This window comes from Burkholderia lata (genome assembly GCF_902499025.1).
Taxonomy (GTDB): Bacteria; Pseudomonadota; Gammaproteobacteria; order Burkholderiales; family Burkholderiaceae; genus Burkholderia; species Burkholderia lata_C.
The window spans coordinates 57672-114066 of sequence record NZ_CABVPW010000004.1 but is presented as its reverse complement, the minus strand read 5'-3'; the positions used below and the strand labels follow the sequence as shown (position 1 = coordinate 114066).

General features: G+C 67.6%; 55 protein-coding genes (2 of these 55 only partly in view). 29 read left to right on the top strand and 26 right to left on the bottom strand.

Annotated elements, in window-relative coordinates:
* Window positions 1-279 carry the 3' portion of a glycoside hydrolase family 68 protein gene (locus BDI24065_RS05340; protein WP_175030328.1) on the top strand. 1299 nt of this gene lie to the left of the window's left edge, so the window shows 279 of its 1578 coding nt (coding positions 1300-1578); its start codon lies beyond the left edge, outside the window; the stop codon is at window positions 277-279.
* 173 nt (window positions 280-452) lie between these two features.
* Window positions 453-2090: a glycoside hydrolase family 32 protein gene (locus tag BDI24065_RS05335; protein WP_175030327.1), complete on the top strand. Its 1638-nt coding sequence runs from the start codon at window positions 453-455 to the stop codon at window positions 2088-2090.
* Window positions 2091-2188: 98 nt separating this feature from the next.
* Here the strand turns inward: BDI24065_RS05335 and BDI24065_RS05330 are convergent, their stop codons facing one another.
* On the bottom strand, window positions 2189-2938 hold the full coding sequence (locus tag BDI24065_RS05330; RefSeq protein WP_041493590.1) for an SDR family oxidoreductase: 750 nt from the start codon (window positions 2936-2938) through the stop codon (window positions 2189-2191).
* A gap of 146 nt (window positions 2939-3084) precedes the next feature.
* Entirely contained in the window at window positions 3085-4002 is a 918-nt protein-coding gene (locus BDI24065_RS05325) for a LysR family transcriptional regulator (protein WP_175030326.1), read from the bottom strand.
* A 237-nt stretch (window positions 4003-4239) separates the two neighbouring features.
* Here BDI24065_RS05325 and BDI24065_RS05320 point away from each other — a divergent pair, with 237 nt between their 5' ends.
* From BDI24065_RS05320 to BDI24065_RS05310, 3 genes are all read left to right on the top strand, one after another.
* The gene (locus BDI24065_RS05320) at window positions 4240-5724 is read left to right on the top strand and encodes a PLP-dependent aminotransferase family protein (RefSeq protein ID WP_175030325.1); all 1485 of its coding nucleotides are present in this window, start codon (window positions 4240-4242) and stop codon (window positions 5722-5724) included.
* Window positions 5725-5818: 94 nt separating this feature from the next.
* The gene (locus BDI24065_RS05315) at window positions 5819-6256 is read left to right on the top strand and encodes a carboxymuconolactone decarboxylase family protein (protein WP_175030324.1); all 438 of its coding nucleotides are present in this window, start codon (window positions 5819-5821) and stop codon (window positions 6254-6256) included.
* A gap of 10 nt (window positions 6257-6266) precedes the next feature.
* Window positions 6267-6689 carry a cupin domain-containing protein gene (locus tag BDI24065_RS05310; RefSeq protein ID WP_175030323.1) on the top strand — a complete coding sequence of 141 codons (423 nt, stop codon included), beginning with the start codon at window positions 6267-6269 and terminating at the stop codon, window positions 6687-6689.
* Window positions 6690-6758: 69 nt separating this feature from the next.
* On the opposite strand, the gene BDI24065_RS05305 is transcribed toward BDI24065_RS05310, so the two are convergent.
* Complete coding sequence (locus BDI24065_RS05305) at window positions 6759-7505, bottom strand: hypothetical protein (RefSeq protein WP_175030322.1); 747 nt, start codon at window positions 7503-7505, stop codon at window positions 6759-6761.
* 281 nt (window positions 7506-7786) lie between these two features.
* On the opposite strand from BDI24065_RS05305, the gene BDI24065_RS05300 reads away from it, so the two are divergent.
* Window positions 7787-8857 (top strand): helix-turn-helix domain-containing protein, encoded by a 1071-nt coding sequence (locus BDI24065_RS05300; RefSeq protein ID WP_175030321.1) that lies wholly within the window; start codon window positions 7787-7789, stop codon window positions 8855-8857.
* A gap of 50 nt (window positions 8858-8907) precedes the next feature.
* Here BDI24065_RS05300 and BDI24065_RS05295 read toward each other — a convergent pair whose 3' ends face one another.
* Complete coding sequence (locus BDI24065_RS05295; RefSeq protein ID WP_175030320.1) at window positions 8908-9051, bottom strand: hypothetical protein; 144 nt, start codon at window positions 9049-9051, stop codon at window positions 8908-8910.
* Here BDI24065_RS05295 and BDI24065_RS05290 point away from each other — a divergent pair.
* From BDI24065_RS05290 to BDI24065_RS05270, 5 genes are read left to right on the top strand one after another with little or no spacing between them, the layout of a single operon-like run.
* Window positions 9050-9748, top strand: a complete 699-nt coding sequence (locus BDI24065_RS05290; RefSeq protein WP_175030319.1) for a TetR/AcrR family transcriptional regulator — start codon at window positions 9050-9052, stop codon at window positions 9746-9748. The genes BDI24065_RS05295 and BDI24065_RS05290 overlap by 2 nt on opposite strands.
* A complete protein-coding gene (locus BDI24065_RS05285) occupies window positions 9745-10710 on the top strand; it encodes an HlyD family secretion protein (protein ID WP_175030318.1) in 966 nt (321 codons plus the stop codon). The genes BDI24065_RS05290 and BDI24065_RS05285 overlap by 4 nt, the downstream gene beginning before the upstream one ends.
* Window positions 10707-11666 (top strand): ABC transporter ATP-binding protein, encoded by a 960-nt coding sequence (locus BDI24065_RS05280; protein ID WP_175030317.1) that lies wholly within the window; start codon window positions 10707-10709, stop codon window positions 11664-11666. The genes BDI24065_RS05285 and BDI24065_RS05280 overlap by 4 nt, the downstream gene beginning before the upstream one ends.
* Complete coding sequence (locus tag BDI24065_RS05275) at window positions 11663-12817, top strand: ABC transporter permease (protein ID WP_175030316.1); 1155 nt, start codon at window positions 11663-11665, stop codon at window positions 12815-12817. The genes BDI24065_RS05280 and BDI24065_RS05275 overlap by 4 nt, the downstream gene beginning before the upstream one ends.
* 10 nt (window positions 12818-12827) lie before the next feature.
* Window positions 12828-14318, top strand: coding sequence for an efflux transporter outer membrane subunit (locus tag BDI24065_RS05270; protein ID WP_175030315.1), 1491 nt, complete (start codon window positions 12828-12830; stop codon window positions 14316-14318).
* 229 nt (window positions 14319-14547) lie between these two features.
* On the opposite strand, the gene BDI24065_RS05265 is transcribed toward BDI24065_RS05270, so the two are convergent.
* Entirely contained in the window at window positions 14548-15762 is a 1215-nt protein-coding gene (locus BDI24065_RS05265) for a porin (protein ID WP_175030314.1), read from the bottom strand.
* Window positions 15763-16252: 490 nt separating this feature from the next.
* Window positions 16253-17317, bottom strand: coding sequence for a phytoene/squalene synthase family protein (locus tag BDI24065_RS05260; protein WP_175030313.1), 1065 nt, complete (start codon window positions 17315-17317; stop codon window positions 16253-16255).
* A 374-nt stretch (window positions 17318-17691) separates the two neighbouring features.
* Between BDI24065_RS05260 and BDI24065_RS05255 the strand changes: the two genes are divergently transcribed.
* Window positions 17692-18837 (top strand): glycerophosphodiester phosphodiesterase, encoded by a 1146-nt coding sequence (locus tag BDI24065_RS05255; protein WP_175030312.1) that lies wholly within the window; start codon window positions 17692-17694, stop codon window positions 18835-18837.
* A 78-nt stretch (window positions 18838-18915) separates the two neighbouring features.
* On the opposite strand, the gene BDI24065_RS05250 is transcribed toward BDI24065_RS05255, so the two are convergent.
* Complete coding sequence (locus BDI24065_RS05250; RefSeq protein WP_175030311.1) at window positions 18916-20544, bottom strand: rhodanese-related sulfurtransferase; 1629 nt, start codon at window positions 20542-20544, stop codon at window positions 18916-18918.
* Window positions 20545-20656: 112 nt separating this feature from the next.
* On the bottom strand, window positions 20657-21223 hold the full coding sequence (locus BDI24065_RS05245) for a cysteine dioxygenase (RefSeq protein WP_175030310.1): 567 nt from the start codon (window positions 21221-21223) through the stop codon (window positions 20657-20659).
* A gap of 17 nt (window positions 21224-21240) precedes the next feature.
* Here BDI24065_RS05245 and BDI24065_RS05240 point away from each other — a divergent pair, with 17 nt between their 5' ends.
* A complete protein-coding gene (locus BDI24065_RS05240; protein ID WP_175030309.1) occupies window positions 21241-22215 on the top strand; it encodes a LysR family transcriptional regulator in 975 nt (324 codons plus the stop codon).
* Between the two features lie 61 nt (window positions 22216-22276).
* On the opposite strand, the gene BDI24065_RS05235 is transcribed toward BDI24065_RS05240, so the two are convergent.
* Entirely contained in the window at window positions 22277-23665 is a 1389-nt protein-coding gene (locus BDI24065_RS05235) for an acyl-CoA dehydrogenase family protein (protein WP_175030308.1), read from the bottom strand.
* A gap of 306 nt (window positions 23666-23971) precedes the next feature.
* On the opposite strand from BDI24065_RS05235, the gene BDI24065_RS05230 reads away from it, so the two are divergent.
* The 9 genes from BDI24065_RS05230 (at window position 23972) to BDI24065_RS05190 (ending at window position 32386) form a co-directional block, all read left to right on the top strand.
* Window positions 23972-25057, top strand: a complete 1086-nt coding sequence (locus BDI24065_RS05230) for an LLM class flavin-dependent oxidoreductase (protein WP_175030307.1) — start codon at window positions 23972-23974, stop codon at window positions 25055-25057.
* Between the two features lie 22 nt (window positions 25058-25079).
* Entirely contained in the window at window positions 25080-25919 is an 840-nt protein-coding gene (locus BDI24065_RS05225; protein WP_175030306.1) for a class II aldolase/adducin family protein, read from the top strand.
* A gap of 32 nt (window positions 25920-25951) precedes the next feature.
* Window positions 25952-26992 (top strand): ABC transporter substrate-binding protein, encoded by a 1041-nt coding sequence (locus tag BDI24065_RS05220; RefSeq protein WP_175030305.1) that lies wholly within the window; start codon window positions 25952-25954, stop codon window positions 26990-26992.
* A 4-nt stretch (window positions 26993-26996) separates the two neighbouring features.
* Window positions 26997-28097: an ABC transporter permease gene (locus BDI24065_RS05215; RefSeq protein ID WP_175030304.1), complete on the top strand. Its 1101-nt coding sequence runs from the start codon at window positions 26997-26999 to the stop codon at window positions 28095-28097.
* A complete protein-coding gene (locus BDI24065_RS05210; RefSeq protein WP_175030303.1) occupies window positions 28091-28906 on the top strand; it encodes an ABC transporter ATP-binding protein in 816 nt (271 codons plus the stop codon). Before BDI24065_RS05215 ends, BDI24065_RS05210 begins: the two co-directional genes overlap by 7 nt.
* Window positions 28907-28956: 50 nt before the next feature.
* Entirely contained in the window at window positions 28957-30141 is a 1185-nt protein-coding gene (locus tag BDI24065_RS05205; protein WP_175030302.1) for a c-type cytochrome, read from the top strand.
* A gap of 37 nt (window positions 30142-30178) precedes the next feature.
* On the top strand, window positions 30179-31132 hold the full coding sequence (locus tag BDI24065_RS05200; RefSeq protein WP_175030301.1) for an ABC transporter substrate-binding protein: 954 nt from the start codon (window positions 30179-30181) through the stop codon (window positions 31130-31132).
* 88 nt (window positions 31133-31220) lie between these two features.
* On the top strand, window positions 31221-32087 hold the full coding sequence (locus tag BDI24065_RS05195; protein ID WP_175030300.1) for an MOSC domain-containing protein: 867 nt from the start codon (window positions 31221-31223) through the stop codon (window positions 32085-32087).
* A 98-nt stretch (window positions 32088-32185) separates the two neighbouring features.
* Window positions 32186-32386, top strand: coding sequence for a hypothetical protein (locus tag BDI24065_RS05190; RefSeq protein ID WP_254609687.1), 201 nt, complete (start codon window positions 32186-32188; stop codon window positions 32384-32386).
* 191 nt (window positions 32387-32577) lie between these two features.
* On the opposite strand, the gene BDI24065_RS05185 is transcribed toward BDI24065_RS05190, so the two are convergent.
* The 4 genes from BDI24065_RS05185 to BDI24065_RS05170 all read right to left on the bottom strand — a co-directional run bounded on the left by BDI24065_RS05185 (window position 32578) and on the right by BDI24065_RS05170 (window position 36894).
* Window positions 32578-33087: a hypothetical protein gene (locus BDI24065_RS05185; protein WP_175030299.1), complete on the bottom strand. Its 510-nt coding sequence runs from the start codon at window positions 33085-33087 to the stop codon at window positions 32578-32580.
* 178 nt (window positions 33088-33265) lie between these two features.
* Window positions 33266-34681 carry a sensor histidine kinase gene (locus BDI24065_RS05180; RefSeq protein WP_175030298.1) on the bottom strand — a complete coding sequence of 472 codons (1416 nt, stop codon included), beginning with the start codon at window positions 34679-34681 and terminating at the stop codon, window positions 33266-33268.
* 169 nt (window positions 34682-34850) lie between these two features.
* The gene (locus tag BDI24065_RS05175) at window positions 34851-35531 is read right to left on the bottom strand and encodes a response regulator (RefSeq protein ID WP_069251438.1); all 681 of its coding nucleotides are present in this window, start codon (window positions 35529-35531) and stop codon (window positions 34851-34853) included.
* A 124-nt stretch (window positions 35532-35655) separates the two neighbouring features.
* The gene (locus tag BDI24065_RS05170) at window positions 35656-36894 is read right to left on the bottom strand and encodes a multidrug effflux MFS transporter (RefSeq protein WP_175030297.1); all 1239 of its coding nucleotides are present in this window, start codon (window positions 36892-36894) and stop codon (window positions 35656-35658) included.
* A gap of 102 nt (window positions 36895-36996) precedes the next feature.
* Between BDI24065_RS05170 and BDI24065_RS05165 the strand changes: the two genes are divergently transcribed.
* The 5 genes from BDI24065_RS05165 to BDI24065_RS05145 all read left to right on the top strand — a co-directional run bounded on the left by BDI24065_RS05165 (window position 36997) and on the right by BDI24065_RS05145 (window position 43984).
* On the top strand, window positions 36997-38484 hold the full coding sequence (locus BDI24065_RS05165; protein WP_175030296.1) for a PLP-dependent aminotransferase family protein: 1488 nt from the start codon (window positions 36997-36999) through the stop codon (window positions 38482-38484).
* Between the two features lie 219 nt (window positions 38485-38703).
* Window positions 38704-39804 carry an ABC transporter substrate-binding protein gene (locus tag BDI24065_RS05160; protein WP_175030295.1) on the top strand — a complete coding sequence of 367 codons (1101 nt, stop codon included), beginning with the start codon at window positions 38704-38706 and terminating at the stop codon, window positions 39802-39804.
* Between the two features lie 100 nt (window positions 39805-39904).
* Entirely contained in the window at window positions 39905-41677 is a 1773-nt protein-coding gene (locus BDI24065_RS05155; RefSeq protein WP_175030294.1) for an ABC transporter permease, read from the top strand.
* Window positions 41670-42737 (top strand): ABC transporter ATP-binding protein, encoded by a 1068-nt coding sequence (locus BDI24065_RS05150; protein ID WP_175030293.1) that lies wholly within the window; start codon window positions 41670-41672, stop codon window positions 42735-42737. Before BDI24065_RS05155 ends, BDI24065_RS05150 begins: the two co-directional genes overlap by 8 nt.
* A gap of 155 nt (window positions 42738-42892) precedes the next feature.
* Entirely contained in the window at window positions 42893-43984 is a 1092-nt protein-coding gene (locus BDI24065_RS05145) for a porin (RefSeq protein WP_011355372.1), read from the top strand.
* A 179-nt stretch (window positions 43985-44163) separates the two neighbouring features.
* On the opposite strand, the gene BDI24065_RS05140 is transcribed toward BDI24065_RS05145, so the two are convergent.
* Together BDI24065_RS05140 and BDI24065_RS05135 are read right to left on the bottom strand one after the other, a co-directional pair.
* Window positions 44164-45129, bottom strand: coding sequence for a quinone oxidoreductase family protein (locus BDI24065_RS05140; RefSeq protein ID WP_175030292.1), 966 nt, complete (start codon window positions 45127-45129; stop codon window positions 44164-44166).
* A gap of 46 nt (window positions 45130-45175) precedes the next feature.
* A complete protein-coding gene (locus tag BDI24065_RS05135; protein ID WP_175030291.1) occupies window positions 45176-45427 on the bottom strand; it encodes a hypothetical protein in 252 nt (83 codons plus the stop codon).
* 95 nt (window positions 45428-45522) lie between these two features.
* Here BDI24065_RS05135 and BDI24065_RS05130 point away from each other — a divergent pair, with 95 nt between their 5' ends.
* Window positions 45523-46320 (top strand): AraC family transcriptional regulator, encoded by a 798-nt coding sequence (locus BDI24065_RS05130; RefSeq protein WP_175030290.1) that lies wholly within the window; start codon window positions 45523-45525, stop codon window positions 46318-46320.
* Window positions 46321-47129: 809 nt separating this feature from the next.
* Here BDI24065_RS05130 and BDI24065_RS40995 read toward each other — a convergent pair.
* From BDI24065_RS40995 to BDI24065_RS05085, 10 genes are all read right to left on the bottom strand, one after another.
* Window positions 47130-47357: a DUF6402 family protein gene (locus BDI24065_RS40995; protein WP_254609686.1), complete on the bottom strand. Its 228-nt coding sequence runs from the start codon at window positions 47355-47357 to the stop codon at window positions 47130-47132.
* On the bottom strand, window positions 47311-48114 hold the full coding sequence (locus BDI24065_RS05125) for a DUF6402 family protein (RefSeq protein WP_254609685.1): 804 nt from the start codon (window positions 48112-48114) through the stop codon (window positions 47311-47313). Before BDI24065_RS05125 ends, BDI24065_RS40995 begins: the two co-directional genes overlap by 47 nt.
* A 407-nt stretch (window positions 48115-48521) precedes the next feature.
* Window positions 48522-48989 (bottom strand): excisionase family DNA-binding protein, encoded by a 468-nt coding sequence (locus BDI24065_RS05120; RefSeq protein ID WP_175030289.1) that lies wholly within the window; start codon window positions 48987-48989, stop codon window positions 48522-48524.
* Between the two features lie 93 nt (window positions 48990-49082).
* Entirely contained in the window at window positions 49083-49889 is an 807-nt protein-coding gene (hpaI, locus tag BDI24065_RS05115; protein WP_175030288.1) for a 4-hydroxy-2-oxoheptanedioate aldolase, read from the bottom strand.
* A gap of 12 nt (window positions 49890-49901) precedes the next feature.
* Complete coding sequence (hpaH, locus tag BDI24065_RS05110) at window positions 49902-50705, bottom strand: 2-oxo-hept-4-ene-1,7-dioate hydratase (RefSeq protein ID WP_043183524.1); 804 nt, start codon at window positions 50703-50705, stop codon at window positions 49902-49904.
* Between the two features lie 20 nt (window positions 50706-50725).
* Entirely contained in the window at window positions 50726-51118 is a 393-nt protein-coding gene (locus tag BDI24065_RS05105; protein ID WP_175030287.1) for a 5-carboxymethyl-2-hydroxymuconate Delta-isomerase, read from the bottom strand.
* Between the two features lie 33 nt (window positions 51119-51151).
* A complete protein-coding gene (gene hpaD, locus BDI24065_RS05100) occupies window positions 51152-52000 on the bottom strand; it encodes a 3,4-dihydroxyphenylacetate 2,3-dioxygenase (protein ID WP_175030286.1) in 849 nt (282 codons plus the stop codon).
* A 50-nt stretch (window positions 52001-52050) separates the two neighbouring features.
* Complete coding sequence (gene hpaE, locus BDI24065_RS05095; RefSeq protein ID WP_174948728.1) at window positions 52051-53514, bottom strand: 5-carboxymethyl-2-hydroxymuconate semialdehyde dehydrogenase; 1464 nt, start codon at window positions 53512-53514, stop codon at window positions 52051-52053.
* A gap of 22 nt (window positions 53515-53536) precedes the next feature.
* Window positions 53537-54301: a fumarylacetoacetate hydrolase family protein gene (locus tag BDI24065_RS05090; protein WP_175030285.1), complete on the bottom strand. Its 765-nt coding sequence runs from the start codon at window positions 54299-54301 to the stop codon at window positions 53537-53539.
* A complete protein-coding gene (locus tag BDI24065_RS05085; RefSeq protein WP_175030284.1) occupies window positions 54298-54987 on the bottom strand; it encodes a fumarylacetoacetate hydrolase family protein in 690 nt (229 codons plus the stop codon). Before BDI24065_RS05085 ends, BDI24065_RS05090 begins: the two co-directional genes overlap by 4 nt.
* Window positions 54988-55139: 152 nt before the next feature.
* On the opposite strand from BDI24065_RS05085, the gene hpaR reads away from it, so the two are divergent.
* Entirely contained in the window at window positions 55140-55580 is a 441-nt protein-coding gene (gene hpaR, locus BDI24065_RS05080; protein ID WP_048245409.1) for a homoprotocatechuate degradation operon regulator HpaR, read from the top strand.
* Window positions 55581-55635: 55 nt separating this feature from the next.
* On the opposite strand, the gene BDI24065_RS05075 is transcribed toward hpaR, so the two are convergent.
* Window positions 55636-56395 carry the 3' portion of an SDR family oxidoreductase gene (locus BDI24065_RS05075; protein ID WP_175030283.1) on the bottom strand. It continues 452 nt past the right edge of the window, so only the last 760 of its 1212 coding nucleotides appear in the window; the start codon falls outside the window, past its right edge — the gene reads right to left on this strand; it ends in the stop codon at window positions 55636-55638.

The window sequence follows — 56395 nt, the reverse complement described above, 5'->3', positions numbered from 1 at the left end:
CCGGCCGGCGCACCGTATTCGCAGGATCCGAACCAGAACCCGCGCGAATTCCAGTCGTATTCGCACTACGTGATGCCGGGCGGGCTCGTCGAGTCGTTCATCGATGCGATCGGCGCGCGTCGCGGCGGCACGCTCGCGCCGACGGTGAAGGTCAACATCAACGCAACGTCGACGGCGGTCGATCGCGCCTATGGACGCGGCGGGCTCGGCGGCTACGGCGACATTCCGGCGAACCTGCCCGCGACCGGTGCCGGTCACAACGGCGGCAACGGCCAGTGAAATCAGGATAACCAACAATAACGAACGCTGGTAAAGGCACGGGGTTACGGAGGCGCGTATCGCGCGTGTCGCGTGCGCGCCTCCTCTTTTTTCTTCCATCCATTGCGCACACCGCCGTTGAACGCGGCTGTGCCCTCCTTTCCCGCTTTGCACAGCGGAGCACGGGACCCCGCATGATATCGACGTCTTTCCGCTTTTCCGTCCGGATCGCCCGGTTGCTGCTCGCCTGCGTGGCCTGTGCCCAGGCCGCTGCCGCGCCTTGCAACGCGCCGGCCGAACACGGCACGCCGCAATGGCGGCCCGCGCTCCACTACGCGCCGCAGCGCAACTGGATGAACGACCCGAACGGGCTCGTCTACGACAACGGCCGCTATCACCTGTTCTATCAATACAATCCGCTTGGCAACGACTGGGGCAACATGTCATGGGGCCACGCGACGAGCACCGATCTCGTCCACTGGCGCGAGCGGCCGGTCGCGATGCGCGCGAACGCGACGGAGGAAATCTTCTCGGGCTCGATCGTCGCCGACACGCTGAATACGTCCGGCCTCGGCAAGCCGGGCCACACGCCGCTCGTCGCGCTTTATACGAGCGTGTACAAGGCGGGCTCCGGTCACGCGCCGGGCATCCAGGCGCAGTCGCTCGCGTACAGCCTCGATCACGGCACGACCTGGCAGCCGTACGCACACAATCCGGTGCTGACGCTCGATCCGGAATCGAAACAATTTCGCGACCCGAAAGTGACGTGGTATGCGCCGGGCGGCTACTGGCTGATGACGACGGTCGTCGCCGACGCGCACGTCGTGAAGCTCTATCGCTCGGACGACCTGATCCACTGGAATTTCCTGAGCGACTTCACGCGGCCGGGTGTGCCGCACGACGGCACGCTGTGGGAAATGCCCGACCTCGTGCCGCTGCCGCTCGACGGCGACCCGGCGCGAATCCGGTGGGTCATGATCGTCAATGTCAACCCGTGGTCGATCGCCGGCGGCTCGGGCGCCATGTACTTCGTCGGCGACTTCGACGGCCGCACCTTTACGCCGGACCACATCGCCCCCGCCGGCTCCGATCCCGCGCAATTCCGCTGGGTCGACCATGGCGCGGACTTCTACGCAGCCGGCACCTTTTCGGGCGCGCCCGGCTCACGGCCTGTCGCGATCGCGTGGATGAGCAACTGGGACTACGCGGCGAAAGTGCCGACCACGCCGTGGCGAGGCGCGACGACCCTGCCGCGCGAACTATCGCTGAAAACGATCGACAGCGAGCCGACGCTCGTCGTCACACCGGCCGCCGCGTTCGACGCATGGGCGGACGGCAGGCCCGCCGTGCATGAAGGCGACCTCACGGTCGACTCCATGACACGCGTGCTGTCGGACGCGACGCGCGGTGTCGTCCAGCGCATCACGGTCACGATCGCGCCGCAGCATGCGGCACAGGCGGGCCTGATCGTCCGGCGCTCGGCGGATGGCTCGGTCGGCACCCGGATCGTGTACGACACGGAGAAGCGCACGCTGACGCTCGACCGCTCGCAGTCCGCCGAAACCGGTTTCGCCGACACGTTCAGCCGCCAACACATCGTGAACCTGCCGCTCGAGCACGGGCAGTTGCGGCTCGAGATCGTCGTCGATCGCGGTTCGGTCGAAGTGTTCGCGAACGGTGGCCGCGTGGCACTCACCGACCTGATCTTTCCGCCGCTCGACGCGGACCGCGTCGCCGTGTTTGCCGAGCACGGCCGCGCGACGTTCTCCGGCCTCACGGTGACGCAGCTCGAAGCCGGTGGTGGCAGGTATGGCGACTGTGCGGCGCGATGACAGATGCGATGGGCGGACGCCATCCGTCCGACAAGTGGCGGGGACTGCCCGCCCGGCGTCATGCCGGTCGGCTGCAATCCCCGCCGGGGCCTCATCGCTCAGAGCAAGCCCATCCCGCCCGACGCGATGATCTCCGCGCCGACGATGAACGCGGATTCCGGCGCGCTGAGATGCAGCACCGTCGACGCGATCTCGTCCGGGGTGCCGAACCGTCCGACCGGCACGAGGCCCTTGATCTTCTCGGCCGTCTCGTCGAGCGTGGCCGCATCGAACCCGAGCTTGCCGTAGAGCGGCGTCTGCACCGGCCCAGGGCTCACGACGTTCACCCGCACGCCATGCGGCAGCAGTTCCGCCGACAGCGTCTTCGCGAACGAATTGACGGCCGCCTTGCTCGCCGCGTACACCGACGAGCCGGGCATCCCGATGTGTGCGTTGATCGAGCCGTTGATCACGATCGACGCACCGCGGTTCAGCAGCGGCACCAGCGACTGGATCTGGAAATACGCGCCCTTCACGTTGGTGTTGAACACGAGATCCCACATGGCCTCGTCGCTGTCGGCGAACGGCGCGAGTTTCGCGACGCCCGCGTTGATGAACACGGCGTCGAGCCGTGCCCCCGCCGACGCGATCGCATCGGCCAGCGCGCGGGCCGACGCGACGCTGCCGGCCTCGTTGCGAATCGCGAGCGCGCCTGCGCCGAGCGTTTGCCGCGCGGCCTCGAGCGTCTGCGCATCGCGCCCGGTGATGATGACGCGCGCACCTTCTGCCGCGAATGCCTTGGCAGCCGCCAGGCCGATGCCGCTGTTGCCACCCGTGACGAGGACCGTCTTTCCTTCGAAGCGTTGCATGATGTTCTCCTGTGAACCGGTGAGTTGACCGTGAACACAGGATGCGCGCGGCGCCCCGCCTTGCCGTACGACGTGCGCGACGAACATGTTCGAAATCGTCGAACGTGTTTGATCGGGCCGGTCCGGGCGCCCTGTTCCGCGCCGCGTCAGCCGGCCACGTCGATGCCGTCGAGCAGGCGCTGCGCGAGCCGCGGTTCGCGCAATTGCTCGAGCCACCATTGCAGCGCGCGGCCGTCGCGGTCGCCATGCCAGGCGACATACAGCAGGTTCGGCTCGCGCGGATCGGCCGTCTGTCTTTCGACGAGTTCGCCGCCCGCGAGCAGCGACGCCACGCGCCGGCGCGGCACCCAGCCGACGCCGAGCCCGTCGCGCTGCGCAAGGATCTTCGCGCGCATCGACGGCACCGCAAGCACGGCTTGCCCGCCGAGCAGGCCATACGCGCGGCCGGCCGCGCGCCGCGACGAATCGGCGACGACGACCGCCCGGTGCTCGCCGATCGCGTCCCGCGTCAGCGCGCCGCTCACGGCGGCCAGCGGATGGCGCGGCGACACCGCGAACACCCACTCCATCGCCCCCAGCTCGAACCACTTGAAGCCGGGAATCGCCGGCGGCTCGTTGGTCGCGCCGATCACCAGATCCGCGCGGCCGTCGCGCAGCGCTTCCCAGGTTCCGCCCAGCACTTCGTGCGTGAACCGCAACGACACGCCGGAGTCGAGCGCATCGAATGCGCGGACGACCGGCAGCAGCGTGTCGAACTCCAGCACCTCGTCGCTGACGATCCACAGCCGGTCTTCCCAGCCGCTCGCGACCTGCCGCACCCGCTGCGTCAGCCGCGCGACGTCCAGCGCCAGCCGCGCCGCCTCGTCGGTGAGCAGCTGTCCGGCCGGCGTGAGCTGCAACCGGTAGCCGCGCCGGTCGAACAGCAGCGCGTCGAAGCGCGTTTCGAGCTGGCGCGCCGCGTGCGACACCGTCGACGGCGCCTTGCCGAGCCGCGCGGCCGCGCGCGACAGGCTGCCGGTGGCGCGGATCGCATCGAGCAGCGCAAGTTCGTCTTCGGACAGCATGGGCTCGCTCCGGTGTGGGGTTGTCGTGGATCGTAAGGCAGCGGCGGGCCGAGGTCCATTCGGGGGAGTCGGCCAGCGAATGCCGGCCACTGCGGTGTCGCGCCCTGTCGGTGCGCCTCGCCTCCCCGATTCCTTGCGCGTTGGCGACCGGTGCACGCGGCCCGCCAAGCGATCGCTTCGACCGACTTCCGGTATGCTGATCGACACGAAATCAACGCAATCGAGGTAACCACTGCGATGGACATCGCGATCCGCATCGAAGGCCGTCACGACCTGACGGGGCAGATCTTCCGGCAACTGCGCACCGCGATCGTCGACGGGCGGCTCGCCGGCGGCGCGCGGCTGCCGTCGACGCGCGACCTCGCGAAGCAGCTCGGCGTGTCGCGCAAGACGACGCTCGACGCGTTCGAGCGTCTCGTCGCCGAGGGCTACCTGAACACGCGCGCAGGCGACGGCACGTTCGTCGCCGACGGCCTCGCGCGCGTGCCGCATGCCGCGGCCATGTCGGCGCCATCGCTCGTCGAGGCCACGCCGCGCGTCGACGCGGTCGATGCGCGCGCGCTGTGGGACGACCTGCCCGACGCGCTCGCGATGCCCACGCCGCAGGATTCGCCCGGCTTCGACTTCCGCGGCGGCGTGACCGACAAGGCGCTGTTCCCGTTCGACGCGTGGCGGCGCTGCCTGCATCACGCGCTGCGCCAGCAGATGCGCGGCCCGGCCCAGTACCACGACCCGGCCGGCGATCCGCAGTTGCGCGGCGCGATCGCGCGCTACGTCGCGTTCAGCCGCGCGGTCGCGTGCGGCTGGGACGACGTGCTCGTCACGCAAGGCGCGCAACAGGCGCTCGACCTGATCGCCCGCGTCGTCGTGCGGCCCGGCGATGTGGTGGCGGTCGAGGATCCCGGCTATCCGCCCGCGCGTGCCGCGTTCGCGTCGCTCGGCGCGACGGTGATCGGCGTGCCGGTCGACGCGCACGGCCTCGTCACCGAACGGCTGCCCGACGACGCACGCCTCGTCTACGTGACGCCGTCGCATCAGTTCCCGCTCGGGATGCCGATGACGCTGGACCGGCGCGTCGCGCTGCTCGAATGGGCGCAGCGCCGCCGCGCGGTGATCATCGAGGACGACTACGACGGCGAGTTCCGCTTCGAAGGCCGGCCGGTGGAATCGTTGAAGAGCCTCGACCGTACGGGCCTCGTCGCGTATGTCGGCACGTTCTCGAAGACGATCTTTCCCGAACTGCGGATCGGCTACGCGATTCCGCCGCGCGCGCTGCGCGGCGCGCTGGCCAAGGCGAAGCAGATCGTCGACTGGCACACGTGCACGCTGACCCAGGCGGCGCTCGCGCGCTTCATGCTCGAAGGCGATTTCGCGCGGCACCTGAAGCGCGTGCAGAAGCACTACGATGCGCGCCGCAAGATGCTGATCGCGCATCTGCGCGGCGAACTCGCGCCGTGGTTCGACGCGATCGTGCCGACCGCCGGCATCCACCTCGCCGCCTACCTGAAGCCGGGGCTCGACGAAGCGGCGCTGGTCCGCGCGGCCCGCGCGCAGGACATCGGCCTGTACGGCATCTCGGCGTTCCATGTCGGCGTGCCGGTCCGTGCGGGCCTGCTGTTCGGTTATGGCGGCATCGACGCGCTGCGCATCGACACGGCGCTCGCGACGCTGGCCGGCCTGCTGGATTCGGGCAGCCTCGGCGGCTCGGCACTGGTTACCTGAATTTTCCGGAAATTGGCCATTCAAGCAGGCCAGCGTGCGTCTTAAAGTGGGTCCTGTCGCGCCACCGTGCGCTCCCACCGAAAGAGGACCTGCCATGCAACCGCGCCTGAACTTCTATGCCGCCAGCCCGAATGCGATCAAGGTGATGCGCAACGCCGAGGAATTCCTCGCGAAGAGCTCGATCGAGAAGCCGCTCGCCGAACTCGTCCGGCTGCGCGCGTCGCAGATCAACGGCTGCGCGTTCTGCGTCGACATGCACACGACCGACGCGCGCAAGGGCGGCGAAACCGACCGCCGCCTGGCCACCGTCGTCACGTGGCGCGAGACGCCGTTCTTCACCGAGCGCGAACGCGCAGCGCTGGAATGGACCGAGGCGCTGACGCTGGTCGCCAGCAACCACGTGCCCGACGCCGTCTGGGAAGCCGTGAAGCCGCACTTCACCGACGAAGAACTGTTCGACCTGTCGATGCTGATCGCGACGATCAATTCGTGGAACCGCCTCGCGATCGCGTTCCGCAAGATGCCCGAGTAAGGAGACGACGATGACTGACGCTACGCTCCGTCGCGCCGCCCTGTGCGCATCGCTCGCCGCTGCCGCCGCGCTGCTGCCGGCCGCCGCCCGGGCACACGACACCGGCGACAACGTGCATACGATCATGCAACAGGCCGTGCCCGAAGCGCCCGGCAAGCTCGCGGTCGTCGCGACCGTCGACTATGCGCCCGGCCAGGCGTCCGCAGCGCACCGGCATCTCGGTTCGGTGTTCGCGGTCGTGTCGAAAGGTGAAGTGCTGTCGCAGGTGAACGGCGGCCCGCTGCACCGCTACCACGCGGGCGAAGGCTGGTACGAGGCGCCCGGCTCGCGCCACCAGGTGTCGCGCAACGCGAGCGCGACCGAGCCCGCGCAGCTCATCGTGTTCGGGCTGACCGGCGAACACGTGCCGCTGACGTCGCCGATCGATCAGTGAACGTCGCGGGCGGCGGCACGCCGAGCAGCCCGCGAATCGGGCTGTCGGCCGGCCCGCGCGGGGGCTGCGTCAATACACCCGGCCGCCGACCGTGGCCGATTCCAGTTCCCGCGTCAGGGTGTCGATCCCGCCGACGGCCGCCACCGTTTTGACCACGCCGACGCCGGGTGCCCGCCACTCGTCGGCGACGGTCGTCACCTGGCCGTCCGGATCGACCGCGACCTGCGTAACACGGTAATGGCACGCGGCGGCGAACGTCTTGCCGTTCCGCAGGCGCACGGTGTCGCGCCCGACATAGGCACGCCGCGTCGATACCACCGTTTGCTGGCCGTCAGCCGGAACGACGACCGTATCGCGATAATGCGTCGATTCGTTTCCTTCGAGGCTGATCGCCTCGGCATAGGGCGGCGCATAAATGTCACGCAGCATCAATTTGCCGGCGATCGTCTGATCCTCGCCATAGTACGTGCGCGCGCCATTGCCGACGTGATAGTAGCGATGCGTCTGCACGATCGAATCGGCCGAGGCTTCGGTCTCCCGCGTCATCGACATGCCTTGAAAGGTGGCCGGCAAATACGTCCGCGTCACGACGCCGTCGTCGGCAATCGGGCTGTGCGCCGATGCGCGCACATACACATGCAGGCTGACGGTATCGCCTTCGCGATAAACCGGATCGCATTCGGCATTGGCTACATCGGCCTCGTTCACGCGGCTGCCTGCCGCATCCGGCGCCGGCCGGTCCTGCCCCCCGCACGCGGGCAGGAGCAGACAGGCCAGCGCCGCCGTCGACACCCCGGCCCATCGTTTTTTCGTCATGGCTGCCCCCGGATACCGACTCGAATAAACGGCCGGTTCCCGACTGTTCTTTTTGCACGGCCCTCGGTACTGCTTTTAATGTGTGTCTGTCGTGGTTCAAGCGTGTTTCGGGCCGATGATATGATGGCTCGCGCGATGACAGGTGTCTGTGCGTCTCTATTTGGTGCATTTCCGTCCAGCGTGCCGGGATCGCCCGGTTCCGGTCGACCGTCACCGCAATTGCCGTTTTCCTGTTTCCGGGAACGAACGGAACGGCGTCTTCCCTACCCGAAGGGCAAGCAATGGATAGCCCGTCCGTACTGGACACCTATCGCTTTTCCACCCTCGATGCGCCGCCCGCCGAGCGGTTCGACGCATGGGTCGCCACCAGCGGCAGCTGGTCGTTCGTCGCCCCCGACGACCGCTCCGTGCCGTTCGACTGCCGGTTCGACGCAACGCGCGTCGGGCCGTTCACGATGGGCCGGCGCACCTGGCTGAATCCCGAGCGCAACGTCGCCTACGGGATGGCGCGCACCGCGCGGCAGATCCGCGCCGACGGGCTGGATCACTACTACCTGCTGCTGCATCTCGGCGGCAGCATCACCTGGCAATTCGGCAAACGGACGGTCGACATGCGCCCGGGCGGCCTGTACCTGATCGACACGGCCCACGCGTTCGACTGCATCGTCAGGACCGGCGACACGGTCATCGTGACCCTGCCGCGCGACCTGTTCCATCCGGATACCGCGAAGCTGCACGGCTGTGCGATGGCGCCGGCGATGGGCGGCATCCTTGCAGACTACCTGCTCGCATTTCACGACAACCTGTCGGGATTGTCCGCCGCGCAGGTGCCCTACCTGACGCAGGCGACCACGAACCTGCTGCACGCATGCGTGCAGCCCTGCCCCGACACGCTGATCCAGGCCGGCACGGAGATCGACGCCGCGCTGCGCGAGCGCGCCCGAAGCTACATCGAGCAGCACCTGACCGACCCCGATCTGTGTCCGGACGCGATCTGCAAGGCGATCGGTGTTTCGCGCCCGAAGCTGTACCGGCTGTTCCAGCCGGACGGCGGCGTGATGAAGCTCGTGCAACGCACGCGACTCCTGCGTATCCGGAACATGCTCGCGGACCCGACCCGTCCCCGAACCCGCATTGCGGATCTCGCATGGCGCTACGGATTCGCCAGCGACAAGCACTTCAGCCGGTGTTTCAAGGCCGAATTCGGGCACAGCCCGCGTGAAACGATCGAGCAGTCCCCTCGGCGTTCCGACGAAGCTTCGCTGGCCTCGATGGCGGCCGCGCCGCGCGGCGAGCCGGCGGACGCGACCTTCAGCGACTGGATCGTCAAAGGCAACCGGCGCGCGGCCTGAGCGCGCGACATCCGCGTTCGCACGCCTCGCCTCTTCTGTAGCCGCTTCCTTCATTCGAACGTCGCGTGACGGTGCCTGACCGTCTCGAAACCGCGCTCGTCCGTGCCGCGATTCACGCCGCCCCTGATCCCGGTCAACGCCAGCGGAAACCCTTCCTTGAAATTAACTAACTCATCAATTAGCGTCGATTTCATGAACGCGAAATCCACCGTCGCCAGGCCACGCGGGCGCCGCCCGTCGGTCGACGATTTCGACCTGCGCGACCACATGCTCGACGTCGCGATGCAGCTGTTCGCCGAGCGCGGCATCGCCGCGACGACCGTCGCGCAGATCGCCGCCGCCGCCGGCGTCACGTCGGCGATGGTCCACTACTACTTCACGAATCGCGAGCAGCTGCTCGACGCAATCGTCGAGGAGCGGCTCGCGCAGGCCATCGCGTTCGTGTGGCGGCCGACCGAGCCGCAGATCGAAAACGATCCGTTCGCGCTCGTCGCCGAACTCGTCGACCGCTTCTTCGACGTCACGCAGCGCATGCCGTGGCTGCCGTCGATCTGGCTGCGGGAGATCATTCATGAGGGCGGGCTGCTGCGCGAGCGGATGGTCCGGCGCATTCCGCTCGAACATGTCGGGCGCTTCGCCGAACGCATCCGCGGCGCGCAGCAGGCCGGCACGCTGAACCCCGCGCTCGAACCGGCGTTCCTGTTCCATTCGATCATCGCGCTGGTGATGCTGCCGCTCGCGACCGCGAAACTTTGGCAAAGCGCGCGCGGCCTGCCGCCGATCGACCGCGACGTGCTGCATCGCCACGTCCGCGCGCTGCTCGGTTCGGGCATGCAGCCGCCGGCCGCCGCGCCGCGCGCGCGGGCCCGCTCACCACGGAGGCCATCGTGAACGCGGCCCGCGCGCTGCCGCTCGCGCTGGCCGCCGCCGTCGCGCTGCTTGCCGGTTGCGGACGGTCGGCCGGCAACGGCACCACCTACCAGGGCTACGTCGAAGGCGAATTCGTGTACCTGTCGTCGTCGCAATCGGGCACGCTGACGCAGCTGTCGGTCGCGCGCGGCCAGACCCTCGCTGCCGGCGCACCCGCGTTCTCGCTCGAAGCCGTCAGTGAAACGGCCGCGCTGCTGCAGGCGCAGCACCAGCTCGCAGCCGCCCGCGCACAACTTGCCGACCTGCAGACCGGCAAGCGCCCGCCCGAAATCGCGGTCACGCAAGCGCAGCTCGCGCAGGCCACCGCGCAGGCCGCGCGAGCCGCCGCACAACTCACTCGCGATGAAAGCCAGTACGCGGCCGGCGGCCTGTCGAAGCAGCAGCTCGACGATTCGCGCACGTCCGCGCAAACCACCGCCGCGCAGATGCGCGAACTGCAGAAACAGGTCGATGTCGCGCGCCTGCCGGGCCGTGCGCAGCAAGTTACCGCGCAGGCCGCGCAGGTCGACGCCGCACAGGCGGCGGTCGCCGAGGCGCAATGGAAGCTCGACCAGAAACGCGTCGCCGCGCCCGCCGCCGGGCGCGTGTACGACACGCTGTACCGCGTCGGCGAATGGGTGCAGGCCGGCAATCCGGTCGTGCAGATGCTGCCGCCGCAAAACCTGAAGGTGCGCTTCTTCGTGCCGGAGGCCGCCGTCGCATCGCTCGTGCCGGGGCGCACGGTCGCGATCCACTGCGACGGCTGTGCGACCGACGTGCCCGCGCGCATCACCTACGTGTCGAGCGAGGCCGAATACACGCCGCCCGTGATCTACAGCAACGAGAGCCGGACCAAGCTCGTGTTCATGATCGAGGCGCGCCCCGCCGTCGCCGACGCGCCGAAGCTGCACCCGGGCCAGCCCGTCGCCGTGAGGGTGCCATGAACGCGCCGCCCGCGCCGTACGCGATCGACGTCGATCGCCTGAACAAGCATTTCGGCGACAAGCATGTCGTGAAGGACGTGTCGCTGCGCGTCGCGCGCGGCGAGATCTTCGGCTTTCTCGGGCCGAACGGCAGCGGCAAGACCACGTCGATCCGGATGATGTGCGGGCTGCTCACGCCCGACTCGGGCAGCGGCACGTGCCTCGGCTACGACATCGTGCGCGACAGCGCGCAGATCAAGCGCCGCGTCGGCTACATGACGCAGCGCTTCTCGTACTGGGAAGACCTGTCGATCCGCGAGAACCTCGACTTCGTCGCCCGCGTGTACGGGATGCCGGACCGCAAGGCCGCCGTCTCGCGCGCACTCGACGGGCTCGGCCTCGCGAGCCGCGCGGATCAACTCACCGGCGCGCTGTCGGGCGGCTGGAAGCAGCGCCTCGCGCTGGCCGCCTGCATGCTGCACGAGCCGGCGCTGCTGCTGCTCGACGAGCCGACGGCCGGCGTCGACCCGGCCGCGCGCCGCGACTTCTGGGAAGAGCTGCACCGGCTGGCGGCACAAGGGATCTCGGTGCTCGTCAGCACGCACTACATGGACGAAGCCGAGCGCTGCCACAAGCTCGCGTACATCGCGTACGGCGAGCTGCTCGCGCAGGGCACGTCGGCGGAGATCGTCGCGTCGCAGGGGCTCGCGACCCGCGCGATCACCGGCACGCATCTGAGCGAACTGTCCGCGCGGCTGCGCACGATGCCGGGCGTCGACCAGACGGTCGTGTTCGGCTCGGCGCTGCATGTGAGCGGCCGCGATCGCGCGCTGCTCGACGCGACGCTCGCACAGGTCGCGGCGCAGGCAGACGGGCCTGCCGCGCTGCAGGTCGCGCCGATCGACACCGGGCTCGAAGACGTCTTCATCTACATGATGGGCCGCGCATCCGGGGCGCCCGGCGGAGCGTCGTCATGAACGCATGGGCGCGCCTGCGCGATTCGTTCTCGGTCGCGCGCTGGTGGAGCATCGTGCTGAAGGAATTCCTGCAGCTGCGGCGCGACCGCGTGACGTTCGCGATGATCGTCGGCGTGCCGATCATCCAGCTCACGCTGTTCGGCTTCGCGATCAACACCGATCCGAAGCACCTGCCCACGGCCGTGATCGTCGCCGATGCGAGCCCGTTCGCGCGCAGCTTCGTCGCCGCGATGCGCAATTCCGCGTACTTCGACATCGTCGAGACGCTGCCCGACGAGGCGGCCGGCCGGCATGCGCTCGCCCGCGGCGACGTGCAGTTCGTGCTGAACGTGCCGGCCGATTTCTCGCGGCGGCTGCTGCGCGGCGAGCGTCCGTCGCTGCTCGTCGAGGCGGACGCGACCGATCCCGTCGCGACCGCGTCGGCGATCGCCGCGCTGCCGGGCCTCGTGCAGCCCGTCGCGGACAAGGACCTGACGGGCCCGCTCGCCTTCCTGAACGGCCGCCCGGCCGCGTTCGACGTCGTGCTGCACCGGCTGTATAACCCCGAGGGCATCACGCAATACAACGTCGTACCGGGCCTGATGGGCGTGATCCTGACGATGACGATGGTGATGATGACGGGCCTTGCGATCACCCGTGAACGCGAGCGCGGCACGATGGAAAACCTGCTCGCGACGCCCGTGCGGCCGCTCGAAGTGATGACGGGCAAGATCGTCCCGTACGTGCTGATCGGGCTGATCCAGGTGTCGATCATCGTCGCCGCGGCGCGCTTCGTGTTCGACGTGCCGTTCGTCGGCGGAGTGTTCGCGATTTACCTGTCCGCGCTGCTGTTCATCGCCGCGAACCTGACGGTCGGCATCACGCTGTCGTCGCTCGCGCAGAACCAGTTGCAGGCCATGCAGCTCGCGGTGTTCTACTTCCTGCCGAACATCCTGCTGTCGGGCTTCATGTTCCCGTTCGCCGGGATGCCGAAGTGGGCGCAGATCATCGGCAACCTGCTGCCGCTCACCTACTTCAACCGCCTCGTGCGCGGCATCCTGCTGAAAGGCAACGGCTGGAGCGACCTGTGGCCGTCGGTGTGGCCGGTCGCGCTGTTCACCGTCGTCGTGATGGGCGTCGCGCTGCGCTTCTACCGGCGCACGCTCGACTAGGCGCGACACCATGAAACCGGCTTCGCGTCGCCTTTCCCACGCCGCCCGCGGTTGTACGCTAGGCGCCGCCGCACTGCTCGTCGCCGGATGCGCGGTCGGGCCGGATTTCCACGCGCCTGACGCGCCCGCCACGCAGCACTACACACGCGGCGAGCCGCCCGCGACGACGGCCGACGCTGCCGGCCCGACCGGCGGCGCGCAGACGTTCGCACCGGCTGCACACACACCGCAACGCTGGTGGACGCAGTTCGGCTCCGAACCGCTGAACCGGCTCGTCGATACCGCGTGGCACAACAGCCCGACGCTTGCCGAGGCCCGCGCGCGGCTCGACGAAGCACGTCAGAACCATGCGGCCGAAGCCGGCGCAACGATGCTGCCGAGCATCGACGCGAACCTGTCCGCCACGCGCCAGCGCGTCGACACGACCGCATTCGGCCTGCCCGCCAATGTGCCCAGCCCGGGGCCGTTCACGCTGTATGACGCGTCGGTGAGCGTGTCGTACGTGCTCGACGTGTTCGGCGGCAACCGGCGCGCGCTCGAAGCGCTACGCGCGCAGGTCGACTACCAGGCGTACACGTTCGACGCTGCGCGCCTGACGCTCGCGGGCAACGTCGTCGCGACCGCGATCCTGCGCGCGTCGCTCGCGCAGCAGGTCGCGCTCACGCGGCAGCTGATCGACGCGCAGGCGCAGCAGTTGCGCATCGTCGAAGCGCGCTTCACGGCGGGCGGCGTATCGCAGGCCGACGTGCATGCGCAGCGCGCGCTGCTCGCCCAGACGCAGGCATCGCTGCCGCCGCTCGCGGCCCGCCTCGCGCAGTCCGGCCACCGGCTCGCGATCCTGCTCGGCGTGCCGCCGTCCGAGGCCGTGCTGCCCGACCTCACGCTCGATACGCTCGCGCTGCCGCGCACGCTCCCTGTCGCATTGCCGTCGACGCTCGCGCGCGAACGCCCCGACATCCGCGCGGCCGAAGCCGTGCTGCACCAGGCGAGCGCGAACGTCGGCGTGGCCACCGCGAACCTGTATCCGCGCTTCTCGATTTCGGCGGGGATCGGCTCGGAGCGCACGCGCGTCGCGGATCTCGTGAGCGGGCTCAATGTGTGGAATGTCGGCCTCGGTCTGACGCAACCGCTCTTTCACGGCGGTGAACTGCGCGCAAAGAAACGTGCGGCCGAAGCGGCGTACGACGCGGCGTTCGCGAGTTACCGGGAAACCGTGCTCGACGCGCTGCAGCAGGTGGCCGATGCAATGCGCGCGGTCGAGCACGACGCGGCTGCACTGCAGGCGAGAGACACCGCCGCGCAGGAAGCGGCGGCCAGCGGCCGGATTGCCGGCGACCGCTACGCGGCGGGCGGGATCAGCACGTTCGACCTGCTCGATGCGCAGCGGCAGACGCTGCAGACGGCGCTCGACCGTACGCGCGCGCAGGCCGACCGGCTTGCCGATACGGCGGCGCTGTTTCAGGCGCTCGCGGGAAGCTGGACGGATGGCGCGGCGGAGTGATCGGTTGGACGGCATTGGCACGGGCCTGACGCTGCCGTCTGCACGCCAGCACCCCGTGAGCGATGCGCTTGTCAGGCGCGGCTCTCGTCGCCCTCCGCATCCGGTCGATGCCGGCCGGTAACGGAACCGGAATACGCGCAATACCAATACGTACCGCACATAAAAAAACCGGCCCGAAGGCCGGTTCTTCAACCGCATGCCGCAAGCGGCGCTCGCGCGCCGCGCGACATCAGAAGCGGTGGATCATGCCGACGCCGACGCCGATCTGGTTCTGCTTCGAACCTGCGCCCACGCCGTCGCCGATCGACGTCGTTGCAGCGATGATCTTGCCGCCGTTCAGCGTGTTGCCGCTCGAATGCTGGTAAGCCTCAACTGCGTAGAGGCCCGTGCGCTTCGACAGGCTGTAGTACTGCGACAGCGTGACCTGGTGGTACTTGGCCGAGCTGGTGATGCCGTTCGACTGCGTGGCTGCCGTGTACGAGTAGCCCGCTGCGAAGTCCCACTGAGCGGCTGCCTTCCAGTGCAGCACGGCGCCTGCCGTGTTGAAGATGGCCGTGTTGCGGAACGCCGAACCCGTGCCCGGCGTGTACTGGACGTTCGAGTACGATGCCGAAATGTCCCATGCCGGCGTGAACTGGTAGCCAGCCGTCACAGCGATACGCTGCTGCGATTGCGCGGTAGCGTAGCCGTTGTTGATCGACGACACTGCCGGCTGCGCGCCGTTGCCGTTCGCATCGAGGCCGTTCTGGACCGTCGAGTTCGCGCCCCACACGCCGCCGCCGAGCGTTGCGTTGTTGATCTTCTGATAGCCGACTGCGATGCCTGCCGGGCCGTTCAGGTACTGGATCGCCGCGCTCCACGTCGAGCCGCGGTTCGTCGCGCCTGCCACGCCGCCGAACGAGTACGAACCGCCGACCGTGAAGCCGTAGAACTTCGGCGACATGTAGACGAGCGAGTTGTTCGAGCGGTAGCTGGTATCCAGCGAGTCGATATCGCCCGGGTGCGCGCCGTAGTAGCCGGTCAGCCAGGTCGTCGGGCTGTACGGCGACAGCAGCGTGTAGTACGCGGTGTACTGGCGGCCGGCCGTCAGCGTACCGTACGTGTTGTTGGTCAGGCCAACCCACGCCTGACGCGTGAAGATGCCGTTGGTCCACTGCGACGAGCCGTTAGCCGTGTTGACGCCGGCTTCCAACTGGAAAATCGCCTTCGTGCCGCCGCCGAGATCTTCGCTGCCCTTCAGGCCGAAGCGGCTGCCTGCCCACACGCCGGTGGACATCTGCACCTTCGAGTGACCACCCGAGGTAGCACCGACTGCCGACGAGTTGTTCTGGTAAGCCAGACCGTTATCGACGATACCGTACAGGGTCACGCTGCTTTGAGCGTGGGCGGCGGTAGCGGCTGCAAGGCCAGCTGCCGTCATGGCGACAGCGACGCGCTTTTTCATTGATTCTCCGTCCTCAAAGAATGATTTCTTTTGTGGTGTGGTTTTATGACCTGACACATGTGCGAGTACATGCCGGCGCAATTCTGACGGATTACCGATTATTTCCCAACACGCACAGTCGGTCGTCGTATGATCGACGCAACGCACGGGTTCACCAAGCGGTTACATAACACCTGAAAACGCTTACGCAGCGGGCCTTTCCGGCATTTCCCGGTGAAAACCCTAGCTTTACATTTTTACGGGTGCAACGCGACCGTCGGATGTCGTCAGATGCCTTCGGCAAAATACGTCTTACAAATGCGCGACCGTAGCTGACACCACGATTCACGCCGCCGCGAAGGATCGCTGACGTTCATGACACCCACGTTTCGCGAAACGAAATAATGAAAACGTTTTTAGTCGACGCGCGGGAGATGAGCGGGAGCGGCCCGGCGAACGCGGGCCGAGGGGCGATGCCGGCGCCTGTCGCGCCGGCATCGTTCAGTGCGAATCAGCGCGTGGCCGGCTGCACGAGATGCGCGCTCACGGCATCGGCGAGCGCGGTCAGGCGCGCACGAATCGCGGCGTTCGAACCGACCAGCGCGAGCGACGACGCCATGATCCGGTAGACGCGCTTTCTCGGCACCTTGGCCGGCTTCGCCGGATCGAGCCACGCCGCATGGCCGGCCAGCAGTTCGAGCGTTTCGAGGCCGATCATGATCGGCCACAGGCACGCGAGCCGCAGCCGCACGAAACGGCGCGGGATCGCGAGCGTATACAGGCACGCGTCGCGATACTGGTCGAGCGTCACGCGCAGCAGTTCGACGAGTACGCCGCGCGCGCGCGCCGACGCATCGGGCGACATCAGGTCGGCGACACCGAGCCCGTGCGCGCCCAGCACGTCGTCGGGCAGGTAGCAGCGGCCGATGCGCAGATCCTTCCCGCAGTCGCGCAGGATGTTGGTCATCTGCAGCGCCTTGCCGAAACGGATGCCCTTCTCGCACATGTCCGGCAGATTCCAGCCTCGCGCGGCCGGCGTGTGCATGCCCGTCATGTCGGTCCAGAACTCGCCCACGCAGCCGGCGACGAGATACGTGTAGCGGTCGAGTTCGGCGCGCGTCGGCAGCGACGCGACCTGCCCCGATTGCTCGTCGGGGAACGTGCGCAGGTCGAATACCATCCCCGCCGTCAGCGTCGCGACCACCTTGCGGATCGAAGCGCGATCGGCGTCCGGCTGCGTGCGCAGCAGCGCGAGCATCGGCTCCATCGAGCCGAGCAGCACATGTTCGTGCGAATCGGTCTGCATCCGCGTCACGTCCTCGAGTGCACGCGACAGCGCGACGCCGTCGCCGAGCCGCTCGACCTCGTCGCGCAGGTCGGTCAGCAACGCCGCCCGGCGATCGGGGGCGACGAGCGCCGTGTCGGCGATCGTGTCGGCCGCGCGCGCGAGCAGGTACGCGAGGCCGACCGGGTCGCGCATGCCGTCGGGCAGCACGCGCAGCGTCAGGTAGAAGGAGCGGGAAACGTTCTTCAGCAGGTTGCCGAGCAGGAAAGCGGAATCGGTTCGAGTCGTCATGGGTCGGGAAAAATCGGTCGGCCCGGGCCCGGACGCACACGGGCCTCCGGCACCCGCGCCGGCCCGCGAGTCGCCGCATCGTCGCGTCAGGCGGGCGTCGGCCCCGGCACGGCGATGCAAAATTCCCGCAAGTTTAGTGCATCCGGCGCACGGCCTGCCCGAGACGGGCGGAATGCGGCCTGCGCCAGGCCGCCGCCAGCGGTCCCGCCGCCTGCATCGCGCCCTGAAAACATTGAATGGAAAGGTCGAAGTAATACATATGTAATTATTCGGTGCGACGATCCCGTCCCATTCGACTCCGTGCGACCCGGCACGACAGCCGCACCGCCGGAGCGACCGCCCCTTTCCGACTCTCGTTTCGAAGGTTCACCGACATGCTATTCAAGCGCCCGACCTCCCTGCGCTACGTCCCGTTCGCCTGTGCCGCCGCGTTCCTGCTCGCCGCGTGCGGCGGTGACGACGACGTCGCGTCCGATCCCACCCAGCCGATTTCCGCGAAGGTCCAGGTGGTCGGCCATCGCGGCGCGAGCGCGCTGCGCCCCGAACACACGCTCGCGTCGTACCGCAAGGCGGTCGAGGACGGCGCGGACGTGATCGAGCCCGACCTCGTGTCGACCCGCGACGGCGTGCTCGTCGCGCGCCACGAGAACGAGATTTCCGGCACGACGAACGTGTCGACGCTGCCGCAGTTCGCGAGCCGCAAGGCGACCAAGACGATCGACGGCGCGGAGCTGACGGGCTGGTTCACCGAGGATTTCACGCTCGCCGAGCTGAAGACGCTGCGCGCCCGCGAGCGCATTCCGCAGGTCCGCCCCGCGAACACCGCGTACAACGACCAGTTCGAGATTCCGACCTTTGACGAGATCGTCGCGCTCGCGAAGCAGATGTCCGCGCAGACCGGCCGCACGATCCACCTGTATCCGGAAACCAAGCATCCGACCTACTTCCAGTCGATCGGCCTGCCGCTCGAGGACCGTCTCGTCGATGCACTGCTGAAGGATTCGTACACGGCACGCACGGCGACCATCTACATCCAGTCGTTCGAAGTCGCGAACCTGAAGACGATCCGCAACCGGATCAAGGCGAGCCAGCCGAACTGGAAGCTCGTGCAGCTGATGGACGAAGCCGGCCAGCGCCCGTACGACTTCGTGAAGGCGAACGACAAGCGCACCTACGGCGACCTGTCGACACGCGACGGCATGCGCGAGATCGCGACCTACGCAAACGGCGTCGGCCCGTACAAGACGTCGATCATCGCCGTCGCCGCGGACGGCACGCTGCAACAGCCGACGCCGTACGTGCGCTACGCGCACGAAGCCGGCCTCGTCGTGCATCCGTACACGTTCCGCCCCGAGAACAACTTCCTGCCCGCATCGCTGAAGGATGGCGGCACGCCGGCCACGCGCAACACCGCGGGCTCGGTGCGCGAGATCCAGGCGTACCTGCGTGCGGGCATCGACGGCTTCTTCACCGACGATCCGGCCGTCGGTCGCACGGCTGTCGACACGTTCAAGCGCTGACCCGCGCAGAACGTGCCCGTCGTGCGGTAACGGGGCGCGGCGCACTGCGTGCCGCTGCGCCCCGTTACGCCGCGTCGGTCAGATCACGTTGAAGTGATGCGTGCCGTCCCGCTTCAACTGATCGACCAGCCCGTATTCCCAGTCGAGATACGCCTGCATCGCGGCCGCCGCGTTGTCGGTGCCTTCGTACGGGCGCCGGTAGCGATCGACGCGCGGTGACGCGAGATGCGTCTCGCCGCTTTCGAGCGGCAGCCCGCCCTCGATCCACGCGGCCGTTCCGCCGGTCAGCACCGAGATCTCGGCCGAAGCCGGCAGCAGCGCACGTGCGTCGTCCGCTGCGAACCGCGCCAGCAGGCTCGATCCGCACGTGAACACATAGCGCTTCGCGGGCGGAATCGCCGCGAGCGCGTCGCGCAACTGCGCACGCACGGCAAACCACGCGCCCGGGATATGGCGCTTCACGTAGTTCGCGCTGGCCGTCACGTCGACGATCGCCAGCTCGCCCGGCGCGGCCTCCTTCAACCAGCCTGCGAGCGTCGCGGGCGATACGTCCGTCACGGTCGGCGTCGCCGGCACGTCGCGCGGCGGCTGGCCGCGCTCGCCGAACGTCGCCGTGCCGCCCTCCGGTTCGACGACGCGCACGTCCCAGCCCATCTGCGCGAGCCACGACGCGGTCATGTCGGCGCGCACGCCGTCGTCGTCGGCGAGCACGATCCGCGCGCCGCGCACGGCCGCGTGATGGTCGGTTTCCTGCACGAGCTGACCGCCAGGCGTGCTCAGGAAGCCCGGCAGGTGGCCGGCTTCATATTCCTCCGGCGTGCGCACGTCGAAGCGGTACAGCGTGCGGCCCGGCTCGTCGAGCGCCGCGACATCCGCGAGCGCGATGCGCGGCACGCCCGCCCGTTCGGCCACCGAGCGCGCCGCCTGGCGCGCGTCGGCGCGCTGCGTCGCGTCGATGTCGTCCGGGAAGCGCCGCGCGGCGCCGCGTTCGAGCGTCTGCCCGGCAAGCGTCCAGCCGATCGTGCCGTTGCGCAGCGCGGCAACCGGATTCGGCAGCCCCGCGTTGACCAGCGACTGCGTGCCGATGATGCTGCGCGTGCGGCCCGCGCAGTTGACGATCACCTGCGTCGCCGGGTTCGGCGCGAGCGCGCGCACGCGCAGCACGAGTTCCGCGCCCGGCACGCTCGTCGAGGTCGGGATGTTCATCGTCTGGTACTCGTCGAAACGGCGCGCGTCGACGATCACGACATCGGCCTTCGCATCGATCAGCGCCTGCACCTCCTGCGCGGACCGCGACGGCGTATGCCGCTCGGCCTCGACCCACTCGCCGAACGACTTGCTCGGCACGTTCACGTCGATGAACAGTTCGCCGCCCGCGGCGAGCCAGCCCGCGAGGCCGCCGTCGAGCAGCCGCACATCGGTGTAGCCGAGCTGCGCGAGCTTCGCGGCCGCGCGCGGCGCGAGATCCTCGCCGCCCGCTTCGCCGAACACGACGATCGGCGTGTCGCGGCGCGGAATCCGCGTCCAGGCGTCGAGTTCGAGTTTCGACAGCGGAAAGTTGGCGGCCCACAGCGGATGGCCCTGCGCGTACGGATCTTCCTCGCGTACGTCGATCAGCGCGATCTCGTCGCGGGCAAGCAGGCGGGCGCGCACGTCCTGGTACGACGCGACGGGAAAGCGGGAGGTGGAATCGGCGGATTGCGTCACGGTGTCTCTGTCTCGAATGCGTTGAAGTCGGTGAAGAAAGCGGAACGGATGAATCTTGGGCCTGCCGGCGCGTGACGGCAACCGGCCGCGCCTGCGGGCGTTGCATCAGGCATCAGGCATTCGAATAACCCGACACGAACGGCTTCACGGTCCCGTCGTCCAGGAACACCGCGCGCTCGACCTTGCCGATGTTCGCGCCGTACACGTGGATGCTGATCGATACCTGATCGTCGAACGCGTTGGTCACGCGATGGACGTCGCCGATGCGCGGCGACACGGCCTCGATTTCGCCCGGCTGCAGCCGCGCGGCTGCGCCGGACGGCACGGGCAGGCCCGCTGCGTCGAACCCGTACGGCTGCGAGATTTCGCCGCCGCGCAGCATCCCGATCAGCCCCCACACCGTGTGGTTGTGGATCGGCGTCGTCTGGCCCGGCCCCCACACGAAGCTGACGACCGAGAACCGCTCGTCCGGGTCGAGATGCAGCAGGTACTGCCGATAGCGCGCGGGGTCGGGCTGCGCGAATGCGTCGGGCAACCAGTCGTCGTGTTCGACGAGCGCGGCAAGCAGCGCGCCGCCCTCGTCGAGGATGCGCGCCTCGTTCGCGCCGGACGCGAGCAGCGCGCCCAGACCGTCGACGAACGGCCGCAGCGGCGTCTGATGCAACGAAAGCGTACTCATCGGCTGGCTCCTCGAATATGATGCCGAATATGTTGGATCGTCATGATGCACCTGAAAGACCATGCAGAACAAACATGAAAATTAGCGATATCGACGCTTTTGCAGCGGTCGTCCGCTGCCAGACCCTGAGCCAGGCCGCGGCCAAGCTCGGGATGACGCAGCCCGCGATCACGCGGCGCGTCCAGAATCTCGAGGAAGCGCTCGGCGTGATCCTGCTCGATCGCAACACCAAGCCGCCACGCCCGACCGACATCGGCCGGCAGGTATTCGAGCAGTGTCGCGCGATCCTGCGCGAAGTCGATGCGCTGCGCGAACTGACGGCCGGCGAGCAGCCGCCCGCCGGCGAATTCCGGATCGGGCTCACGCAGGGCCTCGGCGAGCTGATGCTGCCCTCTCTGATCGCCGAACTCGCCGCGCAGTGGCCCGCACTCGCGACGCAGGTCACGACCGCGTGGGGCGGCATGCTCGTCGAACGCGTCGCCCGCCGCGAGCTCGACGCGGCACTCGTGTTCCTCGCGCGCGAGATGGTGCTGCCGGCGCAGGTCGAGGGTGAACGGCTGCTGGCCACGCGGCTCGTCGCGGTCGGCCGCAAGGGCGACTGGCCGCGCCGCAGCTACCGGCTTGCCGATTGCCATGCGCATGGTTGGGTGCTCAATCCCGACGGCTGCGGTTTTCGCGCGGGCTTGCGGCGCGCACTCGACGCGCAGGGCCTGCCGATGCCGGTCACGCTCGACACCTACGGCCGCGACCTGCAACTGCAGAGCGTCGCGAACGGCTTCGGTATCGGGCTGATGCCGCTGCCGCTCGTCGAAGGCAGCCCGCTGCGGGAGGCGCTCGACATCGTGCCGCTCACCGATTTCAAGCCGCAGATCGATCTGTGGCTGTTGCGCCGGCACGATGCGGCCCGCTTCGACGCACCGCTCGCAGCCGTTGCCGCGCATGCGCGCACGGCGTTCGCGTTGCCCGAGCAGACGCACGGCAAGGCTGCGTGACCGTTCCGGGCGGCGGCGGTATCGCGCCGCCCGATCGACGCCCACGTGCGCCCTGCTCCGTTCACGCATCGCTGCGGCCGTGTCCGGTCTCGTCGACCGAGGCCCCGCGCGTCTCCGTTTCGCTCTTCGTTTCGCTCTTCGTTTCGCTCTTCGTTTCGCTCTTCGTTTCGCTCTTCGTCTCACCCCGGCTCGCCGCTTCGAGTACCTCACGCCCCGCCGCCACCGCGATCGCATCGTCCTGCGGCGTATGTACGCGGCTGCACAGCACGTCGCGGTAGTGGCGTTCAAGCGGATTGGCGCGGCTCAGCCCGTGATTGCCCGACAGCTTCAGCGCCTGCTCGACCACGCGGATCGCGTGCTCGGTCACGGTGCGCTTGACCAGGCCGCTCGTCGTCACCGCCGGCGCATTGCCCGCGTCGGTACGCGCGATGTGATCATCGAGCAGCACGCGGTTCGCATGCAGCCAGCCCTCGATTTCGCCGACCGCTTCCTGCACGCGCGGCAACGTCGCAAGCGGAGCGCCCAGCCCGCTCGGCGCACGCGTCGTCGCGAAGCCGACCAGCCAGTCGCGCGACGCACGCGCCACCGCGTCGTACAGGCTGCCGAGCAGCGCGACCATCCACGCCTGCTGGTCGGCCTGCGCGTCGGCATCCGCATGGGTCGCGGCCGACACGGCCCATGCCTGCGGTACGCGCACGTCGACCGCGTGATCGGCCGGCAGCCGCACGTCGTCGAACACGACCTCGTGGCTGCCTGACGCACGCAGGCCAAGGTGATTCCAGCTCTCGATCACGCGGATGCGGTCGCCATCCGCATCGGGATCGCGCGCCACGAGAAACACGCCGACCCGAGGTACCGGCTCATCGGTGCGCGCCCACACGGCCAGCCAGCGCAGCGCCGGAATCCCGGTGCTGTACAGCTTGTGGCCGGACAATCGCCAGCCGTCGCCGTCGCGCCGCGCAATGGTTTCCGGCAGGCCGCCGCGCGACGGCGAACCGAGCGCAGGCTCGACGCGCAGCGCATTGATCAGCGCACCGTGCGTGACCGCGCTGTCGAACACCGCGCGCCGCACCTGCGCCGGCCAGCGATTGTCGGCGCGGCCGAGCGCGCGATGTTGCAGATAGGTCATGGTCAGCACCAGCGCGGTCGCCGGATCGGCCAGCGCGACGGCGGCCACGATCCGGCTCGCCTGCGCGAGCGTCGCACCGGCACCGCCATGCTCGCGCGGCACGACCTGCGCGATCAGCCCCGCGCGATGCAGCCGCGCGAAGTTCTCGTGCGGAAAGCGGCCGTCGACATCGTTGCGAGCGGCATCGGCGGCCAGCGCCGGCACGAGGCGGTCGAGCAGCGCGGCGACGCGTGCGTCGTCGGCGTCGGCATCTTCGGTGGGCAGGAGGCGCAGCGAAGGCGGCTGCGGCGACGGCGAGGAAGCGGCAAGGCTGGCGGACATCGAAACGGATTCCCTGGGTAATACGGAAAGTCATGCGGAAAAGCGGCAACCGCGGCAATCGATCGCCACGCGGCGCGGCGTCTCATGAAGCCGGCGATCTGGCGCTCACGGCACTGGATTCGCCAGCACCCGCGCGCCCGATCGTTCGCGAGCCCACAGCGTATGCGCAGCCCACCCCCGCCCAAACCATGCAAATCTGATATTCAAATCGGGATTGATTATTTCCATTCCGCATGATCCCGGCGTTAACCTGCGCTCCATTCCTGCCCGGCCGCGTGCCGGGACATCCCTGCACCGGAGACCCAGATGAGCGTCGAATTCATCGGCATGATCCAGAGCCAGAAGCAGTCGGAAATCCACCCGCCGTCCGGCCCTGTCGTCGATCCCGACTACGTGCGCGACTTTGCACGCGCCCACGAGACGGCCGGCTTCGACCGGATCCTCGTGCCGCACCACTCGACCGGCCCGTCGGCCACGCTGACGATCGCGTTCGCGGCGGCCGCGACCGAGCGCATCCACTTCATGCTCGCGCACCGCCCGGGCTTCACCGCACCGACGCTCGCCGCGCGCCAGATCGCGACGCTCGACCAGTTCAGCCGCGGCCGGCTCGCCGTGCACTTCATCTCCGGCGGCTCGGACAGCGAACAGCAGCGCGACGGCGATTTCCTCGATCACGACGCGCGCTATGCGCGCACCGACGAATACCTCGGCATCCTGCGACGGATCTGGACCGAAGCGCAGCCGTTCGATCATGACGGCCCGCACTACCGGTTCAAGCAGGGCTTTTCGGAAGTGAAGCCGTTCCAGCAGCCGCATGTGCCGATCTATTTCGGCGGCGCGTCGGAGGCCGCGCTCGAAGTGGCCGGCAAGCACGCGGACGTCTACGCGCTGTGGGGCGAATCGCTCGACCAGGTGCGCGACCTGACGACACGCGTGCGCGCCGAAGCGGCGAAGCACGGCCGGCAGGTGCGCTTCTCCGTGTCGTTCCGTCCGATCCTCGCCACAACGGAAGACGAAGCGTGGACGCGCGCGCATCGCATCCTCGACGAAACGCGCCGGCTGCGCGAAGCGGCCGGCGTCGGCGCCGGCGGCCCGCAACAGAGCGAAGGCGCGCGCCGCCTGCTGGCCGCGGCCGAACGCGGCTCGTGCGTCGACAAGCGGCTGTGGACCGAGATCGCGAAGCTCACCGGCGCGCGCTCGAATTCGACGGCGCTCGTCGGCACGCCCGAGCAGGTCGCCGACGCACTGCTCGACTACTACGACCTCGGCGTCACGACGTTCCTGATCCGCGGCTTCGATCCGCTGGAAGACGCGATCGACTACGGCCGCGAACTGATTCCGCGCGTGCGCAGCGCCGTCGCCGCCCGCGACGCGGCGCGCCGCGCGGCCTGACGCAACCTGGGAGACCCATCCGATGTCCGCCGTTCTGTCCACGCCCGAACGCACTGCGTCGGGCCTCACGCTCGCCGCGTCGCCGCGCCAGCATTTCTGGTTCGATCCGCCGGCGCCGCGCATCGACGTCGCCGCCGAGCGCCGTCACCGTCAGGAACGGCTCGCGGCCGCGTTCCGCCTGTTCGCGCGCTTCGGCTTCGCGCAGGGGCTCGCCGGTCACATCACCGCACGCGACCCCGAGCTCCCCGACCACTTCTGGGTGAATCCGCTCGGCGTGCATTTCTCGCAGATCAAGGTGTCCGACCTGCTGCTCGTCAACGCGCGCGGCGAAACCGCGATCGGCACGCAGCCGCTGAACAAGGCCGCGTTCGCGATCCATGCGGCGATCCATGAAGCGCATCCGCACATCGTCGCCGCCGCGCATACGCATTCGACCTACGGCAAGGCGTGGTCGACGCTCGGCCGCCCGCTCGATCCGCTCACGCAGGACGCCTGCGTGTTCTACGAAGACCACGCGCTGTTCGACGATTTCACGGGGATGGTCGTCGACACGAGCGAAGGCGCACGGATCGCGGATGCGCTTGCGAAGCCGGACGGCACCACGCACAAGGGCGCGATCCTGAAGAACCACGGGATCCTGACCGCCGGCCCGACGGTCGAGGCCGCCGCATGGTGGTACATCGCGCTCGACAACGCCGCGCACACGCAATTGCTGGCCGAGGCGGCCGGCACGCCGCAACCGATCGATCACGCGACCGCGCGCCATACGCACGGCCAGATCGGCGGCCCCGAGGGTGCGCTGCATGCATTCGACAGCCTGTTCGCGCGCGTCGTCGCCGACGAACCCGACCTGCTCGACTGAGCGCCTTTCCGCACGACCGGAGACCAGACCACATGACCCGAACCACCGCACCCGCACCCGCGCCCGCCGACGCGCACGACGACAAACGCCGCAAGCTGCTGCGTGCAGCCGGCGCCGCCGCGCTCGCCGCGCCCGCGATCACGCTCGGCCGCAAGGCCTGGTCCGCGCCGCCGCTGAAGAAGCTCACGTTCGCGTGGAACCAGAACGCGTTCTGCCTGACGCCGATCGTCGTCGCGCAGGAGCGCGGCTTCTTCGAGAAGAACGGCCTGAAGGTCGAGCTGATCAACTACAGCGGCTCGACCGACCAGTTGCTCGAATCGATCGCGACCGGCAAGGCCGATGCGGCGGTCGGGATGATCCATCGCTGGCTGAAGCCGCTCGAAGCCGGCTTCGACGTGAAGATCATCGGCAGCTCGCACGGCGGCTGCGTGCGGCTGCTCGGCGCGAAGGCGGCCGGCGTGACGACGCTGCAGGCATTGAAGGGCAAGACGGTCGGCGTCAGCGACCTGGCCGCGCCCGGCAAGCATTTCTTCTCGATCCTGCTCGCGAAGAACGGGATCGATCCCGAGCGCGACATCACGTGGCGGCAGTATCCGGCCGACCTGCTCGGCGTGGCGGTCGACAAGGGCGAGATCCACGCGATCGCCGACGGCGACCCGAATCTCTATCTGCTCGAGAAGCGCAGCAATGGGGCATATGCGGAGCTCGCGACGAACCTGTCCGGCGAATACGCGCGCAAGGTGTGCTGCGTGATCGGCGCGCGCGGCGACCTCGTGCGCAACGACCGGCCGTCGGCCGCCGCGCTCGCGCGCTCGATCGTGCAGGCCACCGAGTTCACGCACGACAACCCGAACGAAGCCGCGAAAGTATTCGCGAAGTACTCGCCGAAGATCAGCCCCGACGACCTGCGCAAGCTCTACGCGACGCTCACCTACAACCACCACCCGACCAACGTCGACCTGCAGCAGGAAATCGCGTTCTACGCGGACGACTTCCGCCGCATCAGCGTGCTGAAGAAGAGCACCGACCCGCAGCGCTTCGCGCAGCAGGTCTATGCGAACGTGCTGGGGTGACGCGATGTCGACGATCGAACACGCGCCCTCCGCACGCACCGCGTCCGCCCCTTCCGGCGGCAATGCCGCCGCATCCGCGCCCGCGTCGCGCGTCACCTGCACGGCGTGCGAAGCCTCGCTGGCCGCCGAAGCCCGCCGCGCACGCGTCTGGCCGACCGGCATCGCCGCCGCGCTCGCGTGGGCCGCACTCGGCGCGCTCACGCAACTGTGGCCGAACCGCGTCGTCGGTTTCAGCGACTGGGCGTACACCGACGAATTCGCCGTCGGCGCGTGGACGGTCGCCGCACTGTTGCTCGCCGCCGCGACGCTCGGCCATCTCGTCCCCGCGATGCGCACGCGGCTCGCACGCGTACGCCCGGCCGGCCCGTGGCTCGTCGCGCTGCCGCTCGTGCTCGCCGCGTGGGAAGTCGTCACCGCGAAAACCGGCTGGCTGCCGACGCCGTTCTTCGCGCCGCCGCAGGCGCTGATCGAGGTCTACGTCGACGACTGGCCGCGCCTCGCCGGCAGCGCCGGCAACACGCTGAAGCTGCTCGCGCTCGGCTTTGCGTACGGCGTCGCGGTCGGTTTCGCGGTCGGCGTGTCGATCGGCTGGTCGCGCCGGATCGGCTACTGGGTGCATCCGGTGCTGCGCGTGCTCGGCCCCGTGCCGGCCACCGCGCTGCTGCCGCTCACGTTCTACTTCTTCCCGTCGAGCTATTCCGCGGCCGCGTTCCTGATCGCGCTCGCGACCGGCTTCCCGGTCGCGGTGCTCACGTGGTCGGGCGTCGCGAGCGTCAACAAGCAGTATTACGACGTCGCGCGCACGCTCGGTGCGAACGCGCGCTTCCTCGTGCTGCGCGTCGCGATCCCGGCCGCGCTGCCGCACGTGTTCGTCGGCATCTTCATGGGGCTGAGCGCATCGTTCACGGTGCTGGTCGTCGCCGAGATGATGGGCGTCAAGTCGGGGCTCGGGTGGTACCTGAGCTGGGCGCAGGGCTGGGCATCGTACGTGAACATGTATGCGGCGCTGATCGTGATGGCGCTGCTGTTTTCCGGGCTGATCGCGCTGCTGTTCGCGGTGCGCGACCGCGTGCTCGCGTGGCAGAAAGGAACCGTCAAATGGTGAGCACCGCCGTACTCGAATCGTCCGTTGCCGCTGCACCCGCCGTCACGGCGCCGCGCGGCGCGCGCATCGACATCCGCCGCGTGAGCCATGCGTTCGACGGCCCCGGCGGCGCGCTGCCGGTGCTCGACGACGTCACGCTGTCGGTCGCGGCCGGTGAATTCGTCGCGCTGCTCGGCCCGAGCGGCTGCGGGAAGTCGACGCTGCTGCGCCTCGTCGCGGGCCTCGACGCCGCGCGGCAAGGCACGATCGCACAGGACGGCGTGCCGATCGAGCAGCCCGATCCGTCGCGCATCGTCGTGTTCCAGGACCCGACGCTGTACCCGTGGCGGCGCGTGCGCGCAAACGTCGCGCTCGGCCTCGAGGCGCGCGGCGTGGCGCGCGTATCGCAGCATCGCGTCGACGATGCGCTCGCGCGCGTCGGGCTGCAGGAATTCTCGAACGTGTTCCCGCATCAGTTGTCCGGCGGGATGGCGCAGCGGGTCGCGCTGGCCCGTGCACTCGTCAACGATCCGCGCCTGCTGATTCTCGACGAGCCGCTCGGCAAGCTCGATTCGCTGACGCGGCTCACGATGCAGGCCGAGCTCACCGCGCTGTGGCAACGCGACGGTTTCTCCGCGCTGCTCGTCACGCACGATGTCGAGGAGGCGCTGTTCCTCGCGCAGCGCGTGATCGTGTTCGGGCCGCGTCCCGCGCGGATCGTCGCCGAATTGCACGTCGACCTGCCCTACCCGCGCCATCGCGGCGACCCGCGCCTCGCCGAGCTGCGTCACGACGCGCTGCGGCATCTCGGGCTCGATGCGAGCTGGTAGATGCGCGGTGCCGTTCGACGAGGAGCCGCCATGCGGCGGGCACGTAGCCGATGAACGCGCCGACGTTCGCCGACTGGGCGCTCATGTTTCTGCAAGGGCTGTATCGCGTGCAAACCGTGCTGTCGCGCGTGCTGCATGCGATCGGGCTGACGGGCGACGCCGATGGTCAGGCCGCGTGGCCATGGGCCCATCGCATCGCGCTCGAAACGCTGCGCATCGACGCAGGACTCACGCGACAACTCGCGTTCGCTGCTGCTGCGACGGCGCTGGCCGTCGTGCTCGCGTGCATCGCGCTCGCTTCGCGCAAGTGGCGTGTCGCGTCGGCGCTCGCCGCGCTGGCCGTTGCGTGGTTCGCGCCGTGGCCGCCGTCTTCGCTGTGGCTCTCGCCCGCCGTGCCGACGAGTTTCCAGCGTGACCCCGCGCCGTTTTCGGTCTCGAACGTGATGCGCGGCGCGCACCTGTATGCGCAACACTGCGCGGCGTGCCACGGCGCGGACGGACGCGGCGAAGGGCCGCTCGCGGCCACGCTCCCCCACTGGCCGCCGACCTTCGCCGGCACGCTGCTCGCCCGTCGTCTCGACGGCGAACTGTTCTGGCGCGTGCGCCACGGCACGCGCGATGAACACGGTGTGTCGACGATGCCCGGCTTCGCCGCGACGCTCGGCCCCCGGGACACCTGGGCCGTGCTCGACTACCTGAAAGCGCTCGCCGCGGGCAGCGGCGCGCAAGGTGAAGGCGCGTGGCCCGTACCCGTCCCGCTGCCGGCGCTCGACGTGCGATGCGGCACCGCCGCGCCCCAGCCGCTCGAGCGCTGGCGCGAAGGCCAGCGCGTGCGCATCGTTGCACTCGCGCCTGGCGCGACACCCCCGCCCGAAGACGCGCGCTGGCAAACCCTGCTCGTCACGGCAAGCGGTGCGCCCGTGGCGCAGGCGAGCGGCACCGCGCGTGCCGATTGCGTCGCGTCGACGCCCGATGCATGGCTCGCTTTCGCGACGATCGCCGGCGTGGCGCCCGACGTGCTCGCGGGCACGCAGCTGCTCGCCGATCGCCGCGGCTGGCTGCGGGCGCGCGCGTTGCCGGGCAGCGCCGGCTGGTCGGATGCAGACCTGCTGTGCCGATCCGACGCCATTGCACGACCAGCCGGATCGGCAGCGAACGGCGATCCGCTGACCGCGCTGCTGCTGCGCGTCGACGTTGAACCCGTACGCGACGTGCAGGCCGGGCTCCCGCACTGAATGAATCCCTGAACCGCTCTTCCGACCCAACTTCACGATGAATCCAACCCGACGCCATTTCCTCGCGCAAGCGAGCGCCCTCGCCACGATCGCCGCGGCCCCGGCTGCACTACGCGCGCAATCGGGCACACGGCCGCTGCTGCGCGCCGGCGACCAGAAAGGCGGGCTGCGCGCGCTGCTCGAAGCGGCCCGCGAACTGAACGGCCTCTCATACGACATCGCTTGGACCGAGTTCCCGGCCGCCGCGCCGCTCGCCGAGGCGCTGAACGCGGCCGCCGTCGACTGCGGGCCGATCGGCGATGCGCCGGTGATCTTCGCGCTCGCGTCGGGTGCCCGCATCAAGGTGATCGGCGCGAACCGTTCCGACCCGTATGGCACGGCCGTGCTCGTGCGGCCCGATGCGGCGCTGAAAGGCGCGGCCGACCTGAAGGGCAAGCGCATCGGCACCACGCGCGGCTCGATCGGCCATTTCGTCACGCTGAAGGCACTGGACGCGGCCGGCCTGCCGCCCGACGCCGTATCGTTCCGGTTCCTGCCGCCGGCCGACACGATGCTTGCGCTCGCAACCGGTTCGATCGACGCGTGGGCGACCTGGGAACCCTATACCGCGCTCGCCGAAACGAGCGGCCGCGCGCGCGTGCTCGTCAACGGCCGCGGGCTGTGGTCGGGCCTCAGCTACATCGCGGCGACCGACACGGCGATCGCGTCGAAGCGCGACGTGCTGCACGATTTCCTGCGTCGCGTCGTGCGCGCGCAGGCCTGGTCGTACCGGCATGCCGACGCGTATTCCGCCGCACTCGCGCGCATCATCGGCATTCCGCCGGCGGCCGCGAAGCTGCAGTTCGAGCGCCGCAACACGCGCTGGTTGCCGATCGACGCGACGGTGATCGCCGAACAACAGCGCACGGCCGACTTCTACCTGAAGGCGGGGCTATTGCGCCAGCCGCTCGACGTGCGCACGACGTTCGATCCGGGCTTCCCGCTCGCATGACCGGCCGCGCAACGGCAAGCAACCGTCCAAACGGCTTCGGCACGATCTGGCACAATCGCAGTCTCGCCATCCGCCTTCAGCCAGCGTCATGCCAGCCATCGCCGAACTCTTCGTCTACCCGATCAAATCCTGCGCCGGCATCGCGCTGTCGCGCGCGCAACTGCTCGAAACGGGCCTGGCGTACGACCGCCACTGGCTGATTACCGACCCCAACGGGCAGATGATCACGCAGCGCACACACCCGCGCCTCGCGCTGATCCGCACCGCGCTCGACAGCGATGCGCTCGTGCTGAATGCGCCGGGCATGCGCGAGATCCGCACGCCGCTCGACGGCGACGTAACGCCCGCCACGCCGAAAATGGCCGCCACCGTGTGGCGCGACACCGTCGACGCGATCGACACCGGCGCCGAAACGGCCGCATGGCTCACCGAATTTCTCGGCATGCCCACGAAGCTCGCGCGCTTCGGGCCCGACGCGCGCCGCGGCTGCAACCGCAAATGGACCGGCGAGATCGATACGCACACGCAGTTCGCGGACGGCTACCCGCTGCTCGTGATCGGCCAGTCGTCGCTCGACGACCTAAACGCGCGGCTCGCCGCCAAAGGCGCGCCGGCGATCCCGATGAACCGCTTCCGCCCGAACATCGTGGTGTCGGATCTCGACGCGTTCGAAGAGGATTTCATCGAACATCTCGACACGGACGGCACGACGCCCGTGCGGCTGCGCCTCGTGAAGCTGTGCACGCGCTGCCCGATGCCGACGATCGACCAGGTCACCGGCGCGCCCGATCCCGCGTGGCCGCACGAGCCGACCGACACGATGCAGACGTATCGCGCGAACCCGAACTTCAACGGCGAACTGACGTTCGGCATCAATGCGATCGTCGTGCGCGGCGCGGGCAGTTTCCTGGAAATCGGGCAGGCGCTCGACGCGGAAATCGGCTTCGGCGACTGATAGACCTGCCGTGCAAACTGCCAGGCCTGCATGCACACGCGCCGGCAGATCGAGCCTGCCGCTCGCCATCAACAAAGTGCCTGACCAAGGGCGAAGGCGTGCACGTCGTCTACGACGGCTCGGGGCCGAAGACCTTTCAGGGATCGCTCGACGTGCTGTGCCGGACGGGAACCTTCCGCCGGTACGTTCCGGTGCTCGGCGGGCCGGGGCCGATCGACCTCATGGGCCTGTCGACGCGCACGCGCATGCCGACATGGCAAGCCGCAAGAGCGTCGGGCAAGCTGCTGCTGAAGCCGTGAGCGCCGGGGGCGTGATCGTCGTCGACGGGGCCCGCGGCATCGGTGCGCTGCCCCATGTTCCGCAGTATGGCCGGGCCAGCCATCGATTTGAAATGTGACGCACGTGGCAATTATCCGCAGTGCGTCACCGGGACAAAATGATTTAACCCCGAAATTCGGCTGATGTTTTATTTTTAAATAATGCCGATCATTTATTTCTGAATCGACAATTCAGTGAGCACTGCATCGCTCACCGTGATCGTTTCATCCGGAATTTTCGGATCGAGATAGATCGTATAGTTCGCCGTTCCGGTTTTCGAATTCCGCGGCGTAACCGAGGTCAAATCCAGCAACGGGAATGCCGCCGGCGGAATGCCATGCCAGTTGGTGACGGAAACCAGTCCGATGTAACCGTGCAGGTGCATCCAGAAGGTCCGAACCAGATTGGTGTGCGCCCCGTCTTCCTTCGACGGAAAGTTCCAGTAATTCCCGCGAATCGCGATTTTTGTCGGCGCCGGCCGTTGCGGCCAGACAACCGCACCCGGACCGTGCACCGAGCCGGTACCCTCCGGCAGTGAGGCTTGCACGCCTTCCGTATTGAAAGCAGCGGCGAAGGTGATGAGCGGTGCCTTTCCGTTCCCGGACGTGACCTGCCCTCCACTTACCTTGAACTTCACGACAACAATTTCCGGCAGAACGTCTTCATCGAGTACTGTAGCCATGATATATTTCCCTTTCAATAATCTGAAATTATGATTCACCCCTAAATAATAAAGACGAGGCCGTGCATTAGACGGCCCATTTATCGTAGGTACAAAGATTCCGATTTTGTAGCTGTCAAAAATAGCAGCGTGTTACGACGACATTAAAATAGCCGTTGAATTATCAATTTAATTGTTTTTATTTCTGCAGCTCTGCATCGCTCGCCACCGGCAGCCACGCCGTCACGACCAACCCGCCGCCGGGCGCATCGCCCAGCGCCACTCTCCCCTGATGCACGCGCGCGATCTCGCGCACGATCGACAGCCCGAGCCCCGTCCCTTCGACCGTCTGCGTCTTGCTGCCGCGATGGAAGCGCTCGAACACCGCGTCGCGCTCGTCCGCCGGAATGCCCGGCCCGTTGTCGATGACGTCGAGCCGCGCGTGCTCGCCATCGCTCGACACGCGCACCGTAATTACCGCGCGATCGCCCGCATAGCGGATTGCGTTGTCGATCAGGTTGCCGATCAGCTCGCCGAGCAGGTCGGCCTGCCCGTGCACGTCGATGTCGGCCTCGTGCTCGAAACCGAGATCGATGTCGCGCGCGCGTGCGACCGGCGACCAGTCGAGCGTGACGCTGCGCGCGAGCCGGTGCAGCGCGACCGGCTTATGCGCGACCGCATGGCCGCTGTCCGAATCGAGCCGCGACAGCGACAGCAGTTGCTGGACGATCTTCGCGGCCTGCCGCACCGCGCCGTTCGCACGCCGCAAATGCCCGTTCGCGCGCGGCTGCTCGTCGGGCCGCAGCGCGAGCTCGACGCCGGCCTGCACGGCCGCGAGCGGCGTCTTCAATTGATGGGCCGCATCGGCGAAGAAGCGGCGCCGCGCAATCTGCATCCGCTGCGTGCGGCCGATGTACTGGTTGATCGACTCGACGAGCGGCGCGAGTTCGCTCGGCATCGCGCCGGTATCGAGCGGCGTCGTATCGTCCTCGCTGCGCGCGGCGACCGTCGCCGACAGCCGGTTCAGCGGCCGCAGCCCGCGCCCGACGCCGAGCCACACGATGCCGAGCGCAAGCACGACGAGCAATCCCTCCTGCAGCAGCGACCCTACGAGGATCTCGCGCGCGAGCGCCTGGCGCGCCTCGATCGTCTCGCCGACCATCACCCACACGATGCGCGACTGCGCGGTCGGCACGTCGTGCACCGGGATGCGCAGCGCGGCCATCCGCAACTGCTCGCCGCGATAGACGACGTCGTAGTAGCGCGTGACGAACAGCGCGCCGTCGCCCGCATCGCGCCCCTGCGGCAGCGGCAGGTCCGGGTAGCCGGTGATCGTGTGGCCGTTGTCCTCGCGGATCAGGTAGTAGATCTTGCCGCCGTCGCTCGATTCGAGCATTTCGAGCGCGAGATACGGCAGGTCGACCTCGATCTCGCCGTCGTTGAGCCGCACGCCTTCGCGGATCGACTTCAGCGACGACGACAGCGTGCGGTCGAACGCGACGTGCGCGGCGCTCATCGCGCGCTGGTACGTGAGCCACGAGTCGAGCGCGAGCAGGCCGAGCAGCGGCAGCAGCAGCCACAGCGCGACCTGGGTGCGCAGGTTCGGGCGGGTCACTCGCCCCCCCGCCAGGCCGCCCCATTAGGCACGGCGGAGCATGCACGGCGCACCGTTCGGCGCCCGCGCGGTCGGCCGTGAATGGCAAACGCCCGCGAACGTGCTGAACCGGCGTAGCGCGTCAGCGCGTACACCGGTCCCGTACAAGGATCGTGAGCACGCAGGGGGCTCATTCAGCCGTCTCCGCCTTCGCTTCCAGCAGATAGCCGAGCCCGCGCAGCGTGACGATCGCGACACCCGTGTTCTCGAGCTTCTTGCGCAGCCGGTACACGTAGATCTCGATCGCATCGGCATTGACCGACTCGTCGAGCCCGAAGATCTTCTCCGACAGCGTTTCCTTGTTGATTGCGCGGCCGTTGCGCAGGATCAGCACCTCGAGCACCGAGCGCTCGCGCGGCGTGAGCGACAGCGGCTCGCCCGCGAGATGGAAGCTGCGGTCGATACTGTCGTACGAAAGCGGACCGCATTCGACCCGCGAATGCTCGTGGCCGAGGCTGCGGCGGATCAGCGCGCGGGCGCGCGCCTCCAGCTCGGTCAGTTCGAACGGCTTCGCGAGATAGTCGTCGGCGCCGAGATCGAGCCCCTTCACGCGATCCTCGACCGACCCGTGCGCGGTCAGGATCAGCACCGGCACCGGATTGCGGCGCGCGCGCAGCCGCCGCAGCACTTCCAGCCCGTCGAGCTTCGGCAGCCCGAGATCGAGGATCACCAGCGCGTAATCCTGCGTGCGCAGCACGTGGTCGGCTGCCTCGCCGTCCGCCATGTGGTCGACCGCGAAGCGCGCCGCGCTCAGCGCGTCGTTCAGCGACTGGGCGAGGTTCGGATTGTCTTCGACGAGCAGCACACGCATGGGGATTCCGTAAGGTCAGCGACAGGCCGCTACATTACATGATCCTTTCCATCGCGACGCCTCGCGGAAACACGGGTTGCGCCGCCGGCGCGCTCGCGCGTCGGCCGGGCCGCCGACCCATCGCTCAACGCTCGGCGGCGGGCCGGTTCCGCGTCGCGAAGCGCGAACCGTCGCCGGCGCGCCGCCGCTCGCGCAGGCCGACCGCCACTGCCAGGAACGCGACGCTCGCGCCGGCCGTGACCACGATCATCGGGCGCGCGGTGCCGTCCGACAGCCACGCCAGCACCCCGCCGCACGCAGCCGTGATCGCCATCTGGATAAAGAAGAACAGCCCGGACGCCGTCCCGGCGATCGTCGTGTACGGCTGCATCACCGCGAACTGGCAGGCCGGGATCGCGATCCCGACCGCAATCATCACGAAGAACATCGGGACGACGAGCGCCGCCACCGCCGTCGGCGCGATCGCACCGCCGATCCACAACACGGCGGCGCTGGCCAGATTGACGCCTGCCGCCGCCGCGATGACCGAATCGGCCTTCCAGCGCGTGCCGGTCCGCGCGAACAGGTTCGAGCCGATCAGGTAGCCGAGCACGGTCAGGCCGAAGATCGCGGCATACACCGGGCCGGATACACCGCGTTGCCGCTGGAACAGCGTCGACGATTCCGCGATGAACGGGTAGTACGTGCAGTACGCGAAACTGATGGCGAGCGAGTAGCGCAGGAAACTGCGTTCGCGCAGCAGGCCCGCGTACGTCCGAAGGAGCCCCGCGCCTCGCGCCGGCCGCGCGTCGCGTTCGCGGGTCTCCGGCAGGTAGCGCAGCACCATCGCCGTTGCGACGAGGCCGCCCGCCGCCAGCAAGCCGAACACGCCGCGCCAGCCGAGCCACGCGGCGACCGCGCTGCCGGCCAGCGGCGCAATCACCGGCGACAACGCCATGCCGGCCGAGATCCTCCCCAGCATCGTGGCCTGCATCGCGGTCGGGAAGCGCTCGCGCACGATCACCCGCCCGATCACTGTTCCGCTGCAACCGCCCAACGCCTGGAAGATGCGTGCGGCGACGATCGCCGCGATGCTGGTCGACCACGCGCAGGCGACGCTCGCGATCACGTAGAGGCACAGGCCACCGAGCAGGACGGGACGGCGGCCGTAACGGTCGGACAACGGCCCCGACACCAGCATCGACAGTGCGTAGCCGACCATGTAGAGGGTCAGCGTGAGCTGCAGCTGGGCATCGGTGCCGTGCAGCGAGTCGGCCATCGCCGGCAGCGACGGCAGGTAGGCATCGATCGTGACCCGCGGCAGGCACACGACGAGCATCAACAGGAGCAGCCAGCCCCACTGGGGTAAGGAACGCGTTTTCATGCGGTGAGCCCGTATCAGGTCGGATTGATGTGGTCGACAGCAATCTAAGGTCAAAGTGATATAAGCTGAAGGGCCATTAAATCCACCCCTGACTGGACCACTATGCCGCGAGGCAAAGCCGCGATTCCGCTCGATCTGCCGAGCCCTGCCGGGCTGTCCACGGGCAGTCCGCAGTCGAAGCAGGAGTGCATTGCCGACGCGCTGCGCGATGCGATCCTGAAGCGCCTGCTTCCCGGCGACAGCCCGCTGCCGTCCAGCCGCACGCTCGCCGCGCGCTGGGGCGTCGCCCGGGGCACTGTCGAAGCGGCGTACGACCGGCTGTGCGCCGAGGGCTACATCGCCCGCACGCAAGGGTCGGGGTCGCGGGTATGCGCCGTGGTGCCGGACAGCTATCTGCGCGCGGCCGCCCAATCGCGCGACAACGACCTTCCGCCTTCCAGCGCCGGCCCCGCGCCGGCGCGTGCGACCGACACCGCCGCGCCGGAACAAGGCGTGCGCCCGGGCGTCCCGTTCGTCGCGCGGCTGGCCGATCCCGGCCTGCTGCCGATGCAGCAATGGAAAAAGGCACTCGGGGCCAGCCTGCTTGCCGCGACCGCGAACGACCTCGGGGCCACGCCGGCGCAAGGCGTCGAGAGCCTGCGCGACGAAATCGCCACGTACCTGCGGGAATACCGCGGCATCCCGTGCGACGCCGGCGACATCTTCATCACGACCGGCATCCGCCATTCGATCGATCTCGTCGCGCGCACGCTGCTCGCGCCCGGCTCGACGGTGCTGATGGAGGATCCCGGCTATGCGTCGGCCTGGCAGATTTTCACGATCGCGGGCGCGACCGTGATCGACGTGCCGGTCGATCGCGAAGGGATCGACACGGCGGCGCTGGAGCGGCATCCCGAGGCGCGCGCGGCCTACGTGACGCCTGCCCACCAGGCGCCGCTCGGCATCACGATGTCGGTGTCGCGCCGGCTCGAACTGCTCGACTGGGCGCAGCGCACCCGCGCGTGGATCATCGAGGACGACTACGACGGCGAATTCAGCTACCAGACCGCCCCGCTGCCCGCGCTGAAATCGCTCGACGCGTGCGATCGCGTGATCTACTGCGGCTCGTTCAACAAGACGCTGTTCTCGGGCCTGCGCATCGGCTTCATGGTCGTGCCGGCAGCGCTGCGGCCGGCGCTGTCGGCGGTGTGGCATGCGACCGCGCGCTCGGTCGGCGTGGCGCCCCAGCTGGCGCTGGCCCGCTTCATCGCGCACGGCGATTTTGCGAAGCACCTGCGCGCCGCGCGTCACGCGTACCGCCAACGGCGCGACATCGTGCTCGACCAGTTGGCGAAACACGCCGGCGGCAGGTACACGGTGTCCGGCGAGCACGCGGGCTTTCATTTCGTGCTGTGGCTGCCGCCCGGGATGGACGACGCAACCTACGTCGCGCAAGCCCAAACGGCCGGCATCGAATTGCAGCCGATCCGCGGATTCTGTCGAAGCGCCCGGTGCGAAACGGGCGTCGTCGTCGGGTACGCCGCGCTGACGGCCGCGCACGCGCGGCACGGCGGCCGGCTGCTCGGCAAGCTGCTCGCGCCTCCCGCCTAGCCGCCCCCTGCCACGCTTGCCGCACCCGCCGGCAACCCGCTTCCCGCCCTTGCCCGATCGTGCCGCGCGCCGTGAAGCGCGCGGCCGCCGCCGCTTCGACCTCGGGAAATCCATGACACAAACGACGCGATTGTGAACGGAAATGAAAGCAGGCTGAAAGTACGCCGCAATTAACATCCGCTCCACTCGAACAACACCTAGACGTAACTGGAGGAAGACATGCCGTTTGCACCGAAGCACCTCGCCGCCGCGCTGGCGGTCGTTCTGGGCACTGCCGCCGGCAGCGCCGCCGCGCAGGTTCCGGCCGGGTATCCGGGGAGTTACCAGGGCGTGATCGACGCCGCGAAGAAGGAAGGCAAGCTGATCGTCTACTCGACGACCGACACGGGCCTCGTGCGCCCGCTGATCAAGGACTTCGAAAGCCTGTACGGCGTGAAGGTCGAGTACAACGACATGAACAGCACCGAGCTGTACAACCGCTACATCAGCGAGAACGCGGCGAGCAGCACCAGCGCCGACGTGCTGTGGAGCTCGGCGATGGACCTGCAGGTCAAGCTCGTCAACGACGGCCTGATGGCGTCCTACGATTCGCCCGAAAGCCCAAACCTGCCGCAATGGTCGCAGTACCAGAAGCAGGCCTACGGCACGACGTTCGAGCCGCTCGCGATCGTCTACAACAAGCGCCTGATCCCCGAGAACGAAGTGCCGACCACGCGCGCCGACCTGATCAAGCTGCTCACCACGCAGGGCGACAAGTTCAAGGGCAAGGTCACGACCTACGACATCGAGAAATCGGGCGTCGGCTTCAACTACCTGACGCAGGACGCGCACGTGAACGAGAAGGTCACGTGGGAGCTCGTGAAGGCGATCGGCGCGACCGGCCCGAAGCTGCAGTCGAGCACGGGCGCGATGATGGAGCGCATCTCGTCGGGCGAGAACCTGATCGGCTACAACATCATCGGTTCGTACGCGTATGCGAAGGCAAAGAAGGACAAGTCGATCGGCTATGTGTTTCCGAAGGACTACACCCAGGTCGTGAGCCGCCTCGCCACGGTGTCGAAGAAGGCGAAGAACCCGAACGCCGCGAAGCTGTGGGTCGACTACCTGCTGTCGAAGCGCGGCCAGACGCTGATCGCGAACCAGGCGAACCTGTACGCGATCCGCGCGGACGTGACCGGCGAAACGTCGGCCGCGAGCCTGTCGAAAGAGCTCGGCGATTCGCTGAAGCCGATCCAGATCGGCACCGGCCTGCTCGTCTATCTCGACCAGTCGAAGCGCCTCGCTTTCCTGAAGCAATGGCAGCAGGCGATCAAGCGCTGATCCGCTGACTGACAGCCGCCCGCCGCACACGGCGCGGGCGGCCCCTTCCCCTTACCGACTTCCTTGAGGCGGCCATCCGGATGGCCGCAGGGGCGAACTCATGCTTTCAACCAGTACACGCGGAACGGCACCGGCCGTTTCGCCCACCACCGGCCCGCGCGACGCCATGCCCGCGCTGCCGGTCAACAGCCTGCAGCCGCTCGCCGGCATGCTGCGCTGGATCGTCGTCGCGGTGCTGACCATCGCGGTCGCGCTGCCGCTCGGCTTCATCCTGTTCCAGAGCTTTCTGTCCGCGCCGTTCTTCGACGCGAACAAGACGCTCGGCATCGAAGGCTTCCGCTTCATCTTCACCGATCCCGACTTCTGGTCGGCCGTGAAGAACTCGTTCATCATCGCCGGCGGGATGCTGTTCATCTCGATCCCGCTCGGCGGCATCCTCGCGTTCCTGATGGTGCGCACCGACCTGCCCGGCCGCCGCTGGCTCGAACCGCTGCTGCTCACGCCGGTGTTCGTGTCGCCGATGGTGCTCGCGTTCGGCTACGTGGTCGCGGCCGGCCCGGTCGGCTTCTACTCGGTGTGGTTCAAGGAACTGTTCGGGGTGCAAAACGTGCCCTGGAACGTGTACTCGATCTTCGCGATCACGGTGATCGTCGGCCTCACGCACGTGCCGCACGTGTACCTGTACTCGTCGGCCGCGCTGCGCAACCTCGGGTCGGACGTCGAGGAAGCCGCGCGCGTGACGGGCGCCCGCCCGTTCCGCGTCGCGCTCGACGTGAGCCTGCCGATGACGATGCCCGCGCTGCTGTTCGCCGGCGTGCTCGTGTTCTTCCTCGGCTTCGAGGTGTTCGGGCTGCCGCTCGTGCTCGGCGATCCGGAAGGCCACCTCGTGCTCGCGACCTACCTGTACAAGCTGACCAACAAGCTCGGCGTGCCGTCGTATCACCTGATGGCCGCGGTCGCGGTGTGCATCGTCGCGATCACGTTCCCGCTCGTGCTGCTGCAGCGCCGGTTGCTGAAGACCGCGAACCGCTTCGTCACCGTGAAGGGCAAGGCCTGCCGCGCGACGGTGCTGCCGCTCGGCGTATGGCGCTGGGTCGCGCTCGCGATCGTCGCGCTGTGGCTGATGCTGACGGTGATCGTGCCGATCTCGGGCATCGTGCTGCGCGCGTTCGTGACCAACTGGGGCGAAGGCGTCGCGCTCGCCGAGGTGCTCACGCTGTCGAACTTCATCGAGCTGTTCGAGCAGGACAACCTGGTGCGCGCGATCGTCAACACGCTCGGCATCGGCGTGATCGGCGGCGCGCTCGCGATTGGCTTCTACTCGCTCGTCGCGTTCGCCGGCCATCGTCGCCCCGACTGGGCCACCAAGCTGCTCGACTACCTCGTGCTGCTGCCGCGCGCGGTGCCGGGCCTGCTCGCCGGTCTCGCGTTTCTGTGGATCTTCCTGTTCGTCCCCGGCCTGCGCGAGCTGAAGAACTCGATGTGGAGCATCTGGATCGCGTACACGGTCGTGTGGCTCGCGTACGGGATGCGGCTCATCCAGAGCGCGCTGCTGCAGGTCGGCCCCGAACTCGAGGAAGCCGGCCGCAGCGTCGGCGCGACGCGCAGCCGCGTGTCGCTCGACGTGACGCTGCCGCTCGTGCGTTTCGGCCTGCTCGCCGCGTGGCTCCTGATCTTCATGATCTTCGAGCGCGAATACTCGACGGCCGTCTATCTGCTGTCGCCCGGCACCGAAGTGATCGGCGCGCTGCTCGTGTCGCTGTGGGCGACCGGCGCCGTCGACCAGGTCGCCGCGCTCTCTGTCATCAACATTGCGATGGTCGGCGCCGGTCTCGGCGTGGCCCTGCGTTTCGGAGTGAAACTTCATGGATAAGCTAATCGTCGACGACCTGCACCTCAGCTACGGCACCAATCCGATCCTCAAGGGCGTGTCGTTCGAACTGAAGGCCGGCGAAGTCGTGTGCCTGCTCGGCGCGTCGGGCAGCGGCAAGACCACGCTGCTGCGTGCGGTGGCCGGCCTCGAACAGCCGTCCGACGGCCGTATCCAGCTCGACGACCGCGTGTTCTTCGACGGCACGCAACGCGTCGACCTGCCCGTCGAGCAGCGCTCGCTCGGCCTCGTGTTCCAGTCTTACGCACTGTGGCCGCACCGCACCGTCGCCGACAACGTCGGCTACGGGCTGAAGCTGCGCCGCGTAGCGCCTGCCGAACAGAAGCGCCGCGTGCAGGCCGCGCTCGACCAGCTCGGCCTCGGCCACCTCGCGGAACGCTTTCCGCACCAGTTGTCGGGCGGCCAGCAGCAGCGCGTCGCGATTGCGCGCGCGCTCGTCTACAACCCGCCGGTGATCCTGCTCGACGAGCCGCTGTCGAACCTCGACGCGAAACTGCGCGAGGAAGCGCGTGCATGGCTGCGCGAGCTGATCGTGTCGCTCGGGCTGTCGGCCCTGTGCGTCACGCACGACCAGACCGAGGCAATGGCGATGTCCGACCGCATCCTGCTGCTGCGCAACGGCCGCATCGAGCAGGAAGGCACGCCGGCCGAGCTGTACGGCGCGCCGCGCTCGCTGTACACGGCCGAGTTCATGGGCAGCAACAACCGGATCGATGCGCGCGTCGCGGCTGTCGACGGCGAACGCGTGACGCTCGCCGGCGACGGCTGGGAACTGCAGGCGCTCGCCCGCGACACGTTCGCGCCGGGCCAGGACGCACAGGCCGTGATCCGCCTCGAGCGCGTGCAGGTCGCCGACGGCCCGGGCGCGAACCGGCTGCAGGCCGACCTCGTCACGTCGATGTATCTCGGCGACCGCTGGGAGTACCTGTTCCATTGCGGCGAGATGCGCCTGCGCGCGTTCGGTCACGTGCCGCGCTCGGCGGGCAAGCACTGGATCGAATTCCCGACCAACGACTGCTGGGCGTTCGCGAAAGCGGGCTGACCCGCGCGGCGGGCCCGCCCGCCACCCGCGCGCTTTCCGCCATGTCATGACAGGCATGTCCGGTGGACGTCTTCGGGCGTCCGCCGCGGCGTGCTGCGCGCCGGATCCGCTCCACCCTGTTTCACCCACTCACAAGAACCAAGGAGACACCGTCAATGAAGTCACGCGCAGAACGTTCCCTTCGCGCCGCCGTCCTGACCGGCTCGGCCGCCGTCGCCGGCCTCACCGCCGGCGCCGCGCACGCGCAGTCGTCGGTCACGATGTACGGGATCATGGATGCCGGCATCGAGTTCGCCAACCACGCGGCGCCGGAAGGCGGCAATTCGTACAAGCTCAAGTCCGGCAACAAGAACACGTCGCGCTGGGGCCTGCGCGGCGTCGAGGATCTCGGCGGCGGGCTGAAGGCCGTATTCCGCCTCGAAAGCGGGATCGATCTCGCGAACGGCGCGTCCGACGACGGCCCCGACTCGATCTTCGGGCGCCGCGCCACCGTCGGCCTGAAAGGCAAGTGGGGCGAGATCTCGCTCGGGCGCAACTTCACCGTCACCTACGACTACATGCTGCCGTTCGACCCGATGGGTTATGCGCAGAACTACTCGTGGGCGACGTCGTCGATGGCGACCGGCGGCCGCAAGGACGGCATGTTCACGCGCTCGTCGAACGCGGTGCGCTACGACGGCGAATTCAGCGGCTTCAAGTTCGGCGCGATGTACGGCTTCGGCAACGTGCCGGGCAGCGTGAAGACCAGCTCGAAGTACGACGCGGCGATCGGCTACGAGGGCGGCCCGTTCGCGGCAGTGGTCGCATTCGACCGGCAGAACGGCGCGTCCGACAGTGTGACGCCGGCCGATCCGGTCAACTACATCCAGGGGATTCATGCGGGCCTGAGCTACGACTTCGGCAACCTGAAGACGATGGCCGGCTACCGCAACTACAAGCGCACGTATCGCACGAGCGCCGCGAACCAGTTGAGCGACATGTATTGGGTCGGCGGCTCGTACCAGTTCACGCCGACGTTCTCGTTGATCGGCGCCGTGTATCACCAGAACATCAAAGGCGGCACGGATGCCGATCCGACGCTCGTGTCGATGCGCGCGCAATACGCGCTGTCGAAGCGCACGGTGCTGTACGCGGCCGGTGCGTTTGCGATCGGGCAGCATGGACAGAAGGTCGGCGTGTCGCGTGATGTCAACGGGTACGGCACCACGCAGGTCGGGGTGACGGCCGGGATTCAGCAGCGGTTCTGAGCCCGACGGCGGGTGGCGGCGCGCGCGTTGCGCGCCGCATCGACGGCCCGCCCGCGACGGCTCACCCTACCCTTGGTCGTTGCACGAAGCGGCCCGCCGGACCCATCGGTATCCTGAAGAGATCGCGTGCGCAAACGGCGCCCACCGTGCATGCGGCCACGCGGCGCGCCGCCTCTTCATCATCTGCCCTCGCCCATCGTGAACACCGGCCGCACCAGGCTGCTCGTGTCGTCCCAATAGGCGCCGACGTCCGCCAGCGGCACCGCCCGCGTCTCGATTGCCAGGCCTGCCGGCCCGGCCGCGTCGAATACGCCACGCACCGAGGCCAGCAGGCGCGGCAGCGACACGCTGCCAAGGCCGCTGCCCATCAGCTCGATCGCAGTCGCCCGCAGCACCGCGCCCGGCAACAGCACGTCCGCACCGCCGATCGAGCCGATCTGGACGAAACGCAGCGGGCGGCCGTCGGGCGTCGCCTTCGCGGCGGCCACCAGCAGCGTCTGCGCGCTGGCGCCCCACAAGTAATCGAGCACGACATCGACGCCCGCGCGGAAATGCGGTTCGAGCGCTCGAGCCAGGTGTGCATCGTCCTGCTGCAGCGACACGACGGCATCCGCGCCCGCGCTCAGCAATGCCTGCAGCGCGGCAGCGTTGCGCCCGGTTGCGATCACCTTCGCGGCGCCGAGATGCTTCGCGATCCGCACCGCCAGCCGCCCAGACGTACCGGTCGCGCCGTTGACGAGCACCGTCTCGCCCGCGACGAGCCGCGCACGCTCGGTCAGTGCAGCCCACGACGACATCCCGGGAATCGCGATCGCCGCGGCCGTGACGTCGTCGAGCCCGTCGGGCAACGGCACGCACCGCGTATCGGGCACGATCGTGCGCTCGGCCACCGCGCCGAACGGTGCGGGTGCGCCGAAGAAATAGACGCGCTGCCCGTCGTCGAGACGGCCGACACCGTCGACACCAACGACGAACGGATAACGTCCGTCCGACGAATAATGCGTACCGGACGCACGCCCCTGCGCGATCCGGCTCAACGCGGACGCCGTCACGTCGATCAGGCGGTGGCCCGGCATCGCGCTCGGCGCTTCGAATTCCATATGGACGGGACGCTCGCCGGCACCCGTCACGACTGCTGCTTTCATGGCGACTCCTTGAATCGGGGATCTCGATCGACGGTTCCGGTGCGCATCAGCACGCATCGAGCCACGCGCGCAGCTCGGAATCGCGCACTTCCAGCACGTCGAACAGGCCAAGCGCGCGCAACGCGGGCAATGCGTCGATCGTGTCGGCTTCCGCGCGCGCCCGGTCGGCGGGTGCGGCGTTCGGGTCGGTCAGCACCCGCGCGTTGACCAGAAACGCGCCGACGGTCCCCTTGCGGATCGTCGTTCCGCCGGTTTCGATCCGGTCGGCATGGTCGGGAAGCATCTGTTCGGCTCGCATCGTGTCGTACTCCGGTTGTCATCGATGGACCCAGTGTAGGCGTGCGAAACCGGCCGATCTCCGGTATAACGGCCATTCGATACCGATATCCGGCCATGTCCGATCCACTTCTTCCCGCCCGATTCGTCACGTCCGACGACGGCCCGTTCGTCGTCGCTGCCGTCCTGTCGCAACGCGACCCGCGCGTGACGCCATCCCACTCGCATGCGCGCGGCCAACTCGTCGGCGCGCTGAGCGGGCTGCTGACGATCGGGCTCGACGATCAGGACTGGGTCGTGCCGGCCATTCACGCGATCTGGATTCCGCCGCATTGCCGGCATTCGTTGCGCTCGTTCGGGCCGATTTCCGGCTGGTCGGCGTTCGTCGCCGAAACGCGCTGCGCGGCACTGCCGGATACGCCGCGTGCGATCCGCACGACGCCGCTTCTGCGCGAAGCCGTGCAGCGTGCGGCGAGCTGGGATGGTTCGGCGCTGGATGCCGCGCGCATGCGGATCGCCGACGTGATCCTCGATGAAATTGCGTCGTCGGAAGTCGAGGCGCTGGGGCTGGTGCGGCCGAAGGACTCGCGGCTTGTGAAGATCACCGATGCGCTTGCCGCGGATCTCGCGGACAACCGGCGGCTGGAGGAATGGGCCGAATGGGCCGGCATCAGCGCGCGGACGATGAGCCGCCGCTTCGTCGCGGAGACGGGGCTGACGTTCGCGCAGTGGCGTCAGCAGGCCCGGCTGCTGCGGGCGCTGGAAAGGATTGCCGACGGCGTGCCGGTGACGACGATCGCGCTCGATCTCGGATATGACAATGTGAGCGCGTTCATCGAGATGTTCCGGCGGGCGTTGGGGACGACGCCGGGGAGGTATATGGAGGTTGGGCCGCCGACTCCACGCTCGGCATAGCGAGTAATTCGCGTGTCGCATCGAACCAACTCATCGTACAACAGCAGTCCAATGGATTTCCCGATAGGCTTTAAGCACCTTGCATGTCTGAACCCTGCCCCCTGGCGTTGCAGGTTATCGAGATACCTGCATTGGGCATCACTCGATCCATCAGACATGATGTCCGCTCGAGCTGCTCGGCGAGCAAATCGCAACGATTGCGCAGCAAGCGCACTCGCCGAGAATGTGTACGCGTTAGCGTCTACGACATCAGAAAATCACGAAGCGGCTTCACGGGCCCGGGACCTCTTCTTTGCCAGGTCACCGACAGCTACGGCAACATAGCCGTGAATCGATCGAAATGTGTAGGCGGAAGCTTAATCTCGCCATCCCTATCAACAGCTGTATCAAATATCAAGGATCTCTTAGTCCACACCAAGCGGACGGCATCCGGATACTCATAAGTCCGCTCGGCAAGCAATCGCATGTCAGATGTCCGGTAGAGTCGCAAAAGGATCCGATCTCTTCCCAGGTACGCGTATTGCGCCGTGTAGCGGCCCCCATCGTTCCTCGATCGCTCGGTATCAAACAGTGTCGCACGGGCACGTATGCGCGCATCCTGATAGTAAGAACCGGCCCCGCACAGAAAAGTGACAAATAGCAGAGCGAAACTTAGCGCCTTCATTCCCGATTTCATTCGTGTGTCACGCCCCTCTTTATGCGACATTCCATACAAAAACCATCAGAAGACATACAATTACCGCAAACACCACAAATTCCGCGAGCAGAACAATCTCCACCCCTTGCGTAGCAGCCGCCAATCCGCTCATTCAAAAATACACCGTTATTGGCTTAGCCAGCATGATTGGTTTATAGTTTGAAAAAATTATAAAATCCCCACCTCGGCGGTATTTCGCTTGCCACTCCCGGAACGAGCGATTTCGAACCGGATAGTATGTTTTACCAGGTTTATAGAGATTCGCGGCCGTGCCACCTGCCACTATGGGAAAATCAAACCACGGCTGATCTGCGAGATTCGCCGCCGCGTAAATCGGCACAATTACCACGCCACTTCCCCCCCAAATGGCCTAGATACTGCGACCGCGAATCCGCAGGCCCCTCAAAGGAATAACCATCCCTCACGTATACGACAATGTGCGTAACCGTAGCGCTCTTATTTTCAGTATCGAAAGTAACGCGAGCGACCGCCGCATAAAGATTGAATGCCCCCAGTGCACCTGTCAGATCGTCGGGAACACCACCTTCCGGAAACCGCCGAACAGCCTGCAACGCTTTCTGTTCAAAGGATCTCTCTACCGCCGCTCGCTGAAACTGGAATTTCTTGTGTAGTTTTCGGATATCGTTTCCGCTTACCGCCCAGGGTGATACACCCCCGCGACTGCTGTAGCGACCAAGAATATCCTTAAGGACTTCATATGCACGTGGGCTATATATGGCGGTATTTATGAGATTGTCGTATTGTATTTTTGCACGCGCATGCCTAAGAACCCAATCTAGCTTGATGGTGGTTCGATCGACCATCGACTCAGGGTAGAGCTCACCATTCTGGTTGATCTCGTTCTGCTGATCCTTTGGTGTGGCCGAGTAGTTAAGCTCTCCAGAAAACCATCGCTCCATCAGTTTCGCCGAAACTGGCATATGCTCCTTGCGCATGGCGTCAGGGATTTGCTGAATATCGAAAGGCGGCACTTCCTTTTCCTTCTCCGCCGGTTTCGGTTGCTTGGGCGGATCAGGCGCATCCAACCATTTCTTGAAGCGTGAAAATGTATCCGCGATCCTTTCGATGTCGTCCACCATCTTATCGAGCGAATCCCTCTTGTCGGCCCGCGCAACGAACGTCGATGGATTGACTGGCGACCTCTTCACCGGGGGAGCCATTGACATTGATAGGCCGACATGACATACAGGGATGCCCCCATCGTCCCCCTCGCATTACTTCCATCTCCACACGAGCTTGTTGATCTTGAAGTATGGAATCCTATCGTTATAGTGCGTCATGCTGTCACTCGGATTGTAGAATCCTCGACCTTACAATGCCGCACAAAGCCTAACAATGCCGCGCACCTACCGCGTATCAACAGTATCTCATCGGCGAGTCACAAAAAACCTGTAGAAGCACTTGTCGCACTTGCCCATCACAGGCCAGATGGTGGAACGCAATCCTTCCAGGCCATTGTAGACAACTGCAAACGACGAATTCGTCATTCGTAGCCCATCCGAAGTTCCTGCGCCTGTCTGCTCAACTCATTCATTGCATCGACGCTCGCCCGATCGCGCTCCACCTTGTAGCGCATCAGATCGGAAGAACGTATGTGTCTATGCCTGCCTGTCCGGTGATATGGCAACGCATTCGATTCAAGCAACTTGATCAGGTGAGGACGATAGACGTTGAGCAGGTCTGCCGCTTCCTGAGTCGTCAATTCCGCATGGACGGGAATGACCTTGACCACATTGCCGTCGGCCAACCCCGCGAGGATATCGACCAACAGACGCAGCGCGGATGTCGGGAGCTCAACTTGATGCGCGCGATTCTCGTCGTCAAAGATCTGAATGCGCTGCGTATCGGTTTGCGTTGCGAGATAAGCCGCCAGCGTGCGTCGCCCTTCGACAGCCGCCCGCATCTCGCGCTCGACAGGCAAGATCATGTCAGGTGTCGTGGTATGAGGCATCGCGCGCTCCAATCGGGATTTCGGGAGCGCATCAGCTTATTCGAAATAAACGAAATATAATCAATCCGCCAGTATTTCAAGGCTCCGCTTCGCTTAGTACGTCCCATCCCCCTTCTTCGCGGCCTCTTCACCCTTCCCCTTGAACTGCGCAGCCAACCGCTCCGCGCTCCTCGCCAGCAGCGTCGTATCCACACCGACCGCGACGAACAGCGCCCCCGCTTCCAGATAACGCCGCGCGGCCGCCTCATCCGCGCTCAGAATCCCCGGCGCCTTGCCGGCCGCCTTGATCGTCCGGATCGCGCCGTCGATTGCCGCCTGCACATCCGGATGCCCCGGATTGCCGAGATGCCCAAGGTCTGCGGCCAGATCCGCCGGCCCGATGAACACGCCGTCAACCCCTTCGACCCGCGCAATCGCATCGATCGCATCGAGCCCCGCCCGCGTCTCGACCTGCACGAGCACGGCCATCTCGTCGTTCGCGCGATGCAGGTAGTCGCCAACACGATTCCACCGCGACGCACGCGCCAGCGCACTGCCGACACCACGAATGCCATGCGGCGGATAACGCGTCGCCGCCACCGCCGCGCGCGCTTCATCCGCGCTCTGCACCATCGGCACGAGCAACGTCTGCGCGCCGAGATCGAGCACCTGCTTGACGATCACCGGATCGTTCCACGGCACGCGCACGACCGGATGCGACGGATACGGCGCGATCGCCTGCAGTTGCGCGAGGATCGTCGGCACCGTGTTCGGCGCATGCTCGCCGTCGATCAGCAGCCAGTCGAAACCGGCGCCCGCGACGACTTCGGCGCTGTACGGATTCGCGAGCCCGAGCCACAGCCCGACCTGCGCGTCGCCGCGCGCAAGCGCGGCCTTGAAGACATTCGAAGGAATCTGCATCGTTCGCTCACCTCATTCGAAGTAGCACTGGATCGTCCCGAGCGGGCCGTAGTCGACGCTGAACGTGTCGCCCGGCCGCGCCGCGCACGGCCGCGTGAACGAACCGCCGAGCACGATCTGCCCCGGCTCCAGCGCGACGTCGAAGCGCGCCAGCCGGTTCGCAAGCCACGCAACGCCGTTCGCCGGATGATTCAGCACGCCGGCCGCGACGCCCGTTTCCTCGACCACACCGTTGCGCGACATGATCGCCGCAACCCAGCGCAGGTCGACGTCCTGCGGCTTCACGGGCCGCCCGCCGATCACGACGCCCGCGTTCGCCGCGTTGTCGGCGATCGTGTCGAACACCTTGCGCGGCCGTTTCGTATCGGGGTCGATCGACTGGCTGCGCGCGTCGATGATCTCCAGCGCCGGCACCACATAGTCGACCGCGTCGTACACGTCGAAGATCGTGCAGTCCGGGCCGGTGAGCCGCTTGCCGAGCACGAACGCGAGTTCGACCTCGACGCGCGGCACGATGAAGCGGCCGGTGGGAATCGTGCCGCCGTCGGCGAAGAACATGTCGTCGAGCAGCGCGCCGTAGTCGGGCTCGTCGATCTGCGACGTGTTCTGCATCGCCTTCGACGTGAGGCCGATCTTGTGGCCCTTCAGCGTGCGGCCTTCCGCAAGCTTGAGGGCCACCCACGCGCGCTGGATCGCATACGCGTCGTCGATCGTGATGTCGGGATGGTCAAGCGAGATCTGGCGGATCTGCTTGCGCTCGCGCTCGGCGTCGTGCAGACGCTGCGCGAGCTGGTCGATGATGGCGGGTTCGAGCATGGTCGGATCGGGAATGGGGTTCAGCCGGCCCGCTTGTAGCGGGCGTGGATGTTGTTGTGCTTGTACGAGCCGCTTTCGCTGAACTCGGTCAGCTCCATCGACAGCGCGAGGTAGCGTTTCGCATACAGCTCCGCGAAGTGCGCCTTGACCGCGTCGAACAGCGCGTCGCACGCGGTCTTCTTCTGCGCGTCGGTGCGGCCCGAACCGATCTTCAGCGTCACGTGGACGAATGCGTCGTCCTCCGTGCCGTCGGCCACGCAATAGTCCTGCAGCTCGATCGCGCGCGAGCGGATTCCGCCTGTCGGGAACACGCCGCCCTGTGCGATCAGCGTGGCGTTGATCGTACGCAGCAGCACGGGAATGCGCGCGTCGTCGCGGATGTTCGCGGTGTATTCGACGACGATATGTGGCATGGCTTGTCTCCTGTCGAATGCGTGGCGCAGCGATCAGGACAACGGAAAGATCGCATTGATCTGCCCGGTTCCAGAACTTGCAAAATAGTCGGTAACGATTTCGACGGGTTTATCGTAGCGATCCCAGCCGAGCAAGCCGAGCAGCATCGCCGTATCGTGCATCCCGCCTTCGCCGTGGCAATGCGTGTTGTACTCGGGCAGCATCGCGCAGAAGGTCTTGAAATCGCCCTGCTTCCACAACTCGACCACGCGCAGGTCGACCTGCCGGAAGAATTCGCGGCTGATCTCGTGGATCGATTCCTCGGGGCTGCCGTTGTCGTTGAAGCGGTGCGACAGCGACCCGCTCGCGAGGAACGCGACGTTCGAATCGCTCTTCTCGATCGCTTCGAGCAGCGCCTCGCCGAAGCGCCGGCTTTCGTCGAGCTGATGCCACATGCACCAGCCTGCGATCGACACGACCTTGAAGTGCTGGTCGGCGTTCATGTAGCGCATCGGCACGAGCGTGCCGTATTCGAGTTCGAGGCTGTCGATCTCGTGCGCACGGGTCGCGATCCCGCGCTCGGTAGCCGTCTCGGCGATCAGCCGGCCGAGCGCCGGGTTGCCCGAATACGCGTACTGCATGTCGCGGATGAAGTGCGGCAGCTCGTTGCTCGTGTACGTGCCGGAAAACTGCGCATTGCAGTTCACGTGATAGCCGGCGTTGACGAGCCAGTGCACGTCCGACACGACGATCGTGTCGACGCCGAGCGCACGGCAGCGCTCGCCGATCAGTTGATGGCCGCGGATCGCCGCTTCGCGGCAGCCGTGATGCCTGCCGGGCAATTCCGACAGGTACATCGACGGCACGTGCGTGATCTTCGCGGCGAGGGACAGTTTGCCCATCGTTCAAGTCTCCGTATGGTTCTTTCGTGCTGCCAGACGACCCGCGCCCGTCACACGCCCCAGCGCGGAATGTGGTGCGAACCCATCGAGATGCACACGTTCTTGATCTCCGCGAACACCTCGAAACTGTACTCGCCGCCCTCGCGCCCGGTACCCGATTCCTTCACGCCGCCGAACGGCTGACGCAGGTCGCGCACGTTCTGGCTGTTCACGAACACCATCCCGGCCTCGATGCCGCGCGCGAGGCGATGCACCTTGCCGACGTCCTGCGTCCAGATGTACGAAGCAAGCCCATACGCGGTGTCGTTCGCGAGCCGCAGCCCTTCGTCTTCGTCCTCGAACGGGATGATGCATGCGACCGGCCCGAAGATCTCTTCCTGCGCGACGCGCATCCGGTTGTCGACGTCGGCCAGCACGGTCGGCCGCACGAAGTTGCCGTTGCGCAGATGGTCGGGCAGGCCCGCCGGCTTGTCCGCGCCGCCCGCGACCACGCGCGCGCCTTCCTGCTCACCGATGCGGATATAGCCCGTCACCTTCTCCCAGTGCTGGCGCGTGATCATCGCGCCGAGATTCGTGGCCGGATCGGACGGATCGCCGACCACCAGGTTGTTCGCGCGGCGCGCGAACTCCTGCACGAAGCGGTCGTAGATCGTGCGCTGCACGAAAATTCGCGAGCCGGCCGTGCAGCGTTCGCCGTTGATCGAGAAGATCGTGAACAGCGATGCGTCGAGCGCGCGGTCGAAGTCGGCATCGTCGAAGATCAGCACCGGCGACTTTCCGCCGAGTTCCATCGAATACTTCTTGAGACCGGCACGCTCCATGATCCGCTTGCCGGTGACGGTGCCGCCGGTGAACGACACCGCGCGCACGTCCGGATGGCGCACCAGCGCATCGCCGGCCGTCGCGCCATAGCCCTGCACGACGTTCAGCACGCCCGGCGGAATGCCGGCTTCGAGCGCGAGGCGGCCCAGTTGGTCGGCCGTCAGCGGCGACAGCTCCGACATCTTCAGCACGGCGGTGTTGCCGAGCGCGAGACACGGCGCCGTCTTCCACGTCGCGGTCATAAACGGCACGTTCCACGGCGACACCAGCGCGCACACGCCGACCGGCTGGTACAGCGTGTAGTTCAGCATCTGGTCGTCGACCGGATAGGTGCGACCGTTCATCTGCACGCACACTTCCGCGAAGAAGTTGAAGTTCTCGGACGCACGCGGAATCAGCTGCTTGCTCGTCTGCGCGATCGGCAGGCCCGTATCCTGCGTCTCCAGCGCCGCGAGCATCGGCACGTTCTTCTCGATCAGCTCGCCGAGCTTGCGCATCAGCTTCGCGCGCTCCTTGGCGGGCGTGTTCGCCCATTTCGGGAACGCTTCCTTCGCGGCGCGCACGGCCGCGTCGACCTCGGCCTCGCCGCCCGATGCGACGTCTGTGATGACATCGCCCGTCGCGGGATTCAGCGTCGTGAACGTCTCGCGGCTCTCGACTTCGCGGCCGTCGATCCAGTGCTTGATGGTCATGCTCTCTCCTTGGGCGACGGGCTCAGCCGGCGCGATAGTAGTCTGCTTCGCCGACGATCGTGTTCACGAGCCGGCCAATCCCCTCGATTTCGGTCACGACCTCGTCGCCCGGCTTCGTGTCCGCCAGCCCCTCGGGCGTGCCGGTCAGGATCAGGTCACCCGGCGAGAGCGTCATGAAGCCGCTGATGTGCTCGATCAGCGCGGGCACGTCGAAGATCATGTCGCGCGTGCTGCCGCGCTGCGTCTCCTGGCCGTTCACCGTCGTGCGCAGCGTCAGGTCGCCCGCATCGCCGATCTCGTCGCGGCTGACGAACCATGGCCCGAGCGGCGTGCAGGTGTCGCGGTTCTTCACGCGCAGGTTCGGGCGGTAGTAGTTCTCGAGATAGTCGCGGATCGCGTAGTCGTTCGCGACCGTATAGCCGGCCACGTAGTCGAGCGCCTGCGCGCGGCTCACGTTGCGCGCGGGCCGGCCGATCACGACGGCCAGCTCGCACTCGTAATGCATGTGGGTGGCATCCGCCGGGCGCACGGTGCGCGACCGGTGGCCGATGAACGTGTTCGGCCCCTTCAGGAAGATCAGCGGCTCGCTCGGCGCCTTGAACGCGAGTTCCTTCGCGTGGTCGGCGTAGTTGAGGCCCAGCGCGAACGTCGTGCGCGGTGCGACGGGCGGCAGCCATTCGACCCGCTCTTCCGCGACCACGCGCCCCGTATCCAGGCGGATCGCGCCGTCGCCGGCCGGTTCCGCCGCATGCAGGGCGCCGTTGTAAATGACACGTGCGGTTTTCATCGTGCTTCCTCCGCGATCAGCGTGTGCCGCAACGTGCCGATACCGGCGGCGGCGATCTCGATCGTGCTGCCCGCGCGGGCGCGCGGTGCGCCGCCCGCGACGCCGAGCAGCAGGACATCGCCCGCGTCGAACGACATGAAGGCCGTCACGTCGGCAATCAGCTCGCGCACCGGGCGAATCAGCGTGGCCGTCGAAGCGGACACCGCCGCCTCGCCGTCGATCCGCACGGTCAGGCCGATCGCGTCGACATCGCCCAGCGCGGCGGCCGGCACGATCGCCGGGCCCAGCGGGCAGAAACCATCGCGGCACTTGAAGCGCACGGCCGGACGGTAGTAATCGGGATGCGGCACCGACACGTCGCTCGCGAGCGTGAAGCCGTGCAGGTAGTCGAGCGCCCGTTCGGCCGGCACGCGGGTCGCACGGTGCGAAAACACGACGGCCACCGACGCGCCGATCTCCAGCGCGTCGACGCCGGCCGGCACGACGACAGTCGCGCCGTCGGCCGCATGCGTGTTGGCGGGCTTGATGTACAGGATCGGCGCCTGCGGCTGGCGGCCGTAAGGCGGTGCGTTCACGGCATCGCCGAGCGCGTCGAGCGCCGCGCGCTCGTTGAGCAGCGCACCGTAGACGGTACCGATGGCGACCGGCAACGGCGCCGCCGCGGCGGTCGTGCAAGACAGCTCCATGCGTCATTCCCCTGCCGCGCGTCGCGGCGCATCGTCAATAGTTAATATCTTAAGTAAACAATCGGGCGCTGGCAACCTCGATTACCCTGATATGCGAAATTCACCACCTGCGGCTGTTAAGATTGATGCGTCCCCGTCCACTGCCCACCCCGATGAACCGTACGCTCGACCATCGCAACCTGGCCATGCTGCTGCTCGAGGCCCGCGAAACGCTGATGGGTCTGTTTCGCCCCATTCTCAAGGAATTCGCGCTGACCGAACAGCAATGGCGGATCATCCGCGTGCTCGACGGCGAACCGGCGCATGCGCTCGAAGCGGGACAGATCGCGCGGCGCTGCTGCATCCTGAGCCCGAGCCTCACGGGCGTGCTGGAACGGATGGAGCGCGACGGCCTGATCACGCGCACGCGCGCGCAGGAAGATCAGCGCCGGCTGCTGGTCAGCCTGACGCCGCAAAGCAGGAAACTGGTCACGGAAATCGGTCCGCGGATCGACGAGCAGTACCGGCAGCTCGAATCGCGGTTCGGCCAGGACGGCCTCGAAGACATCTATCGCGCGCTCGACCGGCTCATCGAACTCGGCGGCAACACGTGATGACGGCACCCGTTCCCGCCAGGCGCGGGAACGGGTGCCGGTGCAGCGCGGACGGTCAATGCACCGCGCCGCGCATCAGCTCGGTCACGGCCACGCCGCGCGACGTGCGCATGCATTCCTCGACGTAATCGATGAACGGCAACGGTTCGAAATCGATTTCGTCGCGCACGCGGCGGTTGTCGAACACGCGATCGACCGTCGCGAATTCCCCGCAGCGCTGCAGCGCCCGGCCGATCACGCGTTCGAGGGCCGGATCGGTCCGCCCGAGCACGTCGCGCACCACCAGCGGCAATTCGGCCGGTGCACACGCCGCGTAGCGCGGTGCGCCCGTCATCCCCGCCGCCTCGTCCATCGCACGCACGATCTGTGCGACCTGCGGTGCCTCGTCGCCGGCCGACACGTGATACAGGTCGTGCGCAAGCGTCGGCTTGACGGCCAGCAGCATCGTCGCACGCGCCACGTCGTCCACCGACACGATGTCGATGCGCGTCATCGGCCGCGCGGTGAAGCGGCGCGCGGCATGCGCCAGCCGGAACATCCAGAACGAATTCGGCGCGGGCCGCGTACCGAGCACCGTGTGGCCGACCACATGCGACGGCCGCACCACGACGAGCGGCAGTCCGAGCCCGCGCAAGCGCTGCTCGGTCTCCGCCTTCGCGTGCAGGTAATCGGCCGCGAGTACCGCGCCCGGCAGGCCTTCTTCGTCGCGCGTGACGTCGTTCGCCGTGTCGCCCGCGGCCTCTTCCTGCACGATCCCGCCGCGGCCCGCGTGCGCATAGGCCGTGCCGACGTACACGAAGCGCTGCAGGCGCGGC

Excerpts from the sequence above, each read along its gene's own strand:
- BDI24065_RS05335 (WP_175030327.1), top strand. The coding sequence starts at position 453 with ATGATATCGACGTCTTTCCGCTTTTCCGTCCGGATCGCCCGGTTGCTG.
- BDI24065_RS05330 (WP_041493590.1), bottom strand. The coding sequence starts at position 2,938 with ATGCAACGCTTCGAAGGAAAGACGGTCCTCGTCACGGGTGGCAACAGC.
- BDI24065_RS05325 (WP_175030326.1), bottom strand. The coding sequence starts at position 4,002 with ATGCTGTCCGAAGACGAACTTGCGCTGCTCGATGCGATCCGCGCCACC.
- BDI24065_RS05320 (WP_175030325.1), top strand. The coding sequence starts at position 4,240 with ATGGACATCGCGATCCGCATCGAAGGCCGTCACGACCTGACGGGGCAG.
- BDI24065_RS05315 (WP_175030324.1), top strand. The coding sequence starts at position 5,819 with ATGCAACCGCGCCTGAACTTCTATGCCGCCAGCCCGAATGCGATCAAG.
- BDI24065_RS05310 (WP_175030323.1), top strand. The coding sequence starts at position 6,267 with ATGACTGACGCTACGCTCCGTCGCGCCGCCCTGTGCGCATCGCTCGCC.
- BDI24065_RS05305 (WP_175030322.1), bottom strand. The coding sequence starts at position 7,505 with ATGACGAAAAAACGATGGGCCGGGGTGTCGACGGCGGCGCTGGCCTGT.
- BDI24065_RS05300 (WP_175030321.1), top strand. The coding sequence starts at position 7,787 with ATGGATAGCCCGTCCGTACTGGACACCTATCGCTTTTCCACCCTCGAT.
- BDI24065_RS05290 (WP_175030319.1), top strand. The coding sequence starts at position 9,050 with ATGAACGCGAAATCCACCGTCGCCAGGCCACGCGGGCGCCGCCCGTCG.
- BDI24065_RS05295 (WP_175030320.1), bottom strand. The coding sequence starts at position 9,051 with ATGAAATCGACGCTAATTGATGAGTTAGTTAATTTCAAGGAAGGGTTT.
- BDI24065_RS05280 (WP_175030317.1), top strand. The coding sequence starts at position 10,707 with ATGAACGCGCCGCCCGCGCCGTACGCGATCGACGTCGATCGCCTGAAC.
- BDI24065_RS05275 (WP_175030316.1), top strand. The coding sequence starts at position 11,663 with ATGAACGCATGGGCGCGCCTGCGCGATTCGTTCTCGGTCGCGCGCTGG.
- BDI24065_RS05270 (WP_175030315.1), top strand. The coding sequence starts at position 12,828 with ATGAAACCGGCTTCGCGTCGCCTTTCCCACGCCGCCCGCGGTTGTACG.
- BDI24065_RS05265 (WP_175030314.1), bottom strand. The coding sequence starts at position 15,762 with ATGAAAAAGCGCGTCGCTGTCGCCATGACGGCAGCTGGCCTTGCAGCC.
- BDI24065_RS05260 (WP_175030313.1), bottom strand. The coding sequence starts at position 17,317 with ATGACGACTCGAACCGATTCCGCTTTCCTGCTCGGCAACCTGCTGAAG.
- BDI24065_RS05255 (WP_175030312.1), top strand. The coding sequence starts at position 17,692 with ATGCTATTCAAGCGCCCGACCTCCCTGCGCTACGTCCCGTTCGCCTGT.
- BDI24065_RS05245 (WP_175030310.1), bottom strand. The coding sequence starts at position 21,223 with ATGAGTACGCTTTCGTTGCATCAGACGCCGCTGCGGCCGTTCGTCGAC.
- BDI24065_RS05240 (WP_175030309.1), top strand. The coding sequence starts at position 21,241 with ATGATGCCGAATATGTTGGATCGTCATGATGCACCTGAAAGACCATGC.
- BDI24065_RS05235 (WP_175030308.1), bottom strand. The coding sequence starts at position 23,665 with ATGTCCGCCAGCCTTGCCGCTTCCTCGCCGTCGCCGCAGCCGCCTTCG.
- BDI24065_RS05230 (WP_175030307.1), top strand. The coding sequence starts at position 23,972 with ATGAGCGTCGAATTCATCGGCATGATCCAGAGCCAGAAGCAGTCGGAA.
- BDI24065_RS05225 (WP_175030306.1), top strand. The coding sequence starts at position 25,080 with ATGTCCGCCGTTCTGTCCACGCCCGAACGCACTGCGTCGGGCCTCACG.
- BDI24065_RS05220 (WP_175030305.1), top strand. The coding sequence starts at position 25,952 with ATGACCCGAACCACCGCACCCGCACCCGCGCCCGCCGACGCGCACGAC.
- BDI24065_RS05215 (WP_175030304.1), top strand. The coding sequence starts at position 26,997 with ATGTCGACGATCGAACACGCGCCCTCCGCACGCACCGCGTCCGCCCCT.
- BDI24065_RS05210 (WP_175030303.1), top strand. The coding sequence starts at position 28,091 with ATGGTGAGCACCGCCGTACTCGAATCGTCCGTTGCCGCTGCACCCGCC.
- BDI24065_RS05205 (WP_175030302.1), top strand. The coding sequence starts at position 28,957 with ATGAACGCGCCGACGTTCGCCGACTGGGCGCTCATGTTTCTGCAAGGG.
- BDI24065_RS05200 (WP_175030301.1), top strand. The coding sequence starts at position 30,179 with ATGAATCCAACCCGACGCCATTTCCTCGCGCAAGCGAGCGCCCTCGCC.
- BDI24065_RS05195 (WP_175030300.1), top strand. The coding sequence starts at position 31,221 with ATGCCAGCCATCGCCGAACTCTTCGTCTACCCGATCAAATCCTGCGCC.
- BDI24065_RS05185 (WP_175030299.1), bottom strand. The coding sequence starts at position 33,087 with ATGGCTACAGTACTCGATGAAGACGTTCTGCCGGAAATTGTTGTCGTG.
- BDI24065_RS05175 (WP_069251438.1), bottom strand. The coding sequence starts at position 35,531 with ATGCGTGTGCTGCTCGTCGAAGACAATCCGAACCTCGCCCAGTCGCTG.
- BDI24065_RS05170 (WP_175030297.1), bottom strand. The coding sequence starts at position 36,894 with ATGAAAACGCGTTCCTTACCCCAGTGGGGCTGGCTGCTCCTGTTGATG.
- BDI24065_RS05165 (WP_175030296.1), top strand. The coding sequence starts at position 36,997 with ATGCCGCGAGGCAAAGCCGCGATTCCGCTCGATCTGCCGAGCCCTGCC.
- BDI24065_RS05160 (WP_175030295.1), top strand. The coding sequence starts at position 38,704 with ATGCCGTTTGCACCGAAGCACCTCGCCGCCGCGCTGGCGGTCGTTCTG.
- BDI24065_RS05155 (WP_175030294.1), top strand. The coding sequence starts at position 39,905 with ATGCTTTCAACCAGTACACGCGGAACGGCACCGGCCGTTTCGCCCACC.
- BDI24065_RS05150 (WP_175030293.1), top strand. The coding sequence starts at position 41,670 with ATGGATAAGCTAATCGTCGACGACCTGCACCTCAGCTACGGCACCAAT.
- BDI24065_RS05145 (WP_011355372.1), top strand. The coding sequence starts at position 42,893 with ATGAAGTCACGCGCAGAACGTTCCCTTCGCGCCGCCGTCCTGACCGGC.
- BDI24065_RS05140 (WP_175030292.1), bottom strand. The coding sequence starts at position 45,129 with ATGAAAGCAGCAGTCGTGACGGGTGCCGGCGAGCGTCCCGTCCATATG.
- BDI24065_RS05135 (WP_175030291.1), bottom strand. The coding sequence starts at position 45,427 with ATGCGAGCCGAACAGATGCTTCCCGACCATGCCGACCGGATCGAAACC.
- BDI24065_RS05130 (WP_175030290.1), top strand. The coding sequence starts at position 45,523 with ATGTCCGATCCACTTCTTCCCGCCCGATTCGTCACGTCCGACGACGGC.
- BDI24065_RS05120 (WP_175030289.1), bottom strand. The coding sequence starts at position 48,989 with ATGCCTCATACCACGACACCTGACATGATCTTGCCTGTCGAGCGCGAG.
- hpaI (WP_175030288.1), bottom strand. The coding sequence starts at position 49,889 with ATGCAGATTCCTTCGAATGTCTTCAAGGCCGCGCTTGCGCGCGGCGAC.
- hpaH (WP_043183524.1), bottom strand. The coding sequence starts at position 50,705 with ATGCTCGAACCCGCCATCATCGACCAGCTCGCGCAGCGTCTGCACGAC.
- BDI24065_RS05105 (WP_175030287.1), bottom strand. The coding sequence starts at position 51,118 with ATGCCACATATCGTCGTCGAATACACCGCGAACATCCGCGACGACGCG.
- hpaD (WP_175030286.1), bottom strand. The coding sequence starts at position 52,000 with ATGGGCAAACTGTCCCTCGCCGCGAAGATCACGCACGTGCCGTCGATG.
- hpaE (WP_174948728.1), bottom strand. The coding sequence starts at position 53,514 with ATGACCATCAAGCACTGGATCGACGGCCGCGAAGTCGAGAGCCGCGAG.
- BDI24065_RS05090 (WP_175030285.1), bottom strand. The coding sequence starts at position 54,301 with ATGAAAACCGCACGTGTCATTTACAACGGCGCCCTGCATGCGGCGGAA.
- BDI24065_RS05085 (WP_175030284.1), bottom strand. The coding sequence starts at position 54,987 with ATGGAGCTGTCTTGCACGACCGCCGCGGCGGCGCCGTTGCCGGTCGCC.
- hpaR (WP_048245409.1), top strand. The coding sequence starts at position 55,140 with ATGAACCGTACGCTCGACCATCGCAACCTGGCCATGCTGCTGCTCGAG.